This is a genomic window from Curtobacterium sp. ME-Dv--P-122a (assembly GCF_030209645.1).
Taxonomy (GTDB): domain Bacteria; phylum Actinomycetota; class Actinomycetes; order Actinomycetales; family Microbacteriaceae; genus Curtobacterium; species Curtobacterium flaccumfaciens.
In genome coordinates, this window is record NZ_JARVRO010000007.1 from 54594 (window position 1) to 112264 (window position 57671).

General features: G+C 71.5%; 44 protein-coding genes, 2 tRNA genes and 1 other RNA gene (1 of these 47 only partly in view). 34 read left to right on the forward strand and 13 right to left on the reverse strand.

Translation table 11 applies throughout. From position 1 onward, the window contains the following. Window positions 1–288: the 3' portion of a MaoC/PaaZ C-terminal domain-containing protein gene (locus QRN49_RS08980; protein ID WP_152376585.1), read on the forward strand. 138 nt of this gene lie to the left of the window's left edge; 288 of the gene's 426 nt are visible here — the last part of the coding sequence; its start codon lies beyond the left edge, outside the window; the stop codon is at window positions 286–288. A 2-nt stretch (window positions 289–290) separates the two neighbouring features. Continuing rightward, window positions 291–1319 (forward strand): UDP-N-acetylmuramate dehydrogenase, encoded by a 1029-nt coding sequence (locus QRN49_RS08985; RefSeq protein WP_209082264.1) that lies wholly within the window; start codon window positions 291–293, stop codon window positions 1317–1319. A gap of 100 nt (window positions 1320–1419) precedes the next feature. On the opposite strand, the gene QRN49_RS08990 is transcribed toward QRN49_RS08985, so the two are convergent. Further along, complete coding sequence (locus QRN49_RS08990; protein WP_284755263.1) at window positions 1420–2646, reverse strand: pyridoxal phosphate-dependent aminotransferase; 1227 nt, start codon at window positions 2644–2646, stop codon at window positions 1420–1422. A 150-nt stretch (window positions 2647–2796) separates the two neighbouring features. Here QRN49_RS08990 and QRN49_RS08995 point away from each other — a divergent pair. From QRN49_RS08995 to QRN49_RS09020, 6 genes are all read left to right on the forward strand, one after another. Continuing rightward, window positions 2797–2869: transfer RNA gene (locus QRN49_RS08995), tRNA-Trp, on the forward strand. A 35-nt stretch (window positions 2870–2904) separates the two neighbouring features. After that, window positions 2905–3168 carry a preprotein translocase subunit SecE gene (gene secE / locus QRN49_RS09000; RefSeq protein WP_371830607.1) on the forward strand — a complete coding sequence of 88 codons (264 nt, stop codon included), beginning with the start codon at window positions 2905–2907 and terminating at the stop codon, window positions 3166–3168. Between the two features lie 134 nt (window positions 3169–3302). Beyond that, window positions 3303–4352, forward strand: coding sequence for a transcription termination/antitermination protein NusG (nusG, locus tag QRN49_RS09005; protein WP_071406319.1), 1050 nt, complete (start codon window positions 3303–3305; stop codon window positions 4350–4352). Window positions 4353–4510: 158 nt separating this feature from the next. Further along, on the forward strand, window positions 4511–4942 hold the full coding sequence (gene rplK, locus QRN49_RS09010; protein ID WP_017888638.1) for a 50S ribosomal protein L11: 432 nt from the start codon (window positions 4511–4513) through the stop codon (window positions 4940–4942). A gap of 90 nt (window positions 4943–5032) precedes the next feature. Next, window positions 5033–5722: a 50S ribosomal protein L1 gene (gene rplA, locus QRN49_RS09015; protein ID WP_017888639.1), complete on the forward strand. Its 690-nt coding sequence runs from the start codon at window positions 5033–5035 to the stop codon at window positions 5720–5722. An 85-nt stretch (window positions 5723–5807) separates the two neighbouring features. After that, complete coding sequence (locus QRN49_RS09020; protein WP_284755202.1) at window positions 5808–6416, forward strand: Pr6Pr family membrane protein; 609 nt, start codon at window positions 5808–5810, stop codon at window positions 6414–6416. 23 nt (window positions 6417–6439) lie between these two features. On the opposite strand, the gene QRN49_RS09025 is transcribed toward QRN49_RS09020, so the two are convergent. Next, window positions 6440–7123 (reverse strand): YqaJ viral recombinase family protein, encoded by a 684-nt coding sequence (locus QRN49_RS09025; protein ID WP_071406321.1) that lies wholly within the window; start codon window positions 7121–7123, stop codon window positions 6440–6442. Window positions 7124–7190: 67 nt separating this feature from the next. After that, complete coding sequence (locus QRN49_RS09030; protein WP_027466368.1) at window positions 7191–8402, reverse strand: ROK family transcriptional regulator; 1212 nt, start codon at window positions 8400–8402, stop codon at window positions 7191–7193. Window positions 8403–8546: 144 nt separating this feature from the next. Between QRN49_RS09030 and QRN49_RS09035 the strand changes: the two genes are divergently transcribed. The 6 genes from QRN49_RS09035 to QRN49_RS09060 all read left to right on the forward strand — a co-directional run bounded on the left by QRN49_RS09035 (window position 8547) and on the right by QRN49_RS09060 (window position 14993). Beyond that, on the forward strand, window positions 8547–9293 hold the full coding sequence (locus tag QRN49_RS09035; RefSeq protein WP_284755205.1) for a sugar phosphate isomerase/epimerase family protein: 747 nt from the start codon (window positions 8547–8549) through the stop codon (window positions 9291–9293). Further along, entirely contained in the window at window positions 9290–10441 is a 1152-nt protein-coding gene (locus tag QRN49_RS09040; protein ID WP_284755207.1) for a Gfo/Idh/MocA family protein, read from the forward strand. The genes QRN49_RS09035 and QRN49_RS09040 overlap by 4 nt, the downstream gene beginning before the upstream one ends. Window positions 10442–10555: 114 nt before the next feature. Then, entirely contained in the window at window positions 10556–11857 is a 1302-nt protein-coding gene (locus QRN49_RS09045; RefSeq protein ID WP_262133406.1) for an ABC transporter substrate-binding protein, read from the forward strand. A 217-nt stretch (window positions 11858–12074) separates the two neighbouring features. After that, complete coding sequence (locus tag QRN49_RS09050) at window positions 12075–13070, forward strand: carbohydrate ABC transporter permease (RefSeq protein ID WP_017888646.1); 996 nt, start codon at window positions 12075–12077, stop codon at window positions 13068–13070. After that, window positions 13063–13902 (forward strand): carbohydrate ABC transporter permease, encoded by an 840-nt coding sequence (locus tag QRN49_RS09055; RefSeq protein ID WP_017888647.1) that lies wholly within the window; start codon window positions 13063–13065, stop codon window positions 13900–13902. The genes QRN49_RS09050 and QRN49_RS09055 overlap by 8 nt, the downstream gene beginning before the upstream one ends. Before the next feature lie 137 nt (window positions 13903–14039). Beyond that, the gene (locus tag QRN49_RS09060; protein WP_284755214.1) at window positions 14040–14993 is read left to right on the forward strand and encodes a TolB family protein; all 954 of its coding nucleotides are present in this window, start codon (window positions 14040–14042) and stop codon (window positions 14991–14993) included. A 153-nt stretch (window positions 14994–15146) separates the two neighbouring features. On the opposite strand, the gene QRN49_RS09065 is transcribed toward QRN49_RS09060, so the two are convergent. The 5 genes from QRN49_RS09065 to QRN49_RS09085 form a co-directional block, all read right to left on the reverse strand. After that, a complete protein-coding gene (locus QRN49_RS09065; protein ID WP_284755266.1) occupies window positions 15147–15824 on the reverse strand; it encodes an ABC transporter ATP-binding protein in 678 nt (225 codons plus the stop codon). A gap of 101 nt (window positions 15825–15925) precedes the next feature. After that, a complete protein-coding gene (locus QRN49_RS09070; RefSeq protein ID WP_071406327.1) occupies window positions 15926–17473 on the reverse strand; it encodes an ABC transporter permease in 1548 nt (515 codons plus the stop codon). A 129-nt stretch (window positions 17474–17602) separates the two neighbouring features. Next, window positions 17603–18313: a glycosyltransferase family 2 protein gene (locus QRN49_RS09075; protein WP_282819832.1), complete on the reverse strand. Its 711-nt coding sequence runs from the start codon at window positions 18311–18313 to the stop codon at window positions 17603–17605. Further along, entirely contained in the window at window positions 18310–19665 is a 1356-nt protein-coding gene (locus tag QRN49_RS09080) for a PIG-L family deacetylase (RefSeq protein ID WP_284755218.1), read from the reverse strand. Before QRN49_RS09080 ends, QRN49_RS09075 begins: the two co-directional genes overlap by 4 nt. After that, the gene (locus tag QRN49_RS09085) at window positions 19662–20696 is read right to left on the reverse strand and encodes an acyl-CoA dehydrogenase family protein (protein ID WP_284755220.1); all 1035 of its coding nucleotides are present in this window, start codon (window positions 20694–20696) and stop codon (window positions 19662–19664) included. Before QRN49_RS09085 ends, QRN49_RS09080 begins: the two co-directional genes overlap by 4 nt. Window positions 20697–20799: 103 nt before the next feature. Here QRN49_RS09085 and QRN49_RS09090 point away from each other — a divergent pair, with 103 nt between their 5' ends. The 5 genes from QRN49_RS09090 to QRN49_RS09110 all read left to right on the forward strand — a co-directional run bounded on the left by QRN49_RS09090 (window position 20800) and on the right by QRN49_RS09110 (window position 25473). After that, complete coding sequence (locus QRN49_RS09090; RefSeq protein ID WP_017888661.1) at window positions 20800–21540, forward strand: response regulator transcription factor; 741 nt, start codon at window positions 20800–20802, stop codon at window positions 21538–21540. After that, a complete protein-coding gene (locus QRN49_RS09095; RefSeq protein WP_284755222.1) occupies window positions 21537–23063 on the forward strand; it encodes a sensor histidine kinase in 1527 nt (508 codons plus the stop codon). Before QRN49_RS09090 ends, QRN49_RS09095 begins: the two co-directional genes overlap by 4 nt. Window positions 23064–23342: 279 nt before the next feature. Next, on the forward strand, window positions 23343–23858 hold the full coding sequence (gene rplJ, locus QRN49_RS09100) for a 50S ribosomal protein L10 (RefSeq protein WP_017888663.1): 516 nt from the start codon (window positions 23343–23345) through the stop codon (window positions 23856–23858). Window positions 23859–23909: 51 nt separating this feature from the next. After that, window positions 23910–24293 carry a 50S ribosomal protein L7/L12 gene (gene rplL, locus QRN49_RS09105; RefSeq protein ID WP_027466380.1) on the forward strand — a complete coding sequence of 128 codons (384 nt, stop codon included), beginning with the start codon at window positions 23910–23912 and terminating at the stop codon, window positions 24291–24293. Between the two features lie 262 nt (window positions 24294–24555). After that, complete coding sequence (locus tag QRN49_RS09110; RefSeq protein WP_284755226.1) at window positions 24556–25473, forward strand: hypothetical protein; 918 nt, start codon at window positions 24556–24558, stop codon at window positions 25471–25473. Between the two features lie 159 nt (window positions 25474–25632). On the opposite strand, the gene QRN49_RS09115 is transcribed toward QRN49_RS09110, so the two are convergent. Then, a complete protein-coding gene (locus QRN49_RS09115) occupies window positions 25633–27057 on the reverse strand; it encodes an amino acid permease (protein WP_259492710.1) in 1425 nt (474 codons plus the stop codon). Window positions 27058–27183: 126 nt separating this feature from the next. Here QRN49_RS09115 and QRN49_RS09120 point away from each other — a divergent pair, with 126 nt between their 5' ends. From QRN49_RS09120 to QRN49_RS09140, 5 genes are all read left to right on the forward strand, one after another. Beyond that, window positions 27184–29058 carry an ABC transporter ATP-binding protein gene (locus tag QRN49_RS09120; RefSeq protein WP_209082612.1) on the forward strand — a complete coding sequence of 625 codons (1875 nt, stop codon included), beginning with the start codon at window positions 27184–27186 and terminating at the stop codon, window positions 29056–29058. Window positions 29059–29231: 173 nt separating this feature from the next. Next, complete coding sequence (locus tag QRN49_RS09125; RefSeq protein ID WP_284755229.1) at window positions 29232–30596, forward strand: cystathionine beta-synthase; 1365 nt, start codon at window positions 29232–29234, stop codon at window positions 30594–30596. A 13-nt stretch (window positions 30597–30609) separates the two neighbouring features. Then, window positions 30610–31755 (forward strand): cystathionine gamma-synthase, encoded by a 1146-nt coding sequence (locus QRN49_RS09130; protein WP_284755230.1) that lies wholly within the window; start codon window positions 30610–30612, stop codon window positions 31753–31755. 54 nt (window positions 31756–31809) lie between these two features. Beyond that, window positions 31810–33252 carry an MFS transporter gene (locus QRN49_RS09135; RefSeq protein WP_284755232.1) on the forward strand — a complete coding sequence of 481 codons (1443 nt, stop codon included), beginning with the start codon at window positions 31810–31812 and terminating at the stop codon, window positions 33250–33252. A 1-nt stretch (window position 33253) separates the two neighbouring features. Next, window positions 33254–33856: a substrate-binding domain-containing protein gene (locus QRN49_RS09140; protein ID WP_111022264.1), complete on the forward strand. Its 603-nt coding sequence runs from the start codon at window positions 33254–33256 to the stop codon at window positions 33854–33856. An 11-nt stretch (window positions 33857–33867) separates the two neighbouring features. Here the strand turns inward: QRN49_RS09140 and QRN49_RS09145 are convergent, their stop codons facing one another. After that, window positions 33868–34449 carry a TetR/AcrR family transcriptional regulator gene (locus QRN49_RS09145; protein ID WP_146246838.1) on the reverse strand — a complete coding sequence of 194 codons (582 nt, stop codon included), beginning with the start codon at window positions 34447–34449 and terminating at the stop codon, window positions 33868–33870. A gap of 227 nt (window positions 34450–34676) precedes the next feature. Here QRN49_RS09145 and QRN49_RS09150 point away from each other — a divergent pair, with 227 nt between their 5' ends. Both QRN49_RS09150 and QRN49_RS09155 read left to right on the forward strand, forming a co-directional pair. Next, window positions 34677–35933 (forward strand): multidrug effflux MFS transporter, encoded by a 1257-nt coding sequence (locus QRN49_RS09150; protein WP_111031976.1) that lies wholly within the window; start codon window positions 34677–34679, stop codon window positions 35931–35933. Between the two features lie 41 nt (window positions 35934–35974). Beyond that, entirely contained in the window at window positions 35975–37987 is a 2013-nt protein-coding gene (locus QRN49_RS09155; RefSeq protein ID WP_284755238.1) for a helicase HerA-like domain-containing protein, read from the forward strand. 40 nt (window positions 37988–38027) lie between these two features. Here the strand turns inward: QRN49_RS09155 and QRN49_RS09160 are convergent, their stop codons facing one another. Together QRN49_RS09160 and QRN49_RS09165 are read right to left on the reverse strand one after the other, a co-directional pair. Continuing rightward, window positions 38028–38669, reverse strand: a complete 642-nt coding sequence (locus QRN49_RS09160) for a YdbT family protein (RefSeq protein ID WP_284755240.1) — start codon at window positions 38667–38669, stop codon at window positions 38028–38030. Window positions 38670–38977: 308 nt separating this feature from the next. Beyond that, window positions 38978–39062 (reverse strand) — tRNA-Ser (locus tag QRN49_RS09165). A gap of 121 nt (window positions 39063–39183) precedes the next feature. Between QRN49_RS09165 and pta the strand changes: the two genes are divergently transcribed. Together pta and QRN49_RS09175 are read left to right on the forward strand one after the other, a co-directional pair. After that, window positions 39184–41292 (forward strand): phosphate acetyltransferase, encoded by a 2109-nt coding sequence (gene pta / locus QRN49_RS09170; protein ID WP_071405020.1) that lies wholly within the window; start codon window positions 39184–39186, stop codon window positions 41290–41292. Window positions 41293–41341: 49 nt separating this feature from the next. Then, window positions 41342–42538, forward strand: a complete 1197-nt coding sequence (locus QRN49_RS09175; RefSeq protein ID WP_027466390.1) for an acetate/propionate family kinase — start codon at window positions 41342–41344, stop codon at window positions 42536–42538. 357 nt (window positions 42539–42895) lie between these two features. Here the strand turns inward: QRN49_RS09175 and QRN49_RS09180 are convergent, their stop codons facing one another. Beyond that, the gene (locus QRN49_RS09180; RefSeq protein WP_111022269.1) at window positions 42896–43570 is read right to left on the reverse strand and encodes an SDR family oxidoreductase; all 675 of its coding nucleotides are present in this window, start codon (window positions 43568–43570) and stop codon (window positions 42896–42898) included. A gap of 37 nt (window positions 43571–43607) precedes the next feature. Here QRN49_RS09180 and ffs point away from each other — a divergent pair. The 6 genes from ffs (at window position 43608) to QRN49_RS09210 (ending at window position 57621) form a co-directional block, all read left to right on the forward strand. Next, window positions 43608–43704, forward strand: an RNA gene (gene ffs / locus QRN49_RS09185) — signal recognition particle sRNA small type. Between the two features lie 233 nt (window positions 43705–43937). Then, a complete protein-coding gene (locus QRN49_RS09190; RefSeq protein WP_284755242.1) occupies window positions 43938–51560 on the forward strand; it encodes a choice-of-anchor G family protein in 7623 nt (2540 codons plus the stop codon). Window positions 51561–51724: 164 nt separating this feature from the next. Next, the gene (locus QRN49_RS09195; protein ID WP_284755244.1) at window positions 51725–54544 is read left to right on the forward strand and encodes a DNA polymerase III subunit gamma and tau; all 2820 of its coding nucleotides are present in this window, start codon (window positions 51725–51727) and stop codon (window positions 54542–54544) included. Continuing rightward, entirely contained in the window at window positions 54544–55143 is a 600-nt protein-coding gene (recR, locus tag QRN49_RS09200; protein WP_017888680.1) for a recombination mediator RecR, read from the forward strand. Before QRN49_RS09195 ends, recR begins: the two co-directional genes overlap by 1 nt. 116 nt (window positions 55144–55259) lie before the next feature. After that, on the forward strand, window positions 55260–56525 hold the full coding sequence (locus QRN49_RS09205; RefSeq protein ID WP_017888681.1) for an aspartate kinase: 1266 nt from the start codon (window positions 55260–55262) through the stop codon (window positions 56523–56525). 43 nt (window positions 56526–56568) lie between these two features. Continuing rightward, window positions 56569–57621: an aspartate-semialdehyde dehydrogenase gene (locus tag QRN49_RS09210; protein WP_284755247.1), complete on the forward strand. Its 1053-nt coding sequence runs from the start codon at window positions 56569–56571 to the stop codon at window positions 57619–57621. Window positions 57622–57671: the final 50 nt, after the last annotated feature.

Genomic DNA, 57671 nt, shown 5'->3' on the forward strand with positions numbered 1-57671 from the left:
GCCGCCTCGGTCGGCCTGCCGGGTGTGCTCGCCCACGGCATGCTCACGATGGGCATCGCCGTGCAGCCGGTCGCCGAGTGGCTCGGCGACAGCGGCTGGGTCGCGGGCTACGGCGTCCGCTTCACGCGCCCCGTCGTCGTCGACCCGGAGCAGGGTGCCACCGTCGGCATCGTCGCGAAGGTCGCCACCGTCGACGAGGACGGCCGGCCGAAGCGCATCGACCTCACCGTGACCGCCGCCGGGCAGACCGTGCTCGGCAAGGCGCAGGTCACGGTGGTGTTCCGCTGACCGTGTCCGAGCCGGTGCTGGCCGACCTGACGACGCTCCGCGTCGGCGGGGCCGCCACCCGGCTGCTCACGGCGGAGACGACCGACGAGCTCGTCGCCCAAGCGCTCGACGCCTTCGACGACCACGAGTGGCTCGTCCTCGGCGGCGGCAGCAACCTGCTCGTCGCCGACCAGGGCTTCGACGGCACCGTCGTGCTGGTCCGGACGACGGGCATCGACGCCGACCGTGACGCCGACGGTGTCACCGTCCGCGTCGCCGCGGGGGAGCCGTGGGACCCGTTCGTCGCCACGACCGTCGCGAACGGCTGGACCGGCCTGGAGGCCCTCAGCGGCATCCCGGGCACCGTCGGTGCGTCCCCGGTGCAGAACATCGGCGCCTACGGGGTCGAGCTCGCCGACGTGCTCACCCGCGTCGAGTTCCTCGATGCAGCCACGGGGGAGCGCGCGTGGGTCCCCGCAGCCGAGCTGGCGCTCGGCTACCGAACGTCGACCCTCAAGCACGGTCGGCGCGGTGTCGTGCTGACGGTCGAGTTCCGACTCGGGCTCGCGGGTGAGCGCGGTGTGCCCGTGCGGTACGCGCAGCTCGCCGGTTCGCTCGGGGTCGAGCTCGGTGCGCTCGTGCCGCCCACGACCGTCCGTGACGAGGTCCTGCGGCTGCGCGGCTCGAAGGGCATGGTGCTCGACGGGGACGACCACGACACCTGGAGCGCAGGGTCGTTCTTCACGAACCCGATCGTCTCGCCGGCGTTCGCAGAGACCCTGCCGACGGATGCGCCTCGCTGGCCCGCGGGCGACGACGTCAAGCTCAGTGCCGCGTGGCTCATCGAGCACGCCGGCGTGCACCGCGGGTACGCGGTGCCGGGCTCCCGCGCCGCGATCTCGTCCAAGCACACCCTCGCGCTCACGAACCGCGGCGGGGCGACGGCGGCGCAGGTGGCCGAGCTTGCACGGTTCGTGCAGGTGACCGTGCTGAACCGCTTCGGTGTCTCGCTCGTCCCGGAACCCGTCGTGGTGGGGGACCTGCTCGGCTGATCGTCCGCGCGACGGGACGGACGAGCACGACGCACCACGGGCCTCCCGGCACGCAGAACGGGCCACCTCGACGAGGTGGCCCGTTCTGCACTCCCGAGCTCTACGCGAAGAACTCCGCCAGCCGGGCGACGCCCTCGGCGATGTCGTCGTCGCCCAGGGCGTACGACAGGCGCAGGTAGCCGGAGGGGCCGAAGGCCTCACCCGGCACGACCGCGATCTCGGCGTGCTCGAGGATCAGGTCGGCCAGTTCGAGCGTGGTCGTCGGGGTGGTGCCGGCCCACTCGCGACCGAGCAGTGCGGTGACGTCCGGGTAGACGTAGAAGGCGCCCTGCGGGGTCGGCGTGCGGAAGCCCGGGATCGCGTTGAGGCCGTCCACGATGGCCTTCCGCCGGCGGTCGAAGGCCTCGCGCATGGCGGCGACGGGCTCCTGCGGACCGGTGAGGGCGGCGATCGCGGCGCGCTGCGACACGTTCGAGACGTTCGACGACAGGTGCGACTGCAGGTTCGACGCGGCCTTGACGGCGTCGGCCGGGCCGATGAACCACCCGACGCGCCAGCCGGTCATCGCGTAGGTCTTCGCGACGCCGTTCACCAGGATCGTGGTGTCGGCGAGGGCGGGGACCTCGGCCAGGATGCCGGCGAAGCGGACCCCGTCGTACACCAGGTCCTGGTAGATCTCGTCGCTGATCACCCAGATGCCGTGCTCGAGCGCCCACTCGCCGATCGCCCGGGTCTGCTCGGCGGAGTACACGGCGCCCGTGGGGTTCGACGGCGAGCAGAACAGCAGCGCCTTGGTCGCCGGGGTGCGGGCGGCCTCGAGCTGCTCGACGGTCACCAGGTAGTCCTGGTCGCTGCCGGCGAAGACCTCGACGGGCTCGCCGCCGGCCAACCGGATGGCCTCGGGGTAGGTGGTCCAGTACGGCGCGGGCAGCAGGACCTCGTCACCGGCGTCGACGATGGTCTGGAACGCCTGGTAGACCGCCTGCTTGCCACCGTTCGTGACGATGACCTGCGACGGGTCGACGGTGACGCCGGACACCCGGGCGGTCTTGTCGGCGATGGCCTGCTTGAGTTCGGGCAGGCCGGTCGCGGGCGTGTAGCGGTGGTTCTTCGGGTCCTGCGCGGCAGCGACGGCCGCGTCGACCACGTGCTGCGGGGTCGCGAAGTCGGGCTCGCCGGCGGCGAACGAGATCACCGGACGGCCGGCGGCCTTGAGTGCCTTGGCCTTCGCGTCGACCTTGAGCGTCGCGGACTCGGCGATGGCCGCGATGCGGGACGCGATGCGCGGACGATCGGCCGGCGCGGTGGCGAGGGTGTCGACGGACACGTGGGCGGTGGACTCGGGGCCTGGGGCTGCGGTGCTCACGGGCCCAGCCTACCGGCGCGGCACGCCGTGGAAGGGGCCAAGTGGACACCGTGTGACGGACTCCCGTAGACTCGTCCACCGGAACGCGGATCGGTGACGAACCGTGTCCGAAGGGCGGTGGCTCAATTGGTAGAGCAGCGGTCTCCAAAACCGCAGGTTGCAGGTTCGAGTCCTGTCCGCCCTGCAACTCTGGAAGGGTAGAAGTTGGCGAGCAAAGACATGGAGACGACGGCGGACGACGTCGTCGCCAAGGCGAAGCAGGACCGGGCCGAGCGCCGCGGGCCCATCGCTGCCATCGTGCTCTTCATCCGCCAGGTGATCGGCGAACTGCGCAAGGTCGTGACGCCGACTCGCAAGGAACTCTTCAGCTACACGGGCGTCGTGCTCGTGTTCGTCGTCGTCATGATGATCCTGGTGTCGATCCTCGACTTCGTGTTCGGTCTCGGCGTCGGGTACGTCTTCGGCAACGGGCCCACGGCCTGACCCCGACGTCGACTGCCGTGTGCGGTCGTTCCGAGGAGTACGGTCGCCCGAGACGGCGTCGATCGTGACGGCGTCGCTCGTGACCATGAACGAACGCCACCCCGACCCGAACCACCGAACGGAAAGAATCGACTGTGTCTGACAACTCCCGCGATGACATCGACCTCGCGACGGCTGCCGAGCAGTCCTCCGAGGTCGAGGAGAACCAGGAAGGCGACGTCGAGACCGGCGAAGGACGCTCCGTCGAGTCCGCTGAAGAGCGTGCGATCTCGATCGAGGGCGACGACGACGAGTCCCTCGGCCTCAGTTCCGAGCCCGACGACGGCACCGTCGACGCCGGCCTCGACGAAGCACTGACGGCCCTGCAGGAAGCCCGCGACCCCGAGGCCGACGCCGTCGTGGACGACGCCCTCGAGATCGACTCCACCGACGAGGCCGAGGCCGCCGTCGAGGCAGTCGAGGACGAGGAAGAAGTCGAGCTCGAGTCCGAGACCGCCGCAGAGGCGAACGAGACGCTCGCCGCGGACGAGGCACTCGACGCCGAGGACGAGGACGACGAGCCCGCCGAGGTCGACCCGTACGAGGCCTTCAAGGCCGAGCTGCGGATGAAGCCGGGTAAGTGGTACGTCATCCACTCCTACGCGGGCTTCGAGCGCCGCGTGAAGTCGAACATCGAGAACCGCATGGTCTCGATGTCGATGGAGGACTACATCTACCAGGTCGAGGTCCCGATGGAGGACGTCGTCGAGATCAAGAACGGGCAGCGCAAGCTGGTCACCCGCGTCCGGATCCCCTCGTACGTGCTCGTCCGCATGGACCTCAACGAGGACTCGTGGTCCGTCGTCCGGCACACCCCGGGCGTCACCGGCTTCGTCGGCAACGCGCACAACCCGACGCCGCTCCGTTTCGACGAGGCGTTCGGCATGCTCAAGTCCCTGGTCCAGGTCGCCGAGGCTGCCCCGACCAAGGGTGGCGCGAAGGGCAGCGGCCTGCAGGCACAGCCCGCAGCCGAGGTCGACTTCGAGATCGGCGAGACGATCACCATCAAGGAAGGCTCGTTCGCGGGCCTGCCGGGTTCGATCTCCGAGATCAAGCCGGAGAGCGGCAAGCTCACCGTCCTCGTCTCGCTGTTCGAGCGCGAGACCCCGGTCGAGCTCAGCTTCGACCAGGTCACCAAGCTCTAACGACCACCCAGCTGTAGCGATCACCGAGATCGACTACACTGAACGGGTTTGGGCCCGCGCGCCTCGTGCGAGCGGGCCTTCACCGCTGTCCGGAACGGCCGGACCAGCGGGAGAGTGCACGGATCCCCGTGTGTTCGATTCCAGGAGGAAGACAAGTCATGGCACCGAAGAAGAAGGTCACGGGCCTGATCAAGCTGCAGATCAACGCGGGAGCCGCCAACCCGGCCCCCCCGATCGGTCCGGCGCTCGGTCAGCACGGCGTCAACATCATGGAGTTCTGCAAGGCGTACAACGCGGCGACCGAGTCGCAGCGTGGCAACGTCGTGCCGGTCGAGATCACCGTCTACGAGGACCGTTCGTTCACGTTCGTCCTGAAGACCCCGCCGGCCGCTGAGCTCATCAAGAAGGCTGCTGGTGTGCAGAAGGGGTCCTCGACCCCGCACACGGTCAAGGTCGCGAAGATCTCGATGGACCAGGTCCGTCAGATCGCCGAGACCAAGCAGGCCGACCTGAACGCCAACGACATCGAGCAGGCCGCGAAGATCATCGCCGGCACCGCACGCTCGATGGGCATCACGGTCGAGGCCTAAGCACCGATCGGGCTCCGGCCCACCACCAGACACCTTTCCGTGGGAGAGCCTCGCCGGCTCGCCAACCACGTATCTCGCAAGGAGACCACCATGGCGAAGAAGTCCAAGGCCTACCAGGCCGCGGCCGCGAAGATCGAGGCCGACAAGTTCTATACCCCGACCGAGGCCGTCGCCCTGGCCAAGGAGACCGGTTCCTCGAAGACCGACTCCACGGTCGAGGTCGCGCTGAAGCTCGGCGTGGACCCCCGCAAGGCCGACCAGATGGTCCGTGGCACGGTCATCCTGCCGCACGGCACGGGCAAGACCGCCCGCGTCATCGTCTTCGCGACGGGTGCGGCTGCTGAGGCCGCCATCGCCGCCGGTGCCGACGAGGTCGGTGGCGACGAGCTCATCGCGAAGGTCGCCGAGGGCTACACCTCGTTCGACTCCGCCGTCTCGACCCCGGAGCTCATGGGCAAGGTCGGTCGTCTCGGTAAGGTGCTCGGCCCGCGTGGCCTCATGCCGAACCCGAAGACCGGCACCGTGACCCCGAACGTGGCGCAGGCCGTCAACGACATCAAGGGCGGCAAGATCGAGTTCCGCGTCGACAAGCACGCCAACGTGCACTTCGTCGTCGGCAAGGCCTCGTTCACGCCGGAGCAGCTCGACGAGAACATCTCGACCGCGCTCGAGGAGATCAACCGCCTCAAGCCGTCGTCCTCGAAGGGCCGTTACGTCATGAAGGGCGCCGTCTCGACGACCTTCGGACCCGGCATCCCGCTGGACGTCAACAGCATCTGAGTCCACTGACTCGTGGAAGGACCCGCACCGGCAACGGTGCGGGTCCTTTCCGCATGTGGGGCGCGTGTCCCGATAGCGTGGAGCCGTGCGCACCCTCGTGAACTCGCTCCGACTGATCGCCGTCATCGCCATCGTCGTCGCGGTCGTGGCGCAGTGGCTCGAGAGCTCGCAGACCCCGACCTACTCGTTCTGGAACTTCTTCGGCTACTTCACCATCCAGTCGAACCTGATCATCGCCGTGGCCCTCGCGGTGACGCTCGTCGCCGCGGCCCGTCGCAAGCGGGCGGACCTCGCCGTCTCGGTGCTCCGTGGCGCCGCGACGGTGTACATCGCGACGACGGGCATCGTCTACAACACACTGCTCACGGGCGCGAACGTGTCGGCCTCGGTGCCGTGGTCGAACGACATCGTGCACAAGATCATCCCGGTGTACGCGGTGCTCGACTGGCTGCTGTTCTCGGACCGCGCACGGCTGCTGCTCCGGCACGTGTGGTGGTTCCTGCTGTACCCGGCCGCCTGGACCACCGTCGTGCTCGTCCGCGGCGCGACCGACGGGTGGGTGCCGTACCCGTTCCTCGATCCGGCGCAGGGCTACGGCGTCGTCGCGATCTACGTGGTCGGGATCGCGGTCTCGATCACGTTGCTCGGCATCCTCGTCGTGGGGATGAGCCGGCTGCGGCTGGTGAAGGTCTAGCCGGTGGCGGTCCGGCAGACGCTCTAGGAGCGGAAACCGCGGAGCTTGTCGAGCACCAGGTCGGCGAGCTGCACCAGCCCACGGATCTGGTCGTCGTCGCGGTCGACCCAGCGGCATTCGGGTTCGTCGGCGACCGGCACGAACCCGTCGTGGCGTTCCCAGACGAACAGGGTGCGGTCGGCACCGAGCACGTACTGCTGCCACCAGATCTGCCGCAGGTAGTGCCGGGGGATGCTCCGCCAGGCCTTGCCGGTGGTCTTGATCTCGGCGAGCACCACGCGGGACGACTCGTCGACCCCGACGCCGTCCGGGGTGGCGAGGTGGGCGCGGTTCGCAGCGGCGTGGAACAGGTGCGCCGAGGGCTGGATGCCGTGGGTGGCGGCCACCCAGGCGGCGATGACCGGTTCGCGGTCCTTTCCGTGCTCGGTGAACGCGTTGCCGGAGAACCGGGAGCCGTAGCGCTTCTCGGTGACGACGGCCTCGACGGCGCGCAGTGAGGCGAGCCGGGCGACGTCGGTGGCGGTGATGCCCATGGCGCGGGCGCGGAGCCAGGCGACGCGGTCCGAGGAGTGCGCGACGATGCGCTCGGTGTGGCCACGCAGGGCGGTGAACGCATCACGCGCAGCCGGGACCGGCGTACCGGGGGCGGGATGCGCCTCCAGACCGGGGTCCAGGTCGCCCCACAGGGTGGGCTGCACGATCGTCACCCGACGATTGTCCCCCCGACCACCGGCAAGACCGAAACCGACGCGCTCACGCGACCGCGGGTGTGCGTCAGGAGACGAGTTCGCGCCCCTCGGCGAAGGCGACCAGCTCGTCGACCCCGGCGGGGGAGAGGGCGTAACCGATGGCGAGGGCGGCGGCTCCCTGCAGCGCGGCGAGGGACCCGGCGCGGGACTGCACGATGACGAGGTGCTCACTGGCCAGGGGCATCGAGCGGGAGTAGACGACCTCGCGGACGCCGGCGAGCAGGTGCTCACCGGCCTGCGTGATCGATCCGCCGAGTGCGATGACGGACGGGTTGATGAGCGAGATGCACGTCGCCAGGACCTCGCCGATGTCCCGACCGGCCTGTCGCACGGCGTAGATCGCGTCGAGGTCCGACCGGTTCACCAGGTCGATCACGTCCGCACCCGTGTGCGCGTCGTGCCCCTTCGCGCGGAGTGCGCGGGCGATGGCCGGACCGGAGGCCACGGCCTCCAGGCAGCCGGTGTTGCCGCAGTGGCAGGGGACGTCGCCGGCGCGGGAGACCCGCACGTGGCCGATGTCACCCGCGGTGCCCTGGGCGCCGCGCTGCAGCCGGCCCTCGGAGACGATGCCGGACCCGATGCCGGTGGCGACCTTCACGAACAGCAGGTGGTCGACGTCCGGCCAGCCGTGCTCCCGCTCACCGAGGGCCGCGATGTTGACGTCGTTGTCGAGCAGGACGTGGGCGGCGATGTGCTGACGGAGCCACGAGGGCACGTCGAAGCCGTCCCAACCGGGCATGATCGGCGGGTTGGCCGGGCGGCCGGTGGAGAACTCCACCGGCCCGGGGACGCCGATGCCGATCGCGATGACGTCCTGTCGGCTGCGCCCGACCTCGGCGAGCAGGTCGTCGATCGTCTCGACGAGCCAGGACAGCGTCGGCACCGGACCGGCGGCGATGTCGATCCGGGCCTCGCGGGTGGCGAGCGGTGCCGCGACGAGGTCGGTGACGGCGACACGACCGTGCGAGGCGCCGAGGTCGGCGGCGATCACGAGCCGGGCGCGGGGCTTCAGCGCCACCTGTGCTGGCGGACGGCCCCCGGTGGAGACAGCGGTGTCCACCGCGCCGACCAGCCCGATGTCGATCAGGGAGTCGAGGCGCACGCCGATGGTGGAGCGTGCGAGTCCTGTCAGTGCGGCGAGCTCGGCCCTGGTGCGCGGCACGCCGTCGCGGAGGATCTGGAAGAGCTCGCTCGTCCCGACCGGAGGCGACGCTGCCGTCCGGTTCAAGTCGACCATGTGGGGAGTGAAGCACACATCGTTCGCGCCACGCAATGAAGTCCGTCGACATTCCTCGGACTTCTGCTTGACCGCCGACAAAAGTGCTCGTAGTGTGACGATCGGTCAGTGACGACCGCACCATCTCGACGAGGAGAACCCCTGGTGACCCAACCGCTCTCGGTCCAGCTCTACACGGTCCGCGATGCCCTCAGTGCCGATCTGCCCGGCACCCTGCAGCGCATCGCCGACATCGGCTACACGAACGTCGAGGCCTTCGGCTTCGTCGACAACGCCGACGATCTCGCCGCCGCCCTCCGCGACGCCGGCCTCGCCGCCCCGAGCGGCCACGCCCGTCTGCTGGACGCCGGCGAGCAGGACCTCGAGCGCATCTTCCACGCCTCCACCACCCTCGGCTTCGGGACCCTCATCGACCCGCACATCGACGAGTCCCGCTGGACCACCCGCGAGGACGTCGAGGCGATCGCCCGCGAACTCAGCGCCCTCGCCCCGCGCGCCGCCGACCACGGTCTGGTGCTCGGCTACCACAACCACGCGTTCGAGTTCTCGAACCGCATCGACGGCGTCAGCGCCTACGAGGTCTTCGCCGACGCCCTGTCCGACGACGTCGTGCTCGAGCTCGACACCTACTGGGTGCAGGTCGGCGGGGACGACCCGGTCGCGGTCATCGGCAAGTACGGCGACAAGGTCCAGTTCCTGCACGTCAAGGACGGCGACGGCTCGCACGACGACAAGCAGCAGGTCGCCGTCGGCAACGGCATCATGCCGATCCGCGACATCATCGCCGCGGCGCCCGACGCACTGCACGTCGTCGAGCTCGACGACCACGAGGGTGACGTCTTCCAGGCCGTCGCCGACTCCTACACGTTCCTCGAGGGGGCCCGCGCATGACCGACACCACGACCGCCGCTGCGACGGCGACCGACAGCACCACCCGCACCGGCCCCGTCGGCGTCGGTGTCATCGGCGCCGGGGTCATCTCGGACCAGTACCTGTCGAACCTCACCGTCTTCCCCGACGTGACGGTCCGCTTCATCGCCGACATCGACCTGCCGCGCGCCGCCGCCCAGGCCGAGAAGTGGGGCGTCCCCGGATCGGGCACCGTCGAGGAGCTCCTGGCCGACGACGACATCGAGATCGTCGTGAACCTGACGATCCCGGCCGCCCACGTCGAGGTCGCGCTGCGGGCCCTGGCCGCAGGCAAGCACGTCTGGGGCGAGAAGCCCTACGCCCTCGACCGTGCCAGCGCCGCGGAGCTCCGCGACGCCGCGGCCGCCGCGGGCAAGACCGTCAGCGTCGCCCCGGACACGTTCCTCGGCGCCGGCCTGCAGACCGCGCTCCGCACCATCCGCGACGGCCGCATCGGCACGCCGCTGAACGGCCTGACGCTCTTCCAGAGCCCCGGACCCGAGTCGTGGCACCCGAGCCCCGAGTTCCTCTTCGCGTACGGCGCCGGTCCGCTGTTCGACATCGGCCCGTACTACATCACCACCCTCGTCCAGGCGTTCGGACCGGTGAAGAAGGTCACGGCCACCGCGTCGAAGTCCCGCGCCACCCGCACCATCGGCTCCGGGCCGAAGGCCGGCACCGAGTTCCCGGTGGACGTCCCGACGAACCACTCCGCGCTGATCGAGTTCGAGAACGGCGGGAGCGCGCAGAGCGTCTTCTCGTTCGAGTCCGACCGCGGCCGCACCGGCTTCGTGGAGATCGCGGGGGAGACCGGCACCGTCGTGTTCCCCGACCCGAACAACTTCGACGGCGACACCGAGCTGTACGCCCTCGGTTCCGAGGAGCCCGAGACGATCCCCGCGGTCGGCTCCACCTACTCGCGCGGCACCGGCGTGGTCGACCTGGCCCGCTCGCTGCGGGCCGGCGACGAGAACCGCGTCCCCGGTGCGCTCGCCTTCCACGTCCTCGACGTGATGGTCTCCATCGCCGAGGCGGCAGAACGTGGCGAGGCGGTGCTCGTCGAGAGCACCGTGTCGCCCTCCCCGACCCTCCCCGAGGGCTGGGACCCCGCGGAACGCACCCTGGCCTGACCGCCAGGGCGCTGCCCGCAACCCACAGCAGCACCCGACCAGCACCATCCGCAGCACCAGCTCCACCTCTGCACCATCCCCTGCACCATCTCAACGACGAGAAAGTAGAGAGTCATGCGCACTGCCATCCGCGCACTGGCCATCACCGCGGCCGCCGCACTCACCGTGTCCGGCCTCGCAGCCTGCTCCTCCGGATCGTCCGGCGACTCCGGCGACTCCAAGACGCTCACCTACTGGGCGTCCAACCAGGGCACGTCCCTGCAGAACGACAAGGAGGTGCTGACCCCCGTCCTCAAGAAGTTCACCAAGGAGACCGGGATCAAGGTCGACCTCCAGGTCATCGGCTGGAACGACCTGCAGAACAAGATCCAGACCGCCGTCACCTCGGGCCAGGGCCCGGACGTCGTCAACATCGGCAACACCTGGGCGACCTCGCTCCAGGCCACCGGCGCCTTCCAGGAGTTCGGTGACGCCGAGATGAAGGCGATCGGCGGCGAGGACAAGTTCGGCAAGGTCGCCCTGTCCACCGGTGGCGCGCCCGACAAGACGGTCACGAGCGTCCCGCTCTACGGCCTCGCCTACGGCCTGTACTACAACAAGAAGATGCTGTCGGACGCCGGCATCACCCCGCCCACCACGTGGGAGGAGATGGTCTCCGACGCCGAGAAGCTGACCAAGGGTGACACCTACGGCTTCAGCCTCGCGGGCGGTTCGTACACCGAGAACTCGCACTTCGCGTTCATCAACTCGGCGCAGAACGGTGGCGAGTGGTTCGACAAGGACGGCAAGCCGACCTTCACCTCGAAGGCCAACGTCGACGGCATCAAGCGCTACCTCGACCTGATGCAGGACTCGAAGGTCGCCAACCTGTCGAACGCGCAGTACGACAACGCGACGCAGTCCACCACGGACTTCGCGAAGAAGAAGGCCGCGTTCATCCTCAACCAGAACAACGCGAACGCGACCATCGAGTCCCTCGGCATGAAGTCGTCCGAGTACGGCGTCGTGGCGCTGCCCGCCCCGAGCGGTGGCGAGCAGATCGCCTCGTTCCCGGCCGGCATCAACCTGTCGGTGTTCAAGAACACCAAGAACAAGGACGGCGCGCTCAAGTTCGTCAAGTACATGACGAGCATGGACACGCAGACGACGCTGGACAAGCCGTACTCGGCTCTGCCGGTGCTCGCCGAGGCTGCTGACTCCGTCACGGACGAGCAGACGAAGACGTTCCTCGACATCTACAACAACAAGGCGAAGCCGCTCCCGCTGGTGCCCGCCGAGGACCAGTTCGAGTCCACGGTCGGCAAGGCGATGAACGACATGTTCGCCAAGATCGCGACCGGTTCCACGGTCTCCGAGGCCGACATCAAGTCGGCACTGCAGACCGCCCAGGACCAGGTGTCCCAGGCCGCCGGTTGATCCACCCTGGAGGCCCGGGTCGCGTCCGACGGACGCGCCCGGGCCTTCAGCCCCTGACGTTCCAGGGCCGACCACCCGTCGGCCGTGAGGCACACGCCCCGGAGCCGACCACCCGTCGGCCGTGCGGCTGACGCCCCACGCACCCCGCGCCTCCCGGCCGCTGCCACGGCCGCGCGGACCGCACCTGCACGCCCCTCCTGCCGAAAGGCCCCACCAGATGTCCACGACGGTCCTGCCCGACTCGGAGCGCATCGACCTGACGCACACGAAGGCCCCGACGATGTCGGGCCGTCCGCCAGGTCGCAAGCGCAAGACCCACTGGCTGCCCTACGCGCTCGTCGCGCCGGCCATCCTGTTCGAGCTGCTCATCCACATCGTCCCGATGCTCACCGGCATCTGGATCTCGTTCATCCAGCTCACCAAGTACTTCATCGCGAACTGGGGTGCCGCGCCCTTCGCCGGGTTCCGGAACTACCAGGTCGTCGTCGACTTCGACCAGGCGATCGGCCGCGGGGTCCTCAACTCGTTCCTCATCACGTGCGCTTTCACGGTCCTCGTGGTCGGGCTCTCCTGGACCTTCGGCATGGCCGCAGCCGTCGCGCTGCAGAAGCCGTTCGCCGGACGCGGGCTCTTCCGCACCCTGTTCCTCGTGCCCTACGCGCTGCCGATGTACGCCGGCGTCATCACCTGGAAGTTCATGTTCCAGCGGGACTCGGGGGCCCTGAACCACCTGCTCGTCGACCAACTCGGGCTGTTCGGCGGCAACGCCCCGTTCTGGCTCATCGGCAACAACGCGTTCGTGGCCGTCGTCGTCGTGGCGATCTGGAAGACCTGGCCGTTCGCGTTCCTGATGCTCATGGCCGGCCTGCAGTCGGTGCCGAACGACGTGTACGAGGCCGCCTCGGTCGACGGTGCCAAGCCGTTCCGCCAGTGGCGCTCGATCACGCTGCCGATGGTCCGCCCCGTCAACGTGACGCTCGTGCTCGTGATGTTCCTGTGGACGTTCAACGACTTCAACACGCCGTTCGTGCTGTTCGGCTCGACCGCGCAGCCACCCGCCGCGGACCTGCTGAGCTTCCACATCTACAACGCGTCGTTCATCACCTGGAACTTCGGTTCCGGTGCCGCGATGAGCGTCCTGCTCCTGCTCTTCCTGCTCGTCGTCACCGGCATCTACCTCGCCGTGACCAACCGGAGGTCCGTCCGTGCGTGAGACAACTGGCGCCAAGTCCTTCAAGATCATCACCCTGGTCGTCCTGACGCTGTTCACGGTCGTGCCGCTCTACGTGATGATCACCACGGCCATCAAGCCCCTCGGCGACGTGCAGGACAACTTCACGTGGATCCCGTCGCGGATCACCTTCCAGCCGTTCATCGACATGTGGTCGACGGTGCCGCTCGGCCGGTACTTCATCAACTCGCTCGTGGTCTGCACGGTGGCGACGGTGTTCTCGCTGATCATCGCGACGTTCGCCGCCTACGGTGTCTCGCGCTGGAACTTCAAGGGCAAGAGCACCTTCACCACCGCGGTGCTCTCCACGCAGATGTTCCCCGGCGTGCTGTTCCTGCTGCCGCTGTTCCTGATCTTCACGAACCTCGGCAACACCCTGGGCATCCAGCTCGTCGGGTCGTGGCTCGGTCTGATCATCACGTACCTGACGTTCACGCTCCCGTTCTCGATCTGGATGCTGGCCGGGTACTTCGAGACCATCCCGCGCGAACTCGACGAGGCCGCGATGGTCGACGGTTCGGGTCCGATGGGTGCCCTGTTCCGGGTCATCCTGCCGTCGGCCCGTCCGGGTCTGGTGGCGGTCGGGATCTACTCGTTCATGACGGCCTGGGGTGAGGTCCTCTTCGCCTCGGTCATGACGAACGGCCTCGGTTCGACCCTGGCGGTCGGTCTGCAGCAGTACTCGACGCAGACGAACGTGTACTGGAACCAGGTCATGGCGGCGTCGCTCGTCGTGTCGATCCCGGTGGTGGCCGCGTTCCTCGTGGTCCAGCGCCAGTTCGTCGCCGGCCTGACCGCCGGTGCCGTGAAGTAGGCGGAGGCCTTCCGCAAGACACCGGTGTTCACGCTCGACGCCCCCGCATCACGCGGTGCGCAGCGTGGACACCGGTGTTCTGCTGTTCCCCACCGACCCCGACGACCCGGCCACCCGACGACCGACAGGATGGGACCATGAGCGACGAGACCCGCGGGCGGCAGCTGCTGCCCGGACAGACCAGCCGCGTGCACGTGTACGACGTCGAGTCCCGCACCTCGCGGCTCGTGTTCGAGTCGGCCACGGTGCTCGTCGAGGCGCCGAACGTCCTGGACGCCGAGACCCTGGTGCTCAACGGCGACGGCGACCTCTGGCTGCTGCGGCTGCCGTCGGGCGACAGCGGCACCAGCACCGTGCTCGACGAGACGGCGCTCGTGCCGGTGCCGATGGACGGCGTCGACGAGATCAACAACGACCACGTGCTCGACCCGTCCGGCAGCTCCATCGTGGTGAGTGCCCGCGACGGCGAGCTGTACCGCGTTCCGCTGCCCGAGGGTGGTCCCGCTACCCGGATCACCGACGTCGCAGCGGCTCTGCCCACCAAGCGGAAGTTCTACCTGCACGGCATCGCCCCCGACGGCAGCGCCCTCGCCGCGATCGTGGGGGAGCTGTCCGAGGACGGCGTCTGGACGACTGACGTCGCGATGGTCGACCCGGAGACCGGCGAGCCGACGTTCGTCACGCGGGACGAGCACCCCGACGACGGCTGCACCATCAGTCCGGCCGGCGGGATCCTGCTCTGGAACACCGAGCGGTTCACCCCCGGCACCGCCCAGCTGGCCGTGCGCTGGCCCGGGCACGACAGCCCCGTCCGCCTGACGAACGACGACCGGGTGAACTGGTTCCCGCACCTGTCCCCGGACGCCGCACACCTGCTCTACCTGTCGTACGAACCCGGCGTGCAGGGCCACCCGGCCGACCACCGCGTCGAGCTCCGACTGCTGCCGGGGTCGCTCGTCCGCGGCGCCCGGATCGCGGTCCAGCCGGAGACCCTGGTGGCACTCGACGGCGGGCAGGGGACGGTCAACGTGCCGCCGTGGGCCCCGGACTCGACGTGGTTCGCGTACTGCGACTACCCCGTGGCGGGGTAGCGGGAGCGGCACCGGTGGCGGGGCCCGGCGGCGTCCTCACGCGCTGAGCGACAGTCCACGCGCTCCTGTAGGCGTGGACTGTCGCTGAGCGCGAAACGCGATCGGACGCCCGCCGCACGCCCCGCGCCCGCCCGCGCGCCTGCGCCCGCCCCGCTAGACCTCGCGCACCTGCCCCTGCTTGATGTGCAGGCGCCGCTCGGCACGCTTCGCGACCCACGAGTCGTGCGTGACGATGACGACGGTCAGCCCGCGCTCCCGCCACTGCTTCTCGATGAGCGCCATGATCTCGTCGCGGGTCGACTCGTCGAGCGCACCCGTCGGCTCGTCGGCGAGCAGCACGCTCGGGTTCTTCACCAGCGCCCGGGCGATCGCCACGCGCTGCTGCTGTCCGCCGGACAGCTCGGCCGGCAGATGCTCCATCCGCTCACCCAGTCCGACCTCGCGGAGCGCGGCGACCGCACGCTCGCGGACCTCGCTCCGCGACCGGTTCGCGAGCGACCCCGCGAACGCCGTCTCGACGTTCTCGAGCGCCGTCAGCGTCGGGATCAGGTTGAAGCTCTGGAACACGAAGCCGATCTCGGTCGCCCGCAGGTCGGTCAGCGCGCCGTCGCCGAGCTTCGCCACGTCGCGGTCGCCACCGAGGTCGATCGACCCGGCACTCGGCCGGTCGAGTGCCCCGAGCATCTGCAGCAGCGTCGACTTCCCGCCGCCGGTCGGCCCCTGCACGGCCACGAGCTGCCCCTGCGGGATCGTCAGGTGGACGTTCGTCAGGGCGGTGACGGTCCGGTTCTTCTGCTGGTAGGTCTTGCTGACGTTCGTCAGCCGGTACATCGGACTGGAGGCACGGCTCGCCTCCGCCTCGCCGGTCGCGGTGTCGGTGCTGGTCACGGTTGCTCCTGTCGTCGGTTCGGTCGTGTCGGTGCGGCCGGGCATCAGGCCACGCTCCGGAGCGCCTCGGCCGGGCGGAGCCGGCTCGCACGCCAGCCGCCGAGCGCGCCGGCGATGAGGCCGCCGAGGATCGCGAGGCCGATCGCCAGCAGGATGATCTCGACGGTCACCGGGGCGTGCAGGACCACGTCGGTCGTCGACGCGGTGCTCGCGCCACCGCCGAAGCCCCCGGCCGGTGCGCCGCCCGTCGTGCCGCTGCCCGCGGCCGCGGTCGCTGCGCCGCCGGGCATGCCGCCACCGCCACCGGCACCCCCGCCGGTCGTGCTCGAGGCGCTCGCCGAGATCGTCGGACTGATGACGTTCACGACGAGGATGCCGATCAGGCCGGCCGCGGCGCCGAGCACGCCGCCGATCAGGCCCTGCACCAGGGACTCGCCGGCCACCTGTCGGGTGATGCGGCCGTTCGACCAGCCGATCGCCTTGAGGGTCCCGAACTCACGGGTGCGGCGGGTCACGCCGGAGATCGTGAAGAGGATCGCGATGAGGAACGCCGCGGCGAGCACGACGATCGACAGCCACTTGCCGAGGTTCGAGACCAGGCTCGAGGCGGTGCTGAGCGACCCGGACACGCTCGAGGCCAGGTCGGCCTCGGTGGAGACGGTGGCGCTCGTCAGCTTCGCCTGCAGTGCGGACTTGATCGTGCTGACGTCGGACGAGGACTCGGCGGAGACGTAGATGGAGGTGACCTTGCCGTCGAGGTCCGCCAGCGCCTGCGCGGTGTCGAGCGGGATGTAGGTGTTCGAGCCCGTGGTCGAGGCCGAGCCGGTGGAGCTCACGATGCCGATGACGGTGAAGTCGGTGCCGCCGATGTCGACCGTGTCGCCGACCGCCTTGGACTCGCTCTTCGCGTACGACGCATCGAGCACGACGACGTCCTTGCCCGCGTCCTTCGCGGCGAAGGTGCGCCCCTTCGTGAGCTCGGTGCTCGTGAGCGGACCGACCGTCGCGCCGGACACCGGGATGCCGGTCACCGTGAACGAGTCGACGCTGAACGACCCACCGCCGAACCCGCCGCCACCGCCGGTGTCCCCGCTCGGCGGGCCCTGCTGGGTGGTGCTGTCGCTGCTGGAGTCGCTGCTGCTGTCCGTGCTGCTGTCGTCGGTCGACTGCTGCTGGACCTGGCCGGAGAACGTGCTGTTCTCGAGGGTCAACACACCGGTCGCGGCCTTCACACCGTCGGTGCTCGTGATCGTGGACAGGTTCGCGGCGTTCAGGGTGCTCGTGCCGCGGGCGACCGCGAGCCGCGACTGCGACAGGTCGGTCGAGCCGCTGTCGTCGTCGCTGTCGCCCTGGCTGCCGAAGTCGAAGCTCGGACGCCCGCCGTTCGTCGACGCCGTCGCGGTCTTGGTGACGGTGATGTCGGTGCCGACGCCGTACACGGACTGCAGGACGCTCGACTGCGCTGCCTGCACGCCACCCGAGATCGACGACACGATCACCACGAGGGCGATGGCCAGGGCCATCCCGATCGCGATGATGACCGTCTGCTTCTTGCGGTTCGTGAGTTCGCGCCTGAGGTAGGTCAGGAACATGGTTCTCCTCGGTGGTGGCCGGCTGGGGTCACCGGCCGCGCAGAGCACGCGGCGGGGCCGACGGAGGAGAAGCTAGGCACGCTGTCGATGACCGACCCATCGCGCACCTATGAGGCGACTAAGGCCGGGTCAGCCGACGTCGCCGTACCGCTGGCGCAGGTGCTCCGCGTACCCGCCGGGGGTCCGGCCGGCGAAGCGCCCGCTCGTCACCACCGGCAGGTCGACGGTGGCGTCCACCCGGAAGCCGAGCGCCCGCGCCCGGGCCACCAGCCGCGCGTCCTCGTGCTCGGGCACCGGGTCGAACCCGCCGAGGCTGACGTACGCCGCGGCGAGCACGCCGAGGTTCGCGCCGTGCACGTGGCCGAGGGCAGCACCGGGCGGGTGCGCCAGCGTCCAGCGGTCGAGCACCGCGGGCGCCAGGTCGTCCGGGTCGGGGACGACGGCGCCGACGAGTACGTGCGCACCAGCGGCGAGGGCGTCGGACTGCTGGACGAGCCACCGCTCGTGCACGCGTGAATCGGCGTCGGTGTGGGCGAGCCACCGGGCAGCCGGGTCGCCGGCGTGCACACGGAGCGCGTGCGTCGCCCCGATGGTCCGTGCCCGACCGACCCCGACACGGTCCGTGGTCAGGACGTCGACCGCGTACCGATCGACCACCGAAGCGGTGCCGTCCGTGCAGCCGTCGAGCACCACCGTGACGGCCGCGTCGACCCCGGGTCGCTCCGTGCCGAGCCGGTCGACGGCCACCAGGAGCGCGTCGAGGCACGCGGCGATCCGGTCCGCCTCGTCGTGCGCGGGGACGACGACGTCGATGCGTGCACGCGGTTCCGGTCGGGTCACCGGATGATCCCCTCGGCCCGGGCCACCGAGGTGACCGCCGGGCCGGGCAGGACGCTCAGGACGAAGTCCTCCTCCACGTGTCGGAGCAGGGCGGGACGCGGCCACCGTTCGGTCAGCCGTGCGTCCACCGCGTCGCCGCTCGACACGGCCTCGTCGTCGGGGTGCCGCCAGTGGCAGGCCACGAGCACGCCGTCGTCGTCGAGCGACCCGAGCACCCGGTCGATCGTCGCGTCGAGGTCGGCTGGTGACAGGTAGTACCCGACCTCGGACATCACCACCAGGTCCCAGCGCCCGTCCGGCCACTCCGCCGGCAGGGCAGCCTGCACGAACCGAGCGGTCGGGGCGCGGCGGGCGGCACGCTCCAGTGGCGCCGCCGAGATGTCGGTGCCGAGGACGTCGTCCGCGCGTTCGGCGAGGGCAGCGGTCAGGACCCCGGTCGCGCAGCCGAGCTCGAGCGCCGACCGGTAGCGCGGGCGGGGGAGCGCCGCCAGCGTCACGGCACGCTTGCGCTGCTCGTACCAGGACCCGTCGAAGTCCCACCCCTCGGGCTTCCGGTCGTAGTGGGCGTCGAACGACTCGCGCGACCGCGACGCGGCGGACCCCGGCGCGAAGAACCACTCCGTCGTCCGCAGGTGGTGGGCGGCGTGCCGGTCGTCGACGATCGCCTCGTCTCCCGGTGCGTCCGACAGGGGCCGGGTCTGCGACGGGTAGGCGTCGAGGGCGGAACGCTTCCGGGCGACCAGGTCGTCGGGCAGCGACAGCGCCCGGACGTCGGCCCACGGGGCGACGGAGTGGTCCGGGTCGTCCCAGTGCCAGGCCCAGATCGGGTACGCGAGCAGCTCGACGTTGGGAGCGCTCGCCGCGGCGGCCTGGGCGACCTCGCCGGCGATGCGGTGGTCGCGGTGCCCGTCCCCACGCCACGGCGCGACGAGCAGCACGGGGCGGGCGGCATCGGCGAGCACGGTGTCCAGGCTCTCGACGACACGGTCTCGGTGTTCACGGGTCGCGCCGTCCGGGATCCCCACCGAGGTCGACGTCACGTCGGGGTGCAGGGTGCGCAGGGCCGCCGCGAACTCCGCGTCACGGGCGGTGGCGAGTGCCTCCGGGGTCGTCGTGGGGGAGTCCGGGTGGGAGCGCTCGCCGCGGGTGAGGAGCAGCACGTGCACGGGGACGCCGGCCGCTGCAGCGGCCCCGATCAGCCCACCGGCGCCGAGGGTCTCGTCGTCGGGGTGGGGCGCGACGACCACCACCGACCCGGTGCCGGACAGGTCGATCGCCGGTGCGTCGAGGCCGTCGAGGAACCCCGTCCACGCCGCCGGGTCGGTGCCCGGCTCGCGGTGGTCGAAGCTCACCACGCGACGCCGCCCCGCTCGAGCACCATCCGGCCGATGCGGGCGAGGTCCCGCGCGCCGTGGTCCTGCAGGACGTAGAGCTCGAGGTCGGCGACCCGCGCGGCGACGGTGGGGTCGGCGGTCAGCGGAGCCGGGCCGATCGTGGCGACCACCCGCTCGCGCACGGCGTCGACCGAACGGCGTACCCGCGACCGGACGGTCTGGGCGAGCAGCCGCCAGTCGGTGTCGTCGGAGGCCGGGTCGGAGTCGTCGATCCGGGCGGCGGCGTCGGCGAGGGCGTCCTCGGCGTCGGCGAGGTCGGCCACGGTGGCGCCGAGGGCGGCCTGCAGCAGCTCGGACTCCGGGTGCGCCGACGCGGTGTCACGGAGCACCCGGGCGAGCCCGACTGCACCGCCCCACCAGCAGGCCGCGACACCGATGCCGCCCCAGGCGAAGCCCGGGCGTCGCAGGTACCAGCCGGGCGCCCCGACGGGTCGTGCCCGGACGCCGTCGAAGTCGACCGGACCGCTCGGCACGTCCGGCATGCCGCGTGCGGCCCAGGCCTCGTCGTGCGCGGTGACCCCGGGCTGTCGCAGGTCCACGGCGACGAGGACCCGCTCGTCGCCCAGGTGCGCGGTGACCAGGGCGTGCGAGAGCGTCGAGGCGAGCGAGCACCACGGCTTCGTGCCGCGCAGCAGGACCGTGCCGTCGTGCTGTGGTGCGGCGTCGAGTCGGAGGCCCGGCCCCTCGGCCGCGAAGACGCCCCAGGTCGAGCCGTCCGGGGCGTCGACCCCGGCCTGCGCGAGGATCCCGAGCGCGTCCAGGTGCGGCTCGACGGTGCGGGCGGTGGCGACGTCCGCCGCGGCGACCGCGGCGAGCGTGCCGAAGAACCCGCCGGCCGTGCCGGCGGACAGGGGTGGGGTGGTGGCGGCGACCGCCCGCGCGACCGTCAGGCGGTCCGTCGGTGGCGAGCCGGGCCTCCCGGTCGTCCGTTCGATCCGCGCGGTGTCCAGGTGCCGGGCCGACGGGGGCCAGGCTGCAGATCGCAACATGCTCCCAACGTACGGAGCGGCAGACGTGGACGTGTCCTCGATCCACAGAACGCACTGGGCCGCGCCACAGACGACTCATAGGAACTTCTCGATACTCGAAGACGTGACCATCTCCCAGCCCGCAGCAGCCCCGCGCCTCACGCGTGCCGACGGAACCCCGTTGCGCATCCTGGTCGTCGACGACGAAGCCAGCCTCACCGACCTGTTGTCCATGGCGCTCCGCTACGAGGGCTGGGACGTCAAGAGCGCGAACGGCGGGCAGGACGCCCTGACGACCGCGCGGGAGTTCAAGCCCGACGCGATGGTGCTCGACGTGATGATGCCGGACCTCGACGGGCTGCAGGTGCTGAGCCGGCTGCGGCAGAACAACGACGACACCCCGGTGCTGTTCCTCACCGCGAAGGACTCCGTCGAGGACCGCGTGACCGGGCTCACCGCGGGCGGCGACGACTACGTCACCAAGCCGTTCTCCCTCGAGGAGGTCGTGGCGCGGTTGCGTGGGCTCATCCGCCGCTCGCAGATCTCGATCTCCGAGGCCGGCGACTCCCGCATCGTCGTCGGCGACCTGGTGCTCGACGAGGAGTCGTACGAGGTGCACCGCGCCGGCCGCCCGATCGAACTGACCGCCACCGAGTTCGAGCTGCTCCGGTTCCTGATGCGGAACCCCCGTCGCGTGCTCTCGAAGGCGCAGATCCTGGACCGCGTGTGGTCGTACGACTTCGGCGGCAAGTCGTCGGTCGTCGAGATCTACATCTCCTACCTGCGCAAGAAGATCGACGCCGGTGAGACCCCGATGATCCACACGGTGCGCGGCGTCGGGTACGTCATCAAGCCGACCTCGTGACCCTGCGGCGCCGGCTCGTCCTGAGCATCGTCGCCCTCGTCGTCGCCGTCAGCGCGGTGATCGGGGCGGCCAGCATCATCGCGCTCTTCTCGATCCAGACCAGCGCGATCGACAAGCAGATCACGAGCGCCACCCACCGGGCGCAGCGGTACCTGCAGCAGAACCAGTCGGGGCAGCCGAGCATCGACCTGTCCCGGCCGTCCGGGCAGGCCGCCGGCACCCTGACGGCGTACTTCGTCGACGGGCAGGTCGTCATCGCGAACGTGCTCGACGACTACGGCCGCCCGAGCGGGGTCCCGCAGACGAGCGCCGAGGCACTGGGGTCCGTCCGTGTGGACGCCGACCCGGAGACGATCGACCTCGGCTCGGACGTCGGGCGGTACCGCCTCGCCGCCGTCAACGTCGGCCCGGCCGTCCTGGTCGTGGGACTCCCGATGGCCCCCGTCTACGACAGCGTCTGGAAGCTCTTCGGGGTCGTCCTCTCCGTCGTGGCGACCGCACTGGTCGCCGGTTCGGTCGTCGCCGCGTTCGTGGTCCGGCAGTCGCTCCGGCCGCTCGAGCGCGTCGCCGAGACCGCGTCGACCGTGGCACGCATGCCGCTCGACCGCAGCGACGCTCTCGACGGTGTCCGTGTGCCCGACACCGACCCCCGCACCGAGGTCGGCCGGGTCGGCAGCGCGTTCAACCGCATGCTGGGGCACATCGGCAGTGCGATGCAGGCCCGGGAGCGCTCGGAGCAGAAGGTGCGGCAGTTCGTCGCCGACGCCTCGCACGAGCTCCGGACCCCGCTCGCCTCGGTGCGCGGGTACGCCGAGCTCACCCGGCGCATGGGCGGCGACCTGCCGAAGGACGTCGTCTACGCGATGAGCCGCATCGAGTCCGAGTCCATCCGCATGACCTCGATGGTGGAGGACCTGCTGCTCCTCGCCCGGCTCGACGAAGGCCGCGAGATCCAGTTCGCCGAGGTCGACCTGACCGGACTGGTGCTCGACGCGGTGAACGACGCACACGCCGCCTCGCCCGAACACCCCATCGAGGTCGACGTCCCGCCGGAGCCGGTGACCATCACGGGCGACGCCGCACGCCTGCACCAGGTCATCGTGAACCTCGTCACGAACGCCAGGACCCACACTCCAGAGGGCACCCGCATCACGGTGGGCCTCGCCCCGGTCGACGGCGGCGTGGACCTGACCGTGCGCGACACCGGTCAGGGGATCGACCCGGAGTTCCTGCCGAAGCTGTTCGAGCGCTTCGCCCGGGCGGACAGTTCGCGGTCCCGCACGGTCGGGTCGACCGGCCTGGGGCTCGCCATCGTGGACGCGGTCGTGCAGGCGCACGGCGGCCGGGTCGAGGTCACGAGCGAGCCGGGGGACACCGTGTTCACGGTGCACCTGCCCCGCGACCCTGCTGCGGCTGCCGCCGGGGCCGGGGCCGGGGCCGTGGCTGTCGCGTCGTCGTCGGCTGACCCTGCCGGGTCCGCGGACTGGTCGGCGACACCCGCTGCGGTGGACCGGACCCACTGACGGTCGGGAGGCGCGGTGCGGGCCCGCCCCGCGCCTCCCGACCGCTGTTTGGTGACGCCCACGGCGTCTGGTACAGTTCTCGAAGCCAAAGACCGCCGGATGTCGTGCTGCTCGCAACGTGTTTGCGAACATCGTGACCGAAGGTCCTCACTCGTGAGGCATCCCGCGCAGGTGTTCCGAACCACTCCCACCATCTGGTGAGAGCAGCTCCGAGCCTCTGCGCCGGAGCTTTTTTCGTTCGTGGACCTGGGGCTGCCGGCAAGACCCCCAAGGAGAACCATGGCGAACAAGGAAGCTGCGGTCGCCGAGCTCACGGAGTCCTTCCGTAGCTCGAACGCCGTTCTGCTCACCGAGTACCGCGGTCTCACGGTCGCGCAGCTCAAGGAGCTCCGCAACTCGATCCGTGAGCACGCCACGTACGCCGTGGTGAAGAACACGCTGACCAAGATCGCGGCGAACAACGCCGGCATCTCGTCGTTCGACGACGAGCTCGCCGGTCCGTCCGCTCTCGCCTTCGTCCACGGTGACACCGTCGCCGTCGCGAAGTCGCTGCGTGCATTCGCCAAGGCGAACCCCGAGCTCGTGGTGAAGGGTGGTTACTTCGACGGTAACCCGCTCACCGCGACCGAGGTGGACAAGCTCGCCGACCTCGAGTCCCGTGAAGTGCTGCTCGGCAAGCTCGCCGGCGCACTCAAGGCCTCGCTGTTCGGTGCTGCGTACCTGTTCCAGGCACCCCTCTCGCAGGCCGTCCGCACCGTGGACGCCCTTCGCGAGAAGCAGGAGTCCGCGGCCTGATCAGGCTCGCGTTCATCAACCACACGTACTAGCTAGTAGTAGGAGAAAATCATGGCGAAGCTTTCGCAGGACGAGCTCATCGAGGCCTTCAAGGAGCTCACGCTCATCGAGCTCTCGGACTTCGTGAAGAAGTTCGAAGAGGTCTTCGAGGTCACCGCGGCCGCCCCGGTCGCCGCTGCCGCCCCCGCCGGCGCAGCTGCTCCGGCCGAGGCCGCTGAGGAGAAGACCGAGTTCGACGTCATCCTCAAGTCCGCTGGTGACAAGAAGATCCAGGTCATCAAGGAGGTCCGTGGCCTGACGTCGCTCGGCCTCGGTGAGGCCAAGGCGCTCGTCGAGACCGCCGACGCCAAGATCCTCGAGGGTGCGAACAAGGAGACCGCCGACAAGGCGAAGGCGACCCTCGAGGCCGCTGGCGCCACGATCGAGCTCGCGTAGTCTCGACCGTTCGGTCACGAAGGCCGCTGCCCCTCGGGGCGGCGGCCTTCGTCGTGTGCTGGGGTGGTCTTGTCGCTTTCGCCAAAGCGACAGATGGGCCCGGAAAGATCACGGCTTCTTGTCGCTTCGGCGCCTCTGACGGTGCCCACTTCCGGAGAACCGTCGCTTTGGCGTTGTTGTACGACCGCCTGGAGGCGCGTGGATTCTCCACAGATCGGCGAACGTTGCCGACATCGGTTGCGCTGGGCGACAGAGTGCTGCCATGCACCCCGCCAACGCCATCGAACTGTTCCGGACGAACAGACTCGACCGCGCGGACGCACGACAGCTGCAGCGCCGCAAGCTGGCCGGTGAACTCGTCCGCGTGCGCCATGGCGTCTACGTCGACCGCTCGGCGTGGGACGCGCTCGAGGGCCGGAGCCTACACCTCGTCCGCATGCGGGCCGCTCTCCCGCTGCTCCGCGGAGGCGCTGTGTGGTCGCTCGACTCAGCGGCTGCGATCCTCGGGGCACCTCGTCTCGACCCGTGGCCGGAGCGCGTCCATGCGAACGTGCCCCCGCTGGAGCACGACCTCCGTCGTGCCGGGCTGACGATGCACGCCGGGTCCTCGCTCGTGTCGGGGCACCGTTTCCACGGTGTCGAGTACACCGCCCTCGCGCAGACGACGATCGAGCTCGCTCGTCGGGGATCCCTGGCTGCAGCGGTCGTGGGGTTGGACCACGCGCTCCGCAACGGAGTCCGGCACGAAGACCTCGAGCACCTGGCGCTGACTGTCGGTCCATGGGGAGCGGTCCGCCTCGAGCACGCGTTGGAGATCTGCGATGTTCGCCACGAGTCGGTGGGCGAGTCCTACTTCGCAGCGCGTGCGGCCGAGCTCGGGTGCCCGGACATTAAACCGCAGCACGAGTTCGTCGGCGTGGGCGGCGGCGTTGACCGGGTCGACTTCTGGTTGCCGAGGCAGGGGATCGTGATCGAGTTCGACGGGCGGCAGAAGTACGAGGACCGCGAGATGCTGCGAGGGAGGAGCGGCGCCGACGCCGTCTGGAGTGAGAAGCAGCGCGAGGACCGGGTCCGTGCTCGCGGCGAGGTCAACGGGTTCGTTCGCGTGTACTGGGAGCACCTCGTCGTGCCGGAGCGCCTCCGGGCCCTGTTTCGTCAGCACGGTGTGCCGTGCCGATGACGTCCTGGCATCTTGGTGCTGCCAGAGCGACACTTCTCGTGGGAACGGAGTCACGCCTCCCGGCAGAGCGGCAGAGCGACAGAGTGCCGCGAACGTTCCGCGGGCATCTGTCGCTTTGGTGGGAGTGAGTGAGCGAGGTCGCGGCGCGGCGCGGGCGCGTCAGCGCAGGGTGCTGTGGCGGCGTCCGTAGGCCAGGTAGAGCAGGGCGCCGGCGACCATCCAGATGCCGAAGGCGATCCAGGTGGTGGCGCCGAGGAACACCGCGAGCAGCACGCAGCTCAGGGTGCCGAGGATCGGCACGACGGGGAACAGCGGCACCCGGTACGAGCGCTCCAGGTCGGGCTGCGAACGGCGGAGCACGATGACGGACACGTTCACCAGGGCGAAGGCGACGAGGGTGCCGATGCTCGTGGCGTCGGCGAGCTCCCCGAGGGGCACGAGCGCGGCGACGATCGTCACGGCGATGCCGATGATGAGCGTGTTCGCGATCGGGGTGCCGGTTCGGCGGGAGACCCGCCCGAAGACCTTCGGTACCAGGCCGTCGCGGGACATCGTGAGCAGGATGCGTGTCTGGCCGTACAGGACGGTGAGCACGACGCTGGCGATGGCGACGACCGCGCCGATCGAGAACACGAGGGCGACGAGCGGCTGCCCCGTGACGTCGACGACGATGCGGACGAGCGACGCCTCGGACGACGAGAACGCGGTCCACGAGCGGGCACCGATGGCAGCGATCGCGACGAGGATGTACAGCGCGGTGATGAGCGCGATCGAGCCGATGATCGCCCGGGGCAGGTCGCGGCGGGGGTTCTTCGCCTCTTCACCGGCGGTCGAAGCGGCGTCGAAGCCGATGTACGAGAAGAACAGCCGTGACGCGGCGGCGGTGACCCCGGCGGCGCCCATCGGGGCGAGCGGTTCGAAGTTCTGCGCCCGGAACGCCGTGAACGCCACGACAACGAAGAAGACCAGCAGAGCGATCTTCACGATCACCATGACCGTGTTCACCCAGGCGCTCTCGCGGGCACCGGGCAGCAGCACGGCGGTGGCGAGCAGGACCAGGACCGCCGCGGGCAGGTTGACCACGCCGCCGTCGACCGGGGGAGCGGAGAGCGCGGTGGGCAGGTGCAGTCCGAACACGCGGAGGGTCTCGTCGACGTACTCGCTGGCACCCACGGCGACCGCGGCCACCGAGACGGCGTACTCGAGCACGAGGCACCAGCCGCAGATCCAGGCGATGCCCTCGCCCATCGTGGCGTAGGTGTACGAGTAGCTGGACCCCGAGGTCGGGACGGCGCCCGCCATCTCGGCGTACGACAGCGCGGACAGCAGCGCGGCGATCCCCGCGACGACGAACGAGATCCAGACGGCGGGACCGGCGAGCGGGACCGCGGTGCCGAGGACGACCAGGATGCCGGTGCCGAGCGTGGCCCCGACGCTGATCATCGTCAGCTGCCAGACCCCGAGCGATCGGCGGAGGGGTTCACCGTTGACACCTCGGGAGGCTTCGGCCTGCAGCTGCTCGATCGGCTTGCGGCGGGCGAGCTGCGCCCCCAGGGACGTGGGACGTGACGGCGCGGACGACATGGGACCTCGGTGGTGCGGGGACGGGGACGGCACATGCTCGCACGCCCCCTGAACGGGGTCAAATACTGCGGTGCTGTGGAGAGAGCGGTCGATGTCCGAGCGCGGGGCTACGGTGGCTCCATGAGCATGGGACACGGCGGGCGAGGCGGCGGCCCGCGCGGGGGTGGGCGCATCTCGAGCGGCGACTTCCGCGCGCAGAAGGCCGCCAACGCCGAGGCGCCGAGGATCCCGCACCTGGTCCGGCGCATCGCCGCGCTGTTCGAGCCGCACCGTCGGGCGATCATGCTCACGGTGGTCCTCGTGCTGGTCGGCGCGGCCATCTCGGTCGTGCCGCCACTGCTCACCCAACAGGCGTTCGACCGTGGGCTGTTCCCGCCGTCGGGTCGCCCCGACGTCCCGGTGCTGGTCGAGCTCGTGTCCGCGATGGTCCTGCTCTGGATCGCGAGCGCCGGGGTCGGCGTCTGGCAGACGTACCTGACCGCGACGGTCGGCAACAAGGTCATGGGTGCGATGCGGATGCGCCTGTTCGCGCACCTGCAGCGGATGGAGCTCGCGTTCTTCACCCGCACCAAGACCGGCGTCATCCAGTCGCGCCTGCAGAACGACGTCGGTGGCGTGGCGAGCGTGCTGAACAACACGATCTCGTCGGTGCTCGGCAACACCGTGACCGTGATCGCCGCCGTGGTCGCGATGCTCCTGCTGAGCTGGCAGATGACGCTGGTCGCCGTGGTCCTGCTGCCGCTCCTCGTGATCGCGCAGCGCCGCGTCGGCCAGGTCCGGGCCCGCATCGCCGCCCAGACGCAGGAGTCGCTGTCCGACATGACGGCCATCACGCAAGAGGCGCTGAGCGTCTCGGGCATCCTGCTCGCGAAGAGCTTCAACCAGCAGGCCAGCGAGACCCGCCGCTACGGCGACGAGAACCGCAACCAGATCACCCTGCAGGTCCGCCAGCAGATGTCCGGGCAGTGGTTCTTCGCGATCGTGCAGATCTTCCTGTCGATCATCCCGGCGATCATCTACGTCGTCGCCGCGTACCTGATCATCGGCGACGTCCCGATCACGGCCGGCACGATCGTCGCGTTCACGACGGTGCAGTCCCGGCTGCTGTTCCCGACGGTCGGGCTGCTGCGCGTGGTCCTCGACCTGCAGACCTCCGGTGCGCTCTTCGCCCGCATCTTCGAGTACTTCGACCTCAAGCCGGCCATCACGGATTCACCGACCGCCCGGCCCGTGGACGAGTCGAAGGTCGGCCACGTCGCCTTCGAGGACGTCGTCTTCACCTACCCCGACGGCGAAGCGGACAAGCCGACCCTGCGCGGGGTGTCGTTCGAGCTCCGCCCCGGGCAGTTCGCGGCCTTCGTCGGCCCCTCCGGCGCGGGCAAGACGACGGTGTCCTACCTGGTGCCCCGGCTGTACGAGGCGACCGAGGGATCGGTGCGGTTCGCCGGGCAGGACGTCCGCGACCTGGTGCACGAGGACCTGATGCGGCACGTCGGCATCGTCAGCCAGGAGACCTACCTGTTCCACGCCACCATCGGCGAGAACCTGCGGTACGCCAAGCCCGACGCCACCGACGACGAGCTCGAGCGTGCGGCCCGTGCTGCGAACATCCACGACACGATCGCGTCGTTCCCGGACGGCTACGACACCGTCGTGGGGGAGCGCGGCTACCGCCTGTCCGGTGGCGAGAAGCAGCGCATCGCCATCGCCCGGGTCATGCTGAAGGACCCGCCGGTGCTCGTCCTCGACGAGGCCACCAGCGCACTCGACTCCATCTCGGAACACGTCGTGCAGACGGCGCTCGACACGGCGGCGGCCGGCCGGACCACCATCTCGATCGCGCACCGGCTGTCGACGATCCGCGACGCCGACGTCATCTTCGTCCTCGACCACGGGCAGATCGTGGAGCAGGGCACGCACGACGAACTCCTCGCCCTCGACGGCACGTACGCCCAGCTGCACCGGCAGCAGAACACGTCGGCGGACGTCGTCCGCCCCTGACGGTCGTGGTCGCGACCGGGCGCCGGACAGGAGGCCCGTGGCGGCGTCCGCACGGGCCTCCCGTCCGGCGCGCAGCGCGACCAGGGCACGTCGCCCGCCGCGGGATCACGGTGCGTTGTCCGCGCACGACACATCCCAGCGGGACGCGGGGACCGCGTCCTAGACTCGACGCCGTGCGTTACGCGAACTCCGTCGTCGACCTCGTCGGCGACACCCCGCTCGTCAAGCTCAACCGGGTGACCGAGGGGGTGCGGGCGACCATCCTGGTGAAGGTCGAGTACCTGAACCCCGGTGGGTCGTCCAAGGACCGCATCGCCACCCGGATCATCGACGCGGCCGAGGCCTCCGGTGACCTGCGCCCCGGCGGCACCATCGTCGAACCGACCTCCGGCAACACCGGCGTCGGTCTGGCCCTGGTCGCACAGCAGCGGGGCTACCGGTGCGTCTTCGTGCTGCCCGACAAGGTCGGCGAGGACAAGCGCAACGTGCTGACGGCGTACGGCGCCGAGATCGTCGTCACCCCGACCGCGGTCGCGCCGGAGCACCCCGAATCCTACTACTCGGTGTCGGACCGGCTCGTGCAGGAGATCCCCGGCGCCTACAAGCCGAACCAGTACGCGAACCCGAACGGTCCCCGCAGCCACTACGAGACCACCGGTCCGGAGATCTGGCGCGACACCGAGGGACAGATCACCCACTTCGTCGCGGGCGTCGGCACCGGCGGCACGATCTCGGGCACCGGACGGTACCTGAAGGAGGCATCCGACGGCGGCGTCCGCATCGTCGGGGCCGACCCCGAGGGCTCCGTGTACTCCGGCGGCACCGGTCGCCCGTACCTGGTCGAGGGCGTCGGCGAGGACTTCTGGCCGAGCGCGTACGACGCCGGCGTGCCGGACGAGATCATCGCCGTGTCGGACGCCGACTCCTTCGCGATGACCCGGCGCCTGGCGCGCGAAGAGGGACTGCTCGTCGGCGGCTCGAGCGGCATGGCCGTCGTCGCGGCGCTCCGCGCGGCCCGTGACCTGACCGAGGACGACGTCGTCGTCGTGCTGCTGCCGGACGGCGGCCGCGGCTACCTCGGCAAGATCTTCAACGACCGGTGGATGCGCTCCTACGGCTTCGCCGAGACCGACGACGAGCGCACCGTCGGCTCGCTCATCGCCGGCAAGGACGGCCGCCTGCCCGACCTCGTGCACGCGCACCCGGCGGACACCGTGCGCGACGTCGTCGACATCATGACCAAGTACGGCGTCTCGCAGATGCCCGTGCTCAGCGCGGAGCCGCCCGTCGTCATCGGCGAGGTCGTCGGCGCCGTCGAGGAGAAGGCGCTGCTCGAGCAGGTCTTCACCGGCACCGCGAAGATGTCGGACGCGCTCACCGGCTTCGTCGGCGACCCGCTGCCGCTCATCGGCGTCGGCGAGTCGGTCTCCGCGGCGCGTCGTGCGCTCGAGCCGGCCGACGCGCTCCTCGTCGTCGCGGACGGCAAGCCCGTCACCGTGCTGACCCGGCACGACCTCCTCACCTACCTCTCCGAGTAAGGAACCACCGAGCATGACCGAGTTCAGCACCCGGGCCGTCCACGCCGGCCAGGAGCCCGACGAGACCACCGGCGCCGTCATCCCGCCGATCCACCTGACGTCGACGTACGTGCAGGACGGCGTCGGCGGCATGCGCAACGGCTACGAGTACTCGCGCGCCGGCAACCCGACGCGTGACTCGCTGCAGGTGCTCCTGGCCGACCTCGACGGCGGCGTCGCGGCGTCGTCGTTCGCGTCCGGGCTCGCCGCCGAGGACGCCCTGCTCCGCGCCGCGCTCGTCCCCGGTGGCCGCGTCGTGTTGGGCAACGACGTGTACGGCGGCACCCACCGCCTGGTCAGCCGGTTGCACGTGCCGTGGGGCGTCGAGCTCGTCGTCGTGGACATGAGCGACCTCGACCAGGTCCGCGCAGCCCTGCAGGGCGCACCGGCCACCACCGTGCTGTGGGTCGAGACGCCGACGAACCCGCTCATGAAGATCGCCGACATCGCCGCGCTCGCGACCCTCGGGCACGAGTCGGGCGCCCTGGTGGTCGTCGACAACACGTTCGCGTCGCCGTACCTGCAGCAGCCGCTGTCGCTCGGCGCCGACGTCGTCGTGTACTCGACCACGAAGTACCTCGGCGGACACTCCGACGTCGTCGGCGGAGCCGTCGTGCTGGCGGACGAGGAGCTCGCGGCGAAGGTGCAGTTCCTGCAGTTCGGCGCGGGCGCGATCTCGTCGCCGTTCGACGCCTACCTGACCACCCGTGGCATCAAGACGCTCGCGGTGCGCATGGAGCGGCACTCGCGGAACGCGCAGGCCGTCGCCGAGGCGCTCGTCGTCGCGCCCGGCGTCGAGCGCGTCTACTACCCGGGCCTGCCCGACCACCCGGGGCACGACGTCGCCGCACGCCAGATGCGCGGCTTCGGTGGGATGCTCTCGGTCGCGCTGTCCGGCGGCGCCGAGGCGGCGAAGCGGTTCGCGGAGTCGACGGAGCTGTTCGCCCTGGCCGAGTCGCTCGGCGGTGTGGAGTCGCTCATCGGGTACCCGAGCGAGATGACCCACGCGTCGGTGAAGGGCACCGAGCTGGCCGTGCCGGAGAACGTGGTCCGCCTGTCGGTGGGCATCGAGGACGCCGGCGACCTGGTGGCGGACCTGGAGCAGGCACTGACGCGCTGACGCGTGGCCCGGTGACGCTGCCAGAGCGTCACCCCTCGCCCCTACGATGATCGGGTGAGCACAACGGCGTCGCGGACCAGCCTGCTGAGCGGGCCGTACGCCCTCGCGACCATCGGCATGGTCGCGATCGTCGGCGTCGCGGCGTTCCAGAACCTCGCGATGACGACGATCATGCCGGTGATCAGCCGCGACCTGGACGGCGAGACCCTGTACGCCCTCGCCTTCGCCGCCCCGCTCGCCGCCGGGGTGCCCGGCATGGTGCTCGCCGGCAACTGGGCCGACCGTGCGGGCGGACGGATCGTTGCCTGGGTGTCGGCGGTGTTCTTCGCCGTGGGGACCGCCGTGGTGATGCTCGCGCCGACCATGGAGGTGTTCCTGGCGGGGCGGCTCATCGAGGGGTTCGGCGCCGGGGCGATCGACGTGGTGCTGTACGTGCTGGTCGCCCGGATCTTCCCCGCCGAGCTGCACGGACCGGTGTTCGCCGGGTTCGCCGCGGCCTGGGTCGTCCCCGCGCTGATCGGTCCCGCGCTGGCCGGCATCGTCACCGACACCTGGAACTGGCACTGGGTGTTCGCCGGGGCCCTGGTGATCGCGCTGGCCGCGTTCGTCCTGCTCGTGCCGACCCTCGGCCGGTTGCACGCCCCGGCCGCGTCGCTCCGCCCGCCGTGGCAGCGGGTCCGGATCGGGTGGTCGGTGGCGGCGGCCGTGTCGATCCTGCTGCTCAACGTCGCGCCCGACCTGACCCCGTGGGGCATGGTCGCGGCCGTCGTCATCGGGCTGGTGGGCACTTGGTTCGCCCTGCGGCCGCTGCTGCCCACCGGGACGTTCCGTGCTGCGGCCGGGCTGCCGTCGGTCGTGCTGCTGCGCGGGCTCGTCGCCGCGTCGTTCTTCGGGAGCGAGGCGTACGTGCCGTTCCTGCTGCAGGCCGAACACGGGTTGTCGCCGTCGGCCGCGGGGCTCGCCCTGACGGTGGCGGCACTCAGCTGGGCCGCGTCGAGCTGGGCACACGGCCGTCTGGGGGAGCGGCGGCTCACTGCGCGGCGCACCTTCGGGGTGGGCCTCACGCTGGTGCTCGTCAGCCTGGTGACCGCGCTCGCGGTCGCGACGTTCGACCTGTCGTGGTGGGTGCTGGTCGCCGGCTGGTTCGTCGGCGGTGCGGGCATGGGCGCGATCTACCCGCGCGCCTCGATGCTGACGCTGCGGTTCTCCGGCGAGGGCGACGACGGGTTCGCGAGCTCGGCCCTGACGATCGCTGATGCCGCGGGCAGCGTGATCGGTCTCGCGGTGACCGGCCTGCTCTTCACCGCGACCGGTGGCGCCGACGGCACGGTGTCGTTCCCCCTGGTGTTCGCGGCGATGATCGGGTTCGCCGCGCTGGCGATCGCGGCCGTCCGACGGCTCGGCCCCGTGCCCGCGCCGGTGACGACAGCCCCGGCAGGCCCGGGCGGAACAGTCCCGTCGCGGACTCCGTCGTCGCACGGCCCGACCGCCGGGTAGCGTGGCAGACCGGACCGAAGAGGAGACCACCGTGCTGCGCATCGTCGCCGTGACCGTCGCCCTGGCGGCGGCCCTGACCCTGGCCGGGTGCCAGGGCACGACGTCGGCTGCCCCCACACCCGTGCAGAGCACCGACCTGACGAGCTCCGACGGGGGTTTCGACCAGCAGGCCGTGATCGGTGTCGTCCTGGTGCACGACGACGCGGCCCTCGCCGACCGGCTCCGAACCGACCTGACCGACGCCGGGTTCCGGCCGGACGTCCGGGTCGCTCCGGCGTCGGGGGCAGCGGCGTCCCAGCGGACCGCGGTCGCCCAGCTCGTGCGGAAGGGCGCCAAGGCCCTGCTCGTGCACGCCGCCCGGCCGTCCGCACTGACCGGCGTGATCCAGACCGCCCACGACGCCGGGGTCGTCGTGGTGTCCCTCGGTGATCCGCTGCCCGCGACCGGCACCGGTGGCGACGGGGTGTCCGCCGACTACCGCGTGCCGTCGGAGGGCGACGACGCCGACACCGCGGCGACGGCGGTCGACGTCGTGCAGTCCCTGCAGCGTGGCGAGAAGCCGGAGACCGACCCGACGGACGGCGACACGACGGACGCCGAGTAGGAACGGTCCGCTCAGCTCCACCACGCCGGGAACGACAGCGTGATCGTCTCGACCAGCGCCTTCCGCGACCGACGGGGCCCGGCGAGCCAGGCCTCGATCGCCCCGACGAAGCCCTGCGCCACGAATCCCGCGGCGACGTCGTCGAGCAGGTCGGGCCGGTGGGCGGGGTCGAGCTCGCGGATGTGCAGGGCGCTCGACACCGTGAAGTGCTCGACGAGCAGTCGGTGCAGCGAAGCGTCGTTCGGGTCCGGCAGCGCCTTGCCGTAGATGTCGCGGTGCGTCGTCACGTGCTCGACGACGGCGTTGATGCCGCGCCGGGTGATGGCCACGAGCTCGTCGGCTCCGGCGCCCCGCTCGGCGGCGGCCCGGCGCTCGTCGGCGTCGTCCTGCCGGATGCGGTCGAGCTCCGGCGTCAGGACGTCGGCGAGCAGCGACCCGGGGGAGACGGCATGCGAGTAGAACGTGGCCCGGTTGATGCCGGCGGCACGCGTGACGTCGGCGACGGTGATCTCCGAGACCGGTCGATCCGCGGCGAGTCGCAGGATCGCCTCGCGCAGCGCTGCAGTGGTGTGCAGGATCCGGGCATCCACCATGACGCCCACCCCCTTCTGATCCGCTTCACCCGGAAGGCCCCCGAGCAACCCGACGCTACCGCATGGTCCGCGCCGGGCCGAGGGGCAGCACCAGCCGCTTCACGCGGGCGGCCCGCACCGGCGGCGCCGAGCACGCACCGGCGACCGTAGGATGGTTCCGCGGACGAATCGATTCGATCGACCCGCGATCACCCCCCGCCCCCTCATCGTCGAAGGACTCCTGTCTCGTGACCGCGCCCGCCACCACCGGTTCGCTCCGGGTCGTCCTGCACCCGGGAGACTCGCTCTCCCGCGGGCAGCGACTCGTCTACGTCTTCGTCCTGGGCGCCCTCACGGCGCTCGGGCCGTTCACGATCGACCTGTACCTGCCGGCGTTCCCGGCGATCAAGGACCAGTTCAGCGTCACCGACGGCGCGGTCCAGCTGACGCTCACCGCGACGACGCTCGGCTTCGCCATCGGGCAGCTCCTGGTCGGCCCGTGGAGTGACAAGGTGGGCCGCCGACTGCCGCTGATCATCGCGACGACGGTGCACATCGCCGCGTCGATCGGTGCCGCGACCGCGCCGGACATCGAGCTGCTCGCGGTGTTCCGCGTGCTGCAGGGCATGGGCGCCGCAGCCGGTGGTGTGGTCGCGATGGCGACGGTGCGTGACCTGTTCGGCGGCAAGCCGCTGGTGCGCATGTTGTCCCGCCTGGCGATGGTGAACGGCCTCGCACCGATCCTCGCGCCGCTCATCGGTTCGCAGATGCTGCAGTTCACCAGCTGGCGCGGCATCTTCGTCTTCCTCGCCTGCTACGGCCTGGCGGTGGTCATCGCCTCGATCCTGCTCATCGTCGAGACCCTGCCCCCGGCCCGCCGGCACGAGGCCGGGCACTCCACCATCGGCCAGCGCTACAAGGCGCTGTTCTCCGACCGGATCTTCGTCGGTGTCGCACTCATCGGCGCCATGGTGTTCAGCGGACTGTTCTCGTACCTCAGCGCGTCACCGTTCCTGTTCCAGCAGGTCTACGGGCTCGACGCGCAGCAGTACGGGCTGCTCTTCGCCGTCAACTCCGTCGGGGTCGTCCTCGGCGTGCAGATCTCGTCGCGGCTCGCCCAGCGGGTCGGTCCGCAGTGGATCCTGGCGTGCTCGACCGCGACCCTGCTGCTGGCGTCGATCGCGATCATCGTCCTCGACCAGCTCGGGGCCGGTCTGGTCGGCGTGCTCGTCCCGCTGTGGTTCTTCATCGCCGCGTGCGGGTTCTCGTTCCCGCTCGTGCAGGTCATCGGTCTCGCCGCCCACGGGAAAGAGGCCGGGACCGCCGCCTCGGTGCTCGGCGCCCTGAACTTCGGCGTCGCCGGGCTCATCTCGCCGGTGGTCGGCTGGCTCGGCATCACGACGGCCACCCCGATGGCGATGGTGATGGCGTCGACCGCCGCCGTCGCGATCCTGATGCTCTGGTTCGTGGTCCGCCCGCGGACGGTCCCCGCGCTGACGCACTGACGACCCGGGCCGCCGCGGGCTCCGGTCCCTAGGCTGTGCCCATGAGCGACGCGACGGAGCGGGCACGGGCGGCTGCCGAGGCAGCGAGGCAGGCTGCGGACGAGGCACGTCGGCTCGCCGACGAAGCGGCGCGGCGAGCCGAGGAGCTCGCCGCCGCACTGGCGGCTGAGGAGCAGGCGGTCCTCACCGCGGACGCGGAACCCGCGGTCGTCGGGTCCCCGCCACCCACCGGCCTGGAGGCGCGACTCGCGCCCGACGCGGAGCCCGCCCCTGCAGCCGCACCGGCTCCCACCACCCCTGCCGCGGCGGTCGAGGCGACCGCCCCGGATCCGGGGGCGACGGCGGCGACCGGCACCGTGCCTCCCGTCCGTGCCGAAGCCGGCCCACTCGGACCGGACGCGGTCGCGGCGATCCGCGACGGCTACGCCGTCGACGGCGGCGCGATCGAACTCGGTGCCCTCGTCAACGGCGCAGCGGTGCCCGACGTGCAGGTCCGGATCCCGCTCGCGATGCTGAACCGGCACGGACTGGTGGCCGGGGCGACCGGCACCGGCAAGACCCGCACGCTGCAGGTGCTCGCCGAGCAGATCGCGGCGAACGGGGTGCCGGTGTTCGCCGCCGACATCAAGGGCGACCTGTCGGGTCTGGCCGTCGCGGGGCAGGCGAACGACAAGCTGCTCGACCGCACCGCGGGCATCGGTCAGCAGTGGCAGGGTGTCGCGAGCCAGGCCGAGCTGTTCTCGCTGGGCGGGCAGGGCACCGGCGTGCCGATCCGTGCCACCGTCTCCGGGTTCGGGCCGTTGCTGCTGTCGAAGGTGCTCGGCCTGAACGACACACAGGAGTCCTCGCTCGGTCTGGTGTTCCACTACGCCACGCAGCAGGGTCTCGCGCTGGTGGACCTCGACGACCTGCGGAGCGTGCTGACGTTCCTGGTGAGCGAGCATGGCAAGGGCGAGCTCGCCGAGCTCGGGGGCCTGTCGAAGCAGACCGCCGGGGTGATCCTGCGGGAGCTCGTCACCTTCGCCGACCAGGGTGCCGACCAGTTCTTCGGCGAGCCCGAGATCGACACGCAGGTGTTCCTGCGGACGGCGGCGGACGGGCGCGGGATCGTCAGTCTGCTCGAGGTGCCCGGTGTGCAGGACCGGCCGGAGGTCTTCTCGACGTTCCTGATGTGGTTGCTGGCGGACCTGTTCAACGAGCTGCCGGAGGTCGGCGACCAGGAGAAGCCGAAGCTCCTGTTCTTCCTGGACGAGGCGCACCTGTTGTTCACCGGGGCGTCGAAGGACTTCACCGAGCAGATCGTGCGGACCGTGCGGCTCATCCGGTCGAAGGGCGTCGGGGTCTTCTTCGTGACGCAGACCCCGAAGGACGTGCCGAACGACGTGCTGGCGCAGCTCGGGTCGCGCATCCAGCACCAGCTCCGCGCCCACACCCCGGACGACGCGAAGGCGCTCCGAGCGACGGTGTCGACCTACCCGACGAGCGACTACGACCTGGGCGAGGTGCTCACGTCGCTCGCGACCGGCGAGGCAATCGTCACGGTGATGAACGAGCGGGGCGCGCCGACCCCCGTCGCGTGGACCCGCCTGCGCGCACCCCAGGGGTCGATGGACCCGATGCCGGCTGACGAGATGGCCGCGCGGGTGCAGGCCTCACCGCTCCTGGCGACCTACGGCACCCGCGTCGATCCAGACTCGGCCCGCGAGGTGCTCGCGCGACGGATGGAGGCGGCGGCCGCTGCGGCCGACGCTGCCGCTGCAGCCGACGAGGCCGCTGCTGCCGCGGCGGACGCGTCGGCGGACGCCCAGCAGGAGTACGAGCGGCAGCAGCGGGAGTTCGAGCGGGCCGAGCGAGCGTCGGAGGCGCGGCGTTCCGGTCGATCCGGCGGCTCCGGTCGGTCCGGCGGCTCCGGTCGGTCGGGCGGGACACAGCGGTCCGGCACGCGGCGATCCGCGGGGGACCCGCTGTCGGACCTGCTCGGCTCCGGGTTGGGCGGGACCATCGCGAAGGAAGTGGTGCGCGGGATCTTCTCGACGCTGCGGCGTCGGCGCTGACCGGTGCCGTGCGGTGGCCGCTGACCGGCCAGCCGGTGGGTCAGCGCGCGTCGAGGCCGGCGAACTCGACGGCGAGCAGCCCGCCGACGACCAGCACGACGAGGCCGCCGACGAGCAGGAACGCCGACCGCTGCTCGTACCAGGCGCGGCTCGTCGGGTAGCGCTTCGCGAAGGTGCGGGCGGAGACCGGTCGAGCATCCTCGACGACCTGCACGCCGAGCGCGTCGACGACCCGGTCGAGCCCGTCGTCGCCCCACACGTCGGCACGGAGCCGGAAGAGGTGGGTGCCGGTCCGGTCGAAGGCGACGAGTTCCCGGACGGTCCGGTCCACCGACGAGCCGAAGGTCGTGGCGAGCACCAGGCTGTGGACGCGATCGCGGGGGATCCGCCGGTGCGCCGTGAGGACCCCGCGGATCGTCAGACCGTCGTCGTCGATCCCGATGAACGCGGTGTGCAGTCGCACGAACACGATGCCGACGGCCGCGGCCATCGCGACGACGATGCCGGCGAACACGGCCCACGTGCGGAACGGGAACGAGACCCAGACCAGGGCGACGGCGAGCGGCACGGCCGAGAAGGCGATGCTCAGCGCGGTGGAACGGACGAGGGACCGGCGCGGACGGAGGACCGTGTCGAAGACGGCGGGCCGCACGGGCACTGCGGGCACGGTGGTGTCCCCCATGGCGCGTCTCCTCGTCCCCTCGGGTGTTCCGGGCACGCTGATCAGCACGCCCTCCGAGCGACGCCCCTGCCGCTCGATGCACCGCGGTCGGCTCGTCCCGGAGCCGTTCGCTCGGCCAGCATAGGCGACCGGCGGGTACCGGGGACAGCCCGTTCCACCCCTGGTCGGCGTTTCCCGGCCAACCGAGGGGGAACAGGGCACGCGCTCGTCCGCAGGGTGGGGGACCACTGCGCCTTCATGAGCACGACGACGAAGGACCCACACCGATCGGTGCGGGTCCTTCGTGGGTGGTTCTGTGTTGCTCGCTGCGGAGAATGGGGGATTCGAACCCCCGAGGGCTTGCACCCAACACGCTTTCCAAGCGTGCGCCATAGGCCACTAGGCGAATTCTCCTGACACCGTCTCGCGACGGCGACACCCAATGGTACAGGTTCTGCGCGGTGCTCACGACCGCGTGTCGTCGGCGCCGGTGCTCCCAGATGTCGTGACATGTCCGGCGACTACCCTGGGCGTCGTGTCGACCCGCATCTACATCACGTCAGCAGAAGGGCACACGGGCAAGAGCACCGTCGCCCTCGGTGTCCTCGAGACCCTCGCCCGGTCCGTCGGCCGCGTCGGCGTGTTCCGGCCCGTCGCCCGCTCGGTCGTCGAACCCGACTACGTGCTCGAGCTGCTGCTGCAGCACACGGCCGTCGGCATCTCGTACGACGACGCGGTCGGGGTCACCTACGACGACGTGCACGCCGATCCCGAGGCGGCCCTCGGCACCATCGTCACCCGGTTCGCCCAGGTCGAGCGGCAGTGCGACGCCGTCGTGGTGCTCGGGTCCGACTACACCGACGTGGGCAGCCCCACCGAGCTGTCCTTCAACGCGAAGGTCGCCGCGAACCTCGGCGCTCCGGTGCTCCTCGTGCTGGGTGGCCGCGACGCCGCCGAACGTGCGGCCCGTACTCCCGAGGGCATGGCGCAGGTGGCGGACGTCACGACCAGCGAGCTGCGGGCGGCACACGCGCAGCTGTTCGGCGTCGTAGTGAACCGTGCGGACCCGGACGCCCTCGCCGCCATCGTGACGAGCGTCGAGCAGGCGGTGCACGACGACCACCCGGACGTCCCGGTGTGGGCGATCCCCGAGGACCGCGTGCTCGTCGCCCCGACCGTCCGCGCCCTGCTGCAGGCCACCGGCGCCACCCTGGTCCGCGGCGACGACGCCCTGCTCGACCGCGAGGCCCTCGGCACCGTCGTCGCGGGCATGAGCATGGAGAACGTGCTGCCCCGGCTGATCGAGGGCGGCATCGTCGTCGTCCCGGGTGACCGGAGCGACGTCCTCATCGCCACGCTGCTCGCCAACCAGTCCGAGACGTTCCCGAGCCTGGCCGGCGTCATCCTGAACGGCGGGTTCGAGATCGCCCCGCAGGTGTCCCGGCTGCTCGAGGGCCTGTCGAGCTCGCTGCCGATCGCGCAGAACGACCTCGGCACGTACGACACCGCCCTCCGGATCACCCAGACCCGTGGCCGCCTGGCCGCCGACTCGCCCCGAAAGGCCGACCTCGCGCTCGCCCTGTTCGAGCAGCACGTCGACGCCGAGGCCCTGCGCGACCGCCTGCAGCTCGCTCCGTCCGGGGTCGTCACCCCGCTCATGTTCGAGCACGGCCTGCTCGACCGGGCGCGCAGCTACGGCAAGCGCATCGTCCTGCCCGAGGGCGAGGACGACCGCATCCTCCGTGCCGCCTCCACCCTGCTGCAGCGCCAGGTCTGCGAGCTGACGATCCTCGGCGACCCCGCAGCGATCCGGACGCGGGCGACCGAGCTCGGCCTCGACCTCGAGGCCGCGCAGCTCGTCTCGCCGTTCGACCCCGAGCTGCGTGAGCGCTTCGCCGAGGAGTACACCCGGCTCCGCGCCCACAAGGGGATGTCGATCGAGCTCGCCCGCGACACCGTCACCGACGTCTCGTACTTCGGCACGATGATGGTGCAGCTCGGGCTCGCCGACGGCATGGTCTCCGGCGCGAAGCACACCACGGCGCACACCATCCGGCCGTCGTTCGAGATCATCAAGACCCGTCCGGACACCTCGATCGTGTCGAGCGTGTTCCTGATGGCGCTCGCCGACCGCGTGCTCGTCTACGGCGACTGCGCGGTGATCCCGGACCCGACGAGCGAGCAGCTCGCCGACATCGCGATCTCGTCCGCCGAGACCGCCACCCAGTTCGGCATCGACCCCCGCGTCGCGATGCTCAGCTACTCCACCGGCGACAGCGGCTCCGGCGCCGACGTCGACAAGGTGCGCGCCGGCACCGCGTTCGTGCGGGAACGCCGACCCGACCTGCTCGTCGAGGGCCCGATCCAGTACGACGCCGCGGCCGACCCCACGGTCGCGTCGACCAAGATGCCGGACTCCCCGGTCGCCGGTCGGGCGACGGTGTTCATCTTCCCGGACCTCAACACCGGCAACAACACGTACAAGGCCGTGCAGCGCTCGGCCGGCGCCGTGGCGATCGGCCCGGTCCTGCAGGGCCTGCGCAAGCCGATCAACGACCTGTCGCGGGGCGCCCTGGTGGGCGACATCGTGAACACCGTCGCGATCACCGCGATCCAGGCCGGCACCGCAACCGACGCGGCCTGACCGCCCGACCCGCACCGCGCCTCCAGGCCCGACAGAAAGTGACCACCCCGTGACCGCAGCCCTCGTCGTCAACTCCGGCTCGAGTTCGTTCAAGTACCAGCTCATCGAACTCGAGGACGAGCGCACGCTCGCCTCCGGGCTCGTCGAGCGCATCGGCGAGTCCGCCGGGGCCTGGAAGCACACCAACGCGCTGACGGGGGAGTCGTCGTCCAACGACGCCGCGTCGGTGCCCGACCACGCGGCCGGGTTCCAGGCGATGATCGACGCGTTCGCGAAGGTCGGCCCGTCGTTCGACGAGCACCCGCCCGCCGTCGTCGGCCACCGCGTCGTGCACGGCGGCACCACCTTCGACCGTGCAACGGTCGTCACGGACCAGGTCGAGCAGCAGATCGAGGACCTCAACAGCCTCGCCCCGCTGCACAACCCCGCGAACCTCGAGGGGATCCGGGCCGCGAAGCAGGTCTTCTCGGACGTCCCGCACGTCGCCGTGTTCGACACCGCGTTCCACCAGACGATGCCGCCGCACGCGTACACGTACGCGATCCCCGCCGACCTGGCCGCCGAGTACGGGATCCGCCGCTACGGCATGCACGGCACCAGCCACAAGTACGTCTCCGAGCAGGCCGCGGAGTTCCTCGACCGGCCGCTCGCCGAGCTCAAGACGATCGTGCTGCACCTGGGCAACGGCGCCTCGGTCGCGGCCATCGACGGCGGGAAGTCCATCGAGACCTCGATGGGGCTCACCCCGCTCGAGGGGCTCGTCATGGGCACCCGCTCCGGAGACCTCGACCCCGCGGTGCTCATCCACCTGCACCGCGAGGCCGGGATGACCTTCGACGAGCTCGACACCATGCTCAACAAGCGGTCCGGCCTGCTCGGTCTGACCGGCAACGGCGACATGCGCGACGTGCAGGACGCCGCCACCAAGGGCGACGAGCAGGCGGAGGCGGCGCTCGCCGTGTACCGCCACCGCATCCGTCGCTACGTGGGTGCCTACACGGCGCAGCTCGGCGGGCTCGACGCGGTCGTGTTCACCGCGGGGGTCGGCGAGAACAACGCGCTGCTGCGGCGGCGCGTGCTCGCGGGGCTCGAGCACCTGGGCATCGAGATCGATCCGGACCGGAACGAGCTGGCGTCGCGGGACGCCCGCCGCATCTCCACCGACGGGTCACGGGTCGCGGTGCTCGTGATCCCGACGAACGAGGAGCTCGAGATCGCCCGGCAGTCGGCTGCGGTCGCGCTCTGACGCGTGCCGTCGCGGCGCCCGCGGCGGCACGGTGCGGCGTTCGTGGGCTGGTGCGGGGTTGCCTGCTGGGTGCGCGCTTGCAGCGCGGCACGGGGCGCGGAAGCTCGCACGGGCTGAGTAGGTGCGCACGGTGCGGACGGGAGGCGCGGGGCGGGCTGGTTCCGGGCCTCCCGTCCGTCCGCGGGTCGCGTCCGGTGCATGGTGCGGGGCTGCCTGTTGGGTGCGCGCTTGCAGCGCGGCACAGGGCGCGGAAGTGCGCACGGGGTGAGCAGGTGCGCACGGTGCGCGGCCCGGCACCTTCGGCGAGGAACTCGCACGGGGTGGCGAAGCACGCACGGTGCGCGCTGAGTGGACCGGTCAGGTGAGCGCGTTCAGCGCCGCCGGGATCGGGGTGTCGCCGCTGGTGACCTCGAACTGCACGCCGACCGCGGCGTCGTCGAGCAGGGCGTGCAGGACGACGGTCGCGACGTCCGCGCGGGGGATCGAGCCGCGCGGCACCGTCCGACCGACGTCGACGGTGCCCTGCGGCGGCGTGTCGAGCAGGCCGCCGGGACGCACGATCGTCCAGCGGAGGCGTCGAGCCCGCAGGTTCGCGTCCGCCTCTGCCTTCGCCCGCAGGTAGACCTGGAACACCGCGGCGTCGTCCTGCGCGGGCACGACGGCGAGCTCGGGGTCGTAGGTGTCGGCCGCCATCGCGGAGATCATCACGTAGCGCTCGATGCCGGCACGCTCGGCGGCGTCGGCGAGCAGGATCGCACCGTCACGGTCGACGGTGAGCTTCCGTTCGGCGCCGCTGTTCGGCCCGGCACCGGCGGCGAACACCACGGCATCGACACCGCGCAGGCGGAGCGCGAGGTCGTCGTCGCCGAGCTGCTCCAGGTCGGCGACGATCGCACGCGCCCCCTGTTGCTCGACGTCGGCCACGTGCGCGGGGTTGCGGACGATCGCGACGGCGTCGTGGCCGGCGTCGGTGATCTGGCGGGCGAGGAGCAGGGCGATCTGGCCGTGTCCTCCGGCGATGGCGATCTTCATGTGTTCGAGTCTGCCCGTTGCGTCCGGTAGACTTCTCGGCGGCTCCTCACGTGACGCCATCCAGGCCAACTCCCCCAGGGCGGAAACGCAGCAAGGGTAACCAGGCTCTGGCGGGTGCGTGAGGAGTCTTCTTCGTTCCGGGTCGGGTCGGCTCCCCGGTGTCCGCCCCCCGTTCGGGAGGTCTCGCGTCCTTTTTCGTCGATGCTTGCGGACAGCTTCCTGATCATGTGTAAAGATCTGCCTCAGGAATCCCCAACCAGGATTCCGACCCTCCACCGCCTCACCAGCGGAGGAGCCTCCGCCGCCTCACCAGCGGTGGATTCCGAGGATCAGGTGGCGGGCGCGCCCGCCAGGAAAAGAGACACGCATGCGCAGGCACGCGTCGCTGCCCGGTACCCCCGTACCCTCCGCAGCGGACGAACGGACACGACGGATCACCCGCGCCGACGGCCGAGCTCGAGGACGAGCGACGGACGGTCGGCGGTTCCTCCTGCGCGGCGGCGTCGTCGCCACGGTGACGGCGCTCATCGCCGCCACCGTGGCGATCCAACCCGCTGCGGCCGCCCAGACCGACGTCGCCGAGGCCGAGGGGCTGCTGCTCAGTGGCTCCGGCATCGTCGACGCCGACGCGGTCGCCGAGCTCGGCGGCGCGTACTCCACGCGGGGCGCGACCTCGGGCGGCGGCACCACGAACCAGCCGCTCAACCTGACCGCGCTCAACGCCGTCGGGGTGGACCTCGGCAACGACGTCGACCTGCTCGGCCCGAACGGCATCGTGACCCTCGGCGTCGACGGTCAGTACGCCACGACCTCGGCCACGGGCGCGACCGCGTCGTCGGGGCTCCTGACGAACGACGGCGGCATCGGGGTCGGCACGGGGTCGGGCACCGGCGCCGCGACGCTCGACCTCAACCCGCTGTTCTCGCGCGTCGGCGCCGACACCACGGTGCTGTCGAACGCGCAGCTGGAGATCGGTGCCCTGGCGTCCCGGATCCAGGCGACGCGCGGCACCGCGGTCGAGACGGCGACCGACTACCGCATCGCCGGTGCGGAGCTGGACCTGACGAGCCCCGCGGTCGCCGGACTCAGCACCGCGCTCCGGAACGACCTGCGCACCTTCTCGGGCACGGTGAACTCCGCAGTCGGCGCGAACGGCGCCCTCGCCGGCACCACGACCGCCCTGACCGCCGACATCCAGCGGCTGCTCCGTGGCACGACCCTCGGCCTGGTGAACGTCAACGGCACGAACGTCACCGCGACGGTGGACCTGAACCTCGACGACACCCTGACCCGGGTCCTGCAGGAACCCCTGACCGACGGCGCCGTGACGATCACACCGGCGACGGGCGCGATCACGGTCGACCTCGACCAGCTGACCACGCTGAACGGCCAGCCGGCGAACACGTCGGTGCTGACCGAGGCGGCGGTGAGCTCGATCAACCGGAGCATCACGACGATCCTCGGCACCCAGCTGCCGACCGCACTGCAGACGGCGGTCGTCAACACGATCAACTCGACCGCCGTGCGGGTGAACGTCACCGCGAACGTCAACGCGGCCGGCCTCCCGCTCGCCGGACTCGCGCTGCGCGCGGACACCACGCTCGGCGCCCTCGCCGGCACGTCCCCTGCCACTGCGACGGTGACCGCGACCGGTGGCCCCCTCGGTCTGAACGCGCTCGGCACCCTGCTCGCCCCGGCGGTCAACACCGTCGTCATCCCGGCACTGCAGACCATCGTGCGTCCCCTGGTGACGGGCACGGCCCTGACGAACCTCGGCACGACGCTCACGGCGACGACCTCGGCCGTCTCCACCCTGCTGAGCCCCGTCGTGCTGCTGCTCCGTCAGGTCGTCGACCTCACCGTGAACGCGCAGGACACCACCGGCTTCCGCGACCCCCGCGGGTACGACACCGGATCGCGGAGCGTGCACGCCCTGCGGCTCTCCGTGCTCCCCGGGGCGAACGTCGCCACCGTGGACCTCGCCACCTCGACCGTGCGCGCCACGGCGTTCGCGGGTCCGACCATCACGGCGCCCACGGCCGGACAGCAGTTCACCGTGCCGTCGGCGACCTCGACCCGCAGCGTCGTCGTGAGCGGAGCCGGCGAGCCCGGTGCCGCCGTGGCCGTCAGCCTCGGCGGAGGCCTGACCGGCACCGCGACCGTCGCTGTCGACGGGACCTGGACGACGACCATCGCCGACGTCCCCACCGGTGCGTACACCGCGACCGCGACCCAGACGGTCGGCGGCACCGCGGCCGGCACCGCGACGCAGGAGTTCTCCGTCGTCGCCCAGCGCGCACTGACGATCACCACCCCGACGGCCGGTCAGACCTTCACCACCACGGGGGAGACCGCCCCGGTCACCCTGACGGGCACCGCGACGGCGAACGCGCGCATCGACGTCGACCTCGGCGGCGGCGTGACCGCGACGGGCACGGCGGACGACGCCGGCGCCTGGAGCGTCACCGTCCCCGAGGTCCCGGTCGGCGAGCAGACGGCGAGCGTCACGCAGACCGTCGGCGACACGACCTCGGCACCCGTGACCCGGTCCTTCCGGGTCGTGGCCGCAGCCGGCCTGACCGTCGACACCCCCACGGCGGACCAGGACTTCCCGCTCGCCGGCGACACCCGGTCCGTCCCGTTCTCCGGCAGCGCGCAGGCCGGTGCCCGCGTGGACGTCGACCTCGGTGACGGCCTGACCGCCACCACCCGCGCGAACGCCGACGGCACCTGGTCGACGAGCGTCACGGACGTCCCGGCCGGGGAGTACTCGGCCGAGGTCACCCAGACCGTCGGCGGCACCACGAGCGCCGCGGTCACCCGGGACTTCACCGTGACGGCGGCCCCCGCGCTCACCATCGACGAGCCGGCCGACGGCAGCACCATCACCGTCGCCGACGAGCGCTCGACCACCCCGGTGACGGTGTCCGGCTCGGCCGCCCCGAACGCCCGGGTCACCGTCGGCATCGGTGGTTCGTTCACCGCCGCGGTCACGGCGGACGAGGACGGCGCCTGGACGACGACCTTCGCCGACGTCCCGGTCGGGGAGCGCACCGTCACGGCGCGTCAGAGCGTCGACGGCACCACGTCCGGCCCGGTGGAGACCACCTTCACCGTCGAGGCGGGCGACCCGCTCGCGATCACCGCGCCCGAGGACGGCGACGTCATCACCGTCCTCGACGCCGACACCACCACCGACCTCGACCTGGCCGGCACGGCCGAGGCCGGCGCCGAGGTGCGGGTCTCGCTCGGCGACGGGCTGACCGCCACCACGACGGCCGACGACGACGGCACCTGGACGCTGACCGTCACCGACGTCCCGGTCGGTCGGTACACGATCTCGGCGACGCAGACCGTCGGCGGGACCACCTCGTCGGCCGTCCGCCAGGTCGTCACGGTGCAGGCGGGCGCCCCGCTCGCCGTCACCGCTCCGGCGCAGGACGCCACCGTCACGGTCGCCACCGACGACTCCGTCGTCGACGTCGCCGTGCGGGGCACCGCGCAGCCCGGCGCCCGCATCGAGGTCGTCCTGGACGACGGCGACGCGGTGTCCACCACCGCGAACCCGCAGGGTGCCTGGTCGGTGGTCCTCGCCGACGTCGGCACCGGCGACCACACCGCGACGGTCACCCAGACCGTCGACGGTGCGACCTCGGCACCGGTCGACCGTGACTTCGCGGTCGAGGCCGGCGACGAGCTCGTCATCGTGGCACCGGGTGACGCCCAGCAGGTCCCCGCCGGCACCGGCGGGCAGGCCAACGTGGTCGTCCGCGGCACCGCGGAGCCCGGCGCGACCGTCGCCGTCACGATCGACGAGGGCGACCCCGTCGAGGTCGTCACGGACACGGCCGGCAACTGGGAGCTCCCGACCACGCAGCTCGGCATCGGCGAGCACACCGTCGAGGCCGTGCAGACCGTGAACGGCACCGAGGGCCCGGTGGTCACGCGTGACTTCACCGTCGTCCCCGGCAATGCCATCGTCATCGACACCCCGGCGAGCGGCGCACGCTTCGTCGTGGTCGATGCCGACGCCACCGCGACCGTCCGGGTCACCGGCACGGCCGAGCCCGGCGCCGCGGTGACCGTCTCGGTCGGCCCCGGCACCCGGTTCACCACCACGGCTGACGACGACGGACGCTGGGCGGTCGACGCCACGGGTCTCGCACCGACCGGCGTGTACACGGCGTCGGCGAGCCAGGAGGTCGAGGACGTCGTGACGAGCGCCGTCCCGATCACCTTCGAGGTCGTCACGGCCAACGCGCTGACGATCACCGGTCCGGCCACGGACCCGATCACGGTCGCCGGACCGGACGTCGAGCGCGACGTCACGGTCACCGGCACCGGCCAGCCCGGCGCCGCGGTCACGGCGACCCTCGCCGGCTCCGAGGACCAGGAGACGACGGTCGGTGCCGACGGCACGTGGTCGGTCACGTTCCCCGACCTCGGCGTCGACGAGCACCAGGTCGCGGTCACCCAGACCCTGCCCGGCACCGTCTCCGACCCGCGCACCTCCGACCCGGTCGAGCGCACGGTCACGATCGAGGCCGCCGAGGCCGTCACGATCACCGCACCGGGGACCGACGCGGTCCTCCTCGTGCCGGACGCGGACGCGACGCGCGACGTCGTGGTCACGGGTTCGGCCGAGCCGGGCGCGCCGGTGACGGTGCGACTCGGCGACGACGAGGCGACCACCACCGCGGACGCCGACGGCGACTGGACGGTCACGTTCGGTGGGGTCGGTGTCGGCACCCCGGCGCTCACCGCCAGCCAGACGGTCGGCGGGACCACCGCCTCCAGTCCGGACCAGACCGTCACGGTGCGGGCCGGGACCGCGCTCGCCATCGTGACCCCGGAGGACGGCGACGTCCTGACGGTCGCCGACACGTCCGGTACCGCCGACGTCGAGGTGACCGGTCGGGCGCGGCCCGACGCCGAGGTGACGGTCCGGATCTCGACCGGCGAGACCGAGACGGTGACCGCGGATGAGGACGGCCGGTGGGAGACCACCTTCCAGGACGTCCCGGTCGGTGACCACCGCGTCACCGCGACGCAGGTCGTCGGCGGACAGACCTCGACGCCGGTGACGGCGGCGGTGTCGGTCCGTGCCGGAGCCCCGCTCGTGGTGTCCACGCCGCGGGGTGCCACCACCGTCACGGTGGCGGACGACGACGCCACCACCGGGGTCGACTTCGCGGGCACCGGTGAGCCGGGCGCGACCGTCACGGTCGACCTCGGCGACGGCGGGACCGCCACGGCGACCGTGGACGAGGACGGCCGCTGGGCGACCACGGTCGAGGACGTCCCGACCGGTTCGTTCACGGCCTCGGTCACGCAGGCCCTGAACGGCACCACGAGTGCCGCGGTCGAACGACCGGTGTCCGTGGTCGCCGCCGCGGACCTCACCATCCGTGAGCCCGGCGGCGACCCCATCACGGTGGCCGACGGTGACGCGACGACGACCGTGACGGTCGCCGGTGACGCCCAGCCCGGCGCCACGGTGACGGTCACCGTCGACGACCGCGACCCCGTCGAGGTCACCGCCGGTGACGACGGCTCGTGGAGCGTCGACGTGCCGGACCTCGGTGTCGGCGACCACACCGTCGAGGTGACGCAGACCGTGGACGGCTCGACCTCGACCACCCCGGTCGAGACGACGTTCGAGATCGAGGCGGGCGCGCGCGTCGTCATCACCGAGCCGACGGCCGACCAGGAGTACACGGTCGCCGACGCGGACGGCACGACGACGGTCGACGTCGCCGGCACCGCCGAGCCGGGCGCGACCATCGTGGTCGACCTGGGCGACGGTCGCACCGAGTCGACCACCGCGGACGACGACGGCGCGTGGAGCGTCTCGGTCCCCGGTGTGCCGGCCGGCACCACGACCGTGAGCGTCACGCAGCGCATCGACGACACCGAGTCCGAGCCGGTGACGGTGGACGTCCGCGTCCTCGTCGCCGACCCGATCACGATCGCCACCCCGGCGGACGGCACCACGATCCGGGTCGCCCAGCGCGACTCGGTCGCGACCCTCACCGCCGCGGGGGCCGCCGAGCCCGGTGCCGAGGTCCGTGTCACGATCGACGGCGGCGACGCCCGGACCGTGACCGCGACCGACGCCGGCACCTGGAGCGTCGACCTGCCGGACACCACCGTCGGCGAGCACACGATCCGTGCGACCCAGACGGTCGACGGGTCGACGTCCGCAGCGGTGCGCAGCACCTTCACCGTGGCACCCGGTGCCGCGCTGACGGTCACCGCCCCGGCCGACGACACCACGTTCACCGTGCCGAGCACCGACCCCACCGCGACCGTCCCGGTCGGCGGCGAGGGCCAGCCCGGCGCGACGGTCCGTGTCGTCCTCGACGACGCCGACCCGGTCGTGGTTCGTGTCGGCACCGACGGGCGGTGGGAGACCACGCTGACCGACGTGCCGGCGGGCGAGCACACGCTCGTCGTCACCCAGGTCGTGAACGGCACGACGTCCGACCCGATCGAGCGCGACGTGACCGTCGTGGTCGCCGCCGCGGACGCGATCGTCGTGACCAGCCCGGCCGACGGCACCGACCACCGGGTGCTCGGCGGCTCGACCGACGTCCGCGTGTCCGGTACCTCCGCACCGAACGCCGCCGTCTCGGTCCGCATCGACGACGGCACCGCGGTCACCACGACCGCGGACGACGACGGTACGTGGTCCGTGACGGTGCGGGACGTCACCGAGGGATCCCACACGGTCGCCGCCAGCCAGACGGTCGACGGTGCCACCACCGACGCTCCGCAGGTCGGCTTCACCGTGACGGCCGCGACGCCGGTCGTCATCTCGAGCCCGACCGACGGCCAGGAGTTCCCGACCACGGGGTCGACGACGTCGGTCCCGGTGAGCGGCACCGCCGAGCCCGGTGCGACCGTCACGGTCGACGTCGACGGGCGGACCGCCACGACGACCGCCGGCGACGACGGTTCGTGGACGGTCACGATCGGTGGCGTGCCCCTCGGGGACCACACGGTGTCGGTGACGCAGACGGTCGGCGGTCGGACCTCCGACCCGGTGACCGCCGACGTCACGGTCGTGGCCGCGCAGGAGACGGGCATCGTCATCACGAGCCCCGACCCCGGGCAGCTGATCCAGGCGGACGGCTTCAGTGACACCGGCTCGTTCACGGTGACCGGTCAGGCCACCCCCGGCGCCGCGGTGACGGTGACCCTGTCCACCGGGCAGGTCCGCACCACCACCGCCGACGACGAGGGTGCGTGGAGCGTCGTGTTCGAGCGCGTCCCCGAGGGGGAGTGGACGATCGGCGCCACGCAGTCGGTGAACGGCACGACCTCGGCGGCGCCGCAGGTGCCGATCGTGGTCGACACCCTGGAGCCGCTCGCGATCACTTCGCCGACACCGGGTTCGCAGTACACGGCGGACGAGGACGGTGACCACGACCTGATGGTCACGGGCACCGCCGAGCCCGGCGCGACCGTCACCGTGCAGCCGATGGGCCGTGATGCGGTCGCCACGACGGCTGACGAGGACGGCGAGTGGTGGGTCATGGTGGCGCTGCCGGTCGGTGGGCACATGCTGCGGGTCACCCAGTCGGTCGGCGGGTTCACCTCGCAGGCGCAGATGCTCCGCGTCATGGTGATGGACGATGCCGTCGACCCGGAGGAGCCCGGAACGCCCGGGACCCCGGGGACGCCCGGCACCCCCGGGACGCCCGGAACGCCCGGAACGCCCGGAACGCCGGGTGCACCCGGTCTGCCCGGGACTCCGGGGACCGGCAGCGGCTCCGGCACCGGGACCGGCACCGGCACCGGCGGTGGCTCCGGGAACGGCTCCGGCACCGGGATCGGTGGCTCCGGCAACGGCACCGGTGCCCTCGCCTGGACCGGCGCGGACGTCGTCCCGATCGCCGGCACCGCGGCGGGCCTGGTGGCCCTCGGGTTCCTGCTGCTGGGGCTCTCCCGCCTCGCCGGCAGGCTCCGTCGCCGCACCCGCGGCTGAGTCCGCACCAGCGTCACACACCGCGCCTCCCGCCCGTCGACCAGACGGACGGGAGGCGCGGTGCCGTCCGGGCGCTCGGCCCACCGCCGACGGGTGGTCCGGCCCGGCGGGACGACCTGTGGACGGGCACGCGGGTTGTCGGTCGTGACGGCTACCCTTGTCGCGTGGTCACCGCCCTGTATCGCCGTTACCGGCCCGAGAACTTCGCCGAGCTGATCGGGCAGTCGCAGGTCACCGACCCGCTCCGCACGGCGCTCCGCACGAACCGCGTCAACCACGCCTACCTGTTCAGCGGGCCCCGTGGCTGCGGCAAGACGACGTCGGCCCGCATCCTGGCGCGCTGCCTGAACTGCGCCGAGGGCCCGACCGACACCCCGTGCGGCGTCTGCCCGAGCTGCGTGGAACTCGCCCGCGACGGCAGCGGTTCGCTCGACGTCATCGAGATCGACGCCGCGAGCCACAACGGTGTCGACGACGCGCGTGACCTGCGCGACCGTGCCGTGTTCGCCCCGGCTCGCGACCGCTACAAGATCTTCATCCTCGACGAAGCGCACATGGTGACGCCGCAGGGCTTCAACGCGCTGCTCAAGCTGGTCGAGGAACCGCCGGAGCACGTCAAGTTCATCTTCGCGACGACCGAGCCCGAGAAGGTCATCGGCACCATCCGGTCGCGCACCCACCACTACCCGTTCCGGCTCGTCCCGCCCGCGGTGATGCTCGAGTACATCGAGCAGCTCTGCACGCAGGAGTCCGTGTCGGTGGCCCCCGGCGTCCTGCCCCTGGTGGTGCGTGCCGGCGGTGGATCCGTCCGTGACACCCTGTCGCTGCTCGACCAGCTGATGGCCGGCAGCGAAGACGGTGCGATCGCCTACGAGCGTGCCGTGGCCCTGCTCGGCTACACCGACGCCGCCCTGCTCGACGACGTCGTCGACGCCCTGGCCGTCGCCGACCCGGCGTCCGCGTTCGCCGCGATCGACCGCGTCGTGCAGACCGGACAGGACCCCCGCCGTTTCGTCGAGGACCTGCTCGAGCGCCTGCGCGACCTGATCGTCGTCGCGGCGACGAACGAGAGCGCCGCCGCCGTCCTGCGCGGGGTCTCACCGGAAGAGCTCGACACCATGAGCCGCCAGGCCGGGGTCTTCGGCGCGACGGGGCTCTCCCGCTCCGCCGACATCGCGAACCGGGCCCTCACCGAGATGACCGGCGCGACCTCGCCCCGGTTGCACCTCGAACTCATGACGGCCCGGATGCTCGTGCCCGAGGCCGACGACACCCAGCGCGGAGCCCTCGCCCGGGTGGAGCGACTGGAACGTCGTGTTGGGGTGGGCGACGCCGGTGGACACCAGGCCGGCACCGGCGAGCAGTCCGCTCCCGCCGTCGCCGCTGCACCGCGTCGTGAGCAGCCGGCAGCCGCGGCTCCCGCAGCGCCTGCTCCCTCCCTCGCCCCGACGCCCGCTCCGGCAGCGGCTCGTGCGACGCCCGAGCGTCCCGTCGAGCAGCCCGCCGCGCCGCAGGCCGACTCCGGAGCCGTGGCCCGTGACGCCGCAGCGTCGTGGGCAGCGGTCGCTCCGAGCACTCCTGGAGCGCCCGGACAGACCTCGACCGAGCCCGCGAAGTCGGAGCCCTCGAAGCCGGAGCCCTCGAAGTCCGAGCCCTCGAAGCCCGCGGCCGAGCCGGTCAGCCCGTCGTCCACCGGTCAGGGCACGACGATCGGTGACGAGCCCGCCGTCCGGACCGTCGGTGCCGTCGGCTTCCAGCAGATGCGCGACTCCTGGCCGCAGATCGTCGAGCACGTGCAGCACGCCAAGCGTTCGGCGTGGTCGGTGGTCGTCACGGCGCAGGTCACCGCGCTCCGCGACGACGTGCTGACGCTGACGTTCCCGAGCCAGCAGGACGTCGCCTCGTTCAAGGAGATGTCCGACCCCTCGGCGAGCGTCAGCGAACTGCTCCGCGCCGCCATCGTGGACGTCCTCGGGCTCCGGGTGAAGTTCGTCGCCCGCGGGCCCGGACAGCAGCAGCGTCCCCAGCAGCAGCAGCAGCAGCAGCAGCAGTCGGCTCCGGCACAGCAGGCCGCACCGGCCCAACGTCCGGCGCCCGCTGCCCAGGCGCCCGCCGCCGCCGCGACCCCGGCCCCGGCGCCGGCGCCCGCAGCACCGGAGTCCCCGGCACCGGCGTCCGCTGGTGAGCCCACGCCGACGGCTGCCCCTGCCGCTGAGCCGAAGGCCGCGTCGGCAGCACCCGGGTCGACGGCAGCCCCTGCGCCGACGGCAGCGCCCGCGCCGAAGTCCGTGCCGGCGACGAAGTCCGCACCGGAGCCGAAGGCAGCGCCGACCGCGTCCGCCCCGCAGCACGACCAGGCACCGGCCGAGCCGTCCCCTGCTCCCTCGGGAGCGCCGGTGACGGACTGGGCGGTCGCGACGATCCCCGCCAGCGACCCCACCGCCGAGGCCGTCCCGGAGTCCGTCGAGCCCAGCTGGGCAGCGCCCTTCGGCACCGTGCCGGCGTCCGCGCCGGTCGCCCCCGCCGAGACGAGCACGCCCCAGCCGGCCGAGTCGGCACCGTCGGCCGCACCCGCGCGACCGGGCGCTGCCACTGCGGGGCAGCCCGACGGCCCGACCACCCCGGGGCCGCAGGCGGCGTCCGGAGCGGGAGCCGTGCCTCCCGGCGGTCCCGTCGTGCCGGGCGTCCCGGTCGATGACTACCCACTCGACGACGAACCGTACGACGACGGTACCCCGTTCCCCGACCCGGGGATCGGACGCGGCGCAGCGCCCGCAGCCGCCGCGCCGGCAGCCGCGGCGCAGGCAGCCCCGGTGCAGCAGGCCGCACCGCAGCGCGCGGCCCAGCCCGCCGCCGCTCCCGCGCGCACCGCACCGCCCGCACGCCGCGCCCCGGTCGCCGGCCGGTACGGCGAGGCCGTCGTGCGTGAGATCCTCAACGCCCAGTTCATCGAGGAGACCGCTCTCCACCAGGACGGTGCCTGATGTACGACGGGATCGTCCAGGACCTCATCGACGAGTTCGGTCGCCTGCCCGGCATCGGCCCGAAGTCGGCGCAGCGCATCGCCTTCCACATCCTGCAGACCGAGTCGTTCGACCCGAGCCGGCTGTCCGAGCTGCTCGCCGACGTCAAGGAGCGGGTCCGCTTCTGCGAGATCTGCGGCAACGTCACCGAGAACGTCCAGTGCAGCATCTGCCGCGACCCGCGCCGCTCGCCGGCGACGATCTGCGTGGTGGAAGAGGCGAAGGACGTCGCGGCGATCGAGCGCACCCGCGAGTTCCGCGGGCTGTACCACGTGCTCGGCGGGGCGATCAGCCCGATCGACGGCATCGGACCGGACGACCTGCGCATCCAGCAGCTCATGACGCGTCTGGCCGACGGCACCGTGGCCGAGGTCATCATCGCGACCGACCCCAACCTCGAGGGCGAGGCGACGGCTACCTACCTCAGCCGGCTGCTCGTCCCGATGGGCATCCGCACCACGCGGCTGGCGTCGGGGCTGCCGGTCGGCGGCGACCTGGAGTACGCCGACGAGGTCACGCTCGGTCGTGCCTTCGAAGGTCGCCGCGTCGTCGGCGGCTGACCGCCACGCAGGATCCTTGCGTCGGGGCCCGCTCGCACGCAACATCCCCGAAACACCGACTACCATTGTGAGACCGCGTGACCTCGCGGTGTCGCCGTCTCCGGGAGTACCAGCCAGTGGCCTTGATCGTGCAGAAGTTCGGTGGTTCATCCGTCGCGGACGCCGAGAGCATCAAGCGCGTGGCGAAGCGGATCGTCGAGACGAAGAAGGCCGGCAACGACGTGGTCGTGGCAGTGTCGGCGATGGGCGACACCACCGACGAACTCGTCGACCTGGCGCACTCCGTCACGCCGATCCCCGCCGGCCGTGAGCTCGACATGCTCCTGACCGCGGGGGAGCGCATCTCGATGGCGCTGCTCGCGATGGCGATCAAGAGCCTCGGGGTCGAAGCGTCCTCCTACACCGGCAGCCAGGCCGGCATGCTCACCGACGCCCAGCACGGCAAGGCCCGCATCGTCGACGTCACCCCGAAGCGCGTGCGCGAGGCGCTCGACTCCGGCCACGTCGCGATCGTCGCCGGGTTCCAGGGCTTCAACCGCACCACGGGCGAGATCACCACGCTCGGCCGCGGCGGCTCGGACACCACCGCCGTCGCCCTCGCCGCAGCACTCGACGCCGACGTCTGCGAGATCTACACCGACGTCGACGGCATCTTCACCGCCGACCCCCGCGTCGTGCCGAAGGCCCGCAAGGTCGACCGCGTCACCAGCGAGGAGATGCTCGAGCTCGCAGCCTCGGGTGCCAAGGTCCTGTACATCCGCGCCGTCGAGTACGCCCGGCGGCACGGCGTCACCCTGCACGTCCGGTCCTCGTTCAACAACAACGAGGGCACCATCGTCTACAACCCTGCCGAGGGGGAAACCGTGGAAGAACCGATCATCACCGGGATCGCCGGAGACCTCTCCGAGGGCAAGATCACCGTCGTGGGGGTCCCGGACCAGCCGGGCAAGGCCGCCGAGATCTTCACCAACGTGGCACGCGCCGGGGCGAACATCGACATGATCGTCCAGAACGTGTCGGCAGCGTCGACCGGGCGGACGGACATCTCGTTCACCCTGCCGAAGGACCAGGGCCAGACCGTGCTGACGGCGCTCGAGGTCGCGAAGGCCGACATCGGCTACGAGAGCATCCAGTACGACGACCAGATCGGCAAGCTCGCCCTGGTCGGCGCCGGCATGCGCACGAACGCCGGCGTCTCGGCGCAGCTGTTCCGCGCCCTGCACGACGCGTCGATCAACATCGAGATGATCTCCACGTCCGAGATCCGCATCTCGGTCGTGACCCGTGCCGACACCCTGAACGAGGCGATGCGCGTCGTGCACAGCGCGTTCGGCCTCGACGCCGACGCCGAGGCCGTCGTCTACGCCGGCACCGGCCGCTGACGCCCGTCGACCCGTCGATCCGCTGAACCACCAGGAGCACCGCATGAGCACCCTCACCGTCGCCGTCGTCGGCGCCACCGGCCAGGTCGGAGCCGTGATGCGTCGTCTGCTCGAAGAGCGCGCGTTCCCGGCCGACCGGGTCCGCTTCTTCGCGAGCGCCCGTTCCGCCGGCACGACGCTGCCGTTCCGGGGCGAGCAGATCGTGGTCGAGGACTCCGAGCTCGCCGACCCGTCCGGCATCGACATCGCGCTGTTCTCCGCCGGGGCCACTGCCTCGCGGTCCCTCGCGCCGAAGTTCGCCGCCGCCGGGGCACTCGTCGTCGACAACTCCAGCGCCTGGCGCATGGACCCCGACGTCCCGCTCGTGGTGAGCGAGGTGAACCCGCACGCCATCGACCAGGCGCCGAAGGGGATCATCGCGAACCCGAACTGCACGACCATGGCGATCATGCCGGTGCTCAAGGTGCTCGACACGGAGTCCGGGCTCCGCCGACTCGTCGCCACGACCTACCAGGCGGTCTCGGGTTCCGGGCTCGCCGGGGTCGAGGAACTCCTGGGTCAGGCGAAGGCCGCGCTCGAGCAGGACACCGCTGCGCTGACGCACGACGGATCCGCCGTGACGTTCCCCGAGCCCGTCAAGTACGTCCGTCCGATCGCCTTCGACGTCGTGCCGCTCGCCGGCAGCATCGTCGAGGACGGCCTGGGCGAGACCGACGAGGAGAAGAAGCTCCGGAACGAGAGCCGGAAGATCCTCGAGCTGCCCGACCTGCTCGTCGCCGGCACCTGCGTGCGCGTCCCCGTGTTCACCGGGCACTCCATCTCGGTGCACGCCGAGTTCGAGCGTCCGCTGTCGCCCGAGCGTGCGACCGAGATCCTGTCGAGCGCACCCGGAGTCGAGCTCTCCGACGTCCCGACCCCGCTGCAGGCCGCCGGCCAGGACCCGGCGTTCGTCGGCCGCATCCGCGCCGACCAGTCCGCGCCCGAGGGCCGCGGCCTCGTCCTGTTCGTCAGCAACGACAACCTGCGGAAGGGTGCCGCGCTCAACGCGGTGCAGATCGCCGAGACGATCGTCGCGCGCCGCTCCGTCGACGCGTAGCGCGCCCCGGGCGCGACCAACAGACGGACAGGAGGCCCGTGGCGACACCG

What these genes read in the sequence shown, in the direction of transcription:
- QRN49_RS09180 (WP_111022269.1), bottom strand. Translation starts at nt 43,570, where the DNA reads ATGAAGATCGCCATCGCCGGAGGACACGGCCAGATCGCCCTGCTCCTC.
- QRN49_RS09120 (WP_209082612.1), top strand. Translation starts at nt 27,184, where the DNA reads ATGGGACACGGCGGGCGAGGCGGCGGCCCGCGCGGGGGTGGGCGCATC.
- QRN49_RS09210 (WP_284755247.1), top strand. Translation starts at nt 56,569, where the DNA reads ATGAGCACCCTCACCGTCGCCGTCGTCGGCGCCACCGGCCAGGTCGGA.
- QRN49_RS09160 (WP_284755240.1), bottom strand. Translation starts at nt 38,669, where the DNA reads ATGGGGGACACCACCGTGCCCGCAGTGCCCGTGCGGCCCGCCGTCTTC.
- QRN49_RS09050 (WP_017888646.1), top strand. Translation starts at nt 12,075, where the DNA reads ATGTCCACGACGGTCCTGCCCGACTCGGAGCGCATCGACCTGACGCAC.
- QRN49_RS09110 (WP_284755226.1), top strand. Translation starts at nt 24,556, where the DNA reads ATGCACCCCGCCAACGCCATCGAACTGTTCCGGACGAACAGACTCGAC.
- QRN49_RS09145 (WP_146246838.1), bottom strand. Translation starts at nt 34,449, where the DNA reads ATGGTGGATGCCCGGATCCTGCACACCACTGCAGCGCTGCGCGAGGCG.
- QRN49_RS09040 (WP_284755207.1), top strand. Translation starts at nt 9,290, where the DNA reads ATGACCGACACCACGACCGCCGCTGCGACGGCGACCGACAGCACCACC.
- rplL (WP_027466380.1), top strand. Translation starts at nt 23,910, where the DNA reads ATGGCGAAGCTTTCGCAGGACGAGCTCATCGAGGCCTTCAAGGAGCTC.
- rplA (WP_017888639.1), top strand. Translation starts at nt 5,033, where the DNA reads ATGGCGAAGAAGTCCAAGGCCTACCAGGCCGCGGCCGCGAAGATCGAG.
- QRN49_RS09070 (WP_071406327.1), bottom strand. Translation starts at nt 17,473, where the DNA reads ATGTTCCTGACCTACCTCAGGCGCGAACTCACGAACCGCAAGAAGCAG.
- QRN49_RS09030 (WP_027466368.1), bottom strand. Translation starts at nt 8,402, where the DNA reads ATGGTCGACTTGAACCGGACGGCAGCGTCGCCTCCGGTCGGGACGAGC.
- QRN49_RS09115 (WP_259492710.1), bottom strand. Translation starts at nt 27,057, where the DNA reads ATGTCGTCCGCGCCGTCACGTCCCACGTCCCTGGGGGCGCAGCTCGCC.
- QRN49_RS09085 (WP_284755220.1), bottom strand. Translation starts at nt 20,696, where the DNA reads ATGTTGCGATCTGCAGCCTGGCCCCCGTCGGCCCGGCACCTGGACACC.
- QRN49_RS09155 (WP_284755238.1), top strand. Translation starts at nt 35,975, where the DNA reads ATGAGCGACGCGACGGAGCGGGCACGGGCGGCTGCCGAGGCAGCGAGG.
- QRN49_RS09045 (WP_262133406.1), top strand. Translation starts at nt 10,556, where the DNA reads ATGCGCACTGCCATCCGCGCACTGGCCATCACCGCGGCCGCCGCACTC.
- rplK (WP_017888638.1), top strand. Translation starts at nt 4,511, where the DNA reads ATGGCACCGAAGAAGAAGGTCACGGGCCTGATCAAGCTGCAGATCAAC.
- QRN49_RS09065 (WP_284755266.1), bottom strand. Translation starts at nt 15,824, where the DNA reads ATGTACCGGCTGACGAACGTCAGCAAGACCTACCAGCAGAAGAACCGG.
- recR (WP_017888680.1), top strand. Translation starts at nt 54,544, where the DNA reads ATGTACGACGGGATCGTCCAGGACCTCATCGACGAGTTCGGTCGCCTG.
- QRN49_RS09130 (WP_284755230.1), top strand. Translation starts at nt 30,610, where the DNA reads ATGACCGAGTTCAGCACCCGGGCCGTCCACGCCGGCCAGGAGCCCGAC.
- rplJ (WP_017888663.1), top strand. Translation starts at nt 23,343, where the DNA reads ATGGCGAACAAGGAAGCTGCGGTCGCCGAGCTCACGGAGTCCTTCCGT.
- QRN49_RS09060 (WP_284755214.1), top strand. Translation starts at nt 14,040, where the DNA reads ATGAGCGACGAGACCCGCGGGCGGCAGCTGCTGCCCGGACAGACCAGC.
- QRN49_RS09190 (WP_284755242.1), top strand. Translation starts at nt 43,938, where the DNA reads ATGCGCAGGCACGCGTCGCTGCCCGGTACCCCCGTACCCTCCGCAGCG.
- secE (WP_371830607.1), top strand. Translation starts at nt 2,905, where the DNA reads ATGGAGACGACGGCGGACGACGTCGTCGCCAAGGCGAAGCAGGACCGG.